Genomic DNA, 57,671 nt, shown 5'->3' with positions numbered 1-57,671 from the left:
CATATTGGGCATCCTTCAGCATTCGATCCACCAGCATCAGCATCAAGTCCTGCCATTCTTCCGGATCACCCGACACGAGCGCTTGGTGAAGCATGACCTGCGCCGGTTCCTCCGCTGCTTCCTGAAACCTCAATTCGAACAATTTTTGATCCAGTTCGCCGGTCAGCAGTTTTTTGAAATTACCCATGTATAACTCTTGCTTCTCCCGATCCACCAGCTCGAACGGCAGGCGCTCCCAGTGGTAGATTTCATTCGTTTCCTTTGTAATATAGACATTGAGAATATCGTAAATATTCATTAAATCGTGATCCAGCTTAAATTGCTTGCGTATATTGGCGACTTCTTTTTTGTTCATATCCGATTCGGCAGCTCCTTCAATATAATCTGGCTTATCTAGTATAAATTATTGGATCGTAAATTGGTAAGCGATCTTGCGGATTGCATTGCTGCGCCTTGGGTCAATTCTCCTGCGGCCCTGATCCTCTATTGTGGCATATTTGAATACCCGAGTCGAGGAGATTTCCTTGAATAAGATCTGACTTCATTGTGTGTATTTTCCTTTTTCCGGACACGCAGAATTATGGAAAATATCAAAGAAGGAAGATAAGCCGGTTGATTATCGCTCTAAGGGTGGTTCCCTGCCTATCTTGCACCAAGTTCATCAGGGGAGTCATGCTCTCGGAAATAAAAAAATGGCGATACGGGATTCGTTCCGTACCACCATTTCATGTTACTCTGTTTAATGCCATTCGCCGCCGAGCACCATTAAATGGACCCCCGATGGCTGCCAGACACTTCTCATGCGGCCGCCAATGCTGCCGAGCGAGGCGCATGCCTAGCCCGTTACAGCTTACCCGCAGCTTTCACTTTCACAAGCAGCGCATTGCCCGGCAAATAGGCAATCGGAATGTCCTCGACGGACACAATCTGTACGGTCTCCGGATTCGCGCCAGCTGCCGTTGCCTCGTTTATAGCGCTTTCCTTCGCATCGCGGATGACGTCGTCATAGCTCCAGTCGTCCAGCGAATAGATCCGCTCCGACTCGCCGCTAACCTCTCCCAGCGCTGCGCCGATCGCGTTCGCCGCATCATAGTTGTCCGGCCGGATGATTCGGCTTGCCCCTGCCAGCGTATCCGGTACCAACAGACTGCCGCCGCCGACCAGAATGACATCGACCGGGTCGGCACTCGTTTTCATCCGGTCTATGGCATCCTCCAGAATCTGCTGCATGACGGCATCCACCTTGCCGCATACCGCTTCGTCCACGGCATTCGCGTTGGTGCCCGGCCATTCTGCACGGCCCAGCTTCACGGCTACGTCCGTCGTCGTCAGCGTATCTCCGCCAAAGATGCGGGCCCGTGTCGTCAGCTTGTAGCCCACGCTGTCCGGGCCAACCGTCACGCCGCCTGCGTCGTCCAGCCGGACGATTGTACCGCCGCCAAGGCCAATGGACAAAATGTCCGGCATCCGGAAATTCGTGCGAATGCCGCCGATATCCACCGCTGCCGACGACTGGCGCGGGAAGCCTTGCACGAGCACGCCGATATCCGTCGTCGTGCCGCCGATATCGACGACCAGCGCGTCGCTAAGCCCGGATAAATGCGCCGCGCCCCGAATTGAATTCGTCGGTCCGCACGCAATCGTCAGAATCGGGTAACGAAGCGCATATTCGCTCTTCATCAACGTGCCGTCATTCTGGCAAATGTACAGCTGGGCATGGATGCCGAACCCGTTCAGCGCTTCCTCAAAGCCGCGCACCACGCCTGCAATGACTTGCAGCAGCGCCGCATTCAGCACGGAGGCATTCTCCCGCTCCAGCAATCCGATGCTGCCAATCTCGCTGGAGTAGGTAACCGGCATGTCCGAACCCAACACCTCGCGCACGATGTCTCCAACGCGCTTCTCCTGCTCACGATTCACTGGGGCAAATACGCCGCATATCGCCACGGCATCAACTTCTCCGCTCATCCGGCGGCACAGTTCGGCAATCTCCTCTTCGTCCAGATTGGCAATCTTGCGGCCATCATACTCATAGCCGCCAGAGGCGATATAGCTATGCGGCCCAACTGCCGCGCGCAGCGATTCGTCCCAGCCAGCAAGCGGCGGAACGGCTGTTGTTGCCGGAGCGCCGATGCGAATCAGGCCGACCCGGCCAAGATGCTTGCGCTCCACGATGGCATTGGTGCAGTGCGTGGTGCCGAGCATCGCATAGCGAATGTCTGCTCCATTCACGCCGCTCTCCTGCAGCAGCCGACGAACGGCCTCCACAATGCCTTCGTTCACGTCGGCCGTCGTGTGGACCTTCACCTTGTGCACGCAGCGCAAGTCGGAATCCAGCAGGGCAGCGTCCGTATTCGTTCCCCCCACGTCAATCCCGATACGGTAGACCTGGTTTGTGTCAGTCGTAGTTACCTGGGTCATTTCGCCGCACCTCCTTTCGAAGCCAACGTCTCGATCGGCACATAATCAAAGTCATAACCGAAGTATCTCGGCCCGGCCGTCTCGATGCCTTTCGGCGTGCGCCATTTGTCATCGCACGGTAAACCTGCTGCCGTTACCCGGGCACCATACTTCAAGTTCTCCGTCGTCACCGGCATCCCCGTATCCTGATCCAACAGCGTAATCAGGTCAGGCGTAATGGCGAGCGGTTGATCGTCAACGGTAGCGAGCAGGAACTCATTCTGGAAAAACAGCCGCATCGTTTTTCCCTTGTTCTCGCCGGTACCTTCGAATACCGCTTCGCCGCGCGTAAAACCGCCGTCCATGCGGCGACGGATATCCACGGCCTTGCCATGGAACAGGGCATGGCCATTCAGCTTCGCGAGCAATTCGCGCACAGGATTCAGCTTCTGCTGCTTCGCTTCGAACAGCGTCCGCCCGATCTCATAGGCTAGCGTCAGCGTGCCGCCGATCGCGCTCTGCTTCGCCTGCGCGCCGGATACCGGATAATCGCAGATGGAGGCAGATCCCCCCATCTCCACCGTCAGCGCACGCGCCATCCGTTCTTCCCACACGCCGTCAATCGTATGCATCAGCGCGCTGTTGCCGCGCTCGTCCGCCATCGCCACCGGGCTGCACGGGATGCCTTCCAGATGGAACGTCACCATCTGCGATTCGGGAAACGCACGCCCCATCGCATCGGCATCGACGAGCGGAATTCCGCGCTGCGCCGCCGCAATGACCGGAACGAGCGAGTTGCCGCCGCCGACCTCGATCGGCATGACAGCATCCACCTTGCGCCCGAGCTCTCTCTCCATCAGATCAAGCGGTTTGGTCAGCTGTTCAGCCGAAGGGATTTTCTCCAGCATCACCGTCGGTGCTCCGATCATCGATACCGGCACGATAAGCCCTTCATCGTCCAGCTCTTCGAGCTGGGCGATTCGAACCGGGCCATACTTGCGGATCGCCTCCATGGCCATCAATTTTCCGACATGAGGATCTCCACCGCCGCCCGTGCCAAGCACCGCAGCTCCTATCGCGATATATTCAATGGCTTGTTCATCCAATGTGGTTAATCTGGTTGCCTTGTTCATGCTTTCATCCCTTCTTTACTACCCATTTGCCTATGATTGCTTGTACGATAAACGCCATCAAGAAGCTGTCCAGCGCCGGAACCTGCGTCACCTGGAACCATCCGAGCCCATCCGGGGCCATCGTTGTCATAAACCCGAAGAACGTGGCGATGACCCATACGACGATGGAGCGGGGAATCCAGCTCCGATTGCTGTCCAGCCCGTCAAACGAGAACTTATTTTTGTTCACCAACAAATACTCAGCCGTATATATGCCGCCCAGCGGTGCAACAAGCATCGTAATGTACGTCAGGAACGTCATGAAACGATCATAAATACCAAAGCAAGCAAGTGCCGTCGCAATCACCCCTGCAATAATCGTGATCACGGATTTAGGCACCCGTTTGAAGACGACGGAGAAACCCAGCCCCGCGGAATATAAATTGTTCGTATTGGTCGTCCATTGTGCCAGTGTCAGCACGATAATCGCCGGAATCCCGAGTCCGAGCGTCAGAAGAATGCCCGTCAGATCGTCGGAATCCATCGCACGCGACAGGAAGATCGCAATGATGGTCATGAAGCTGTTGCCGACAAAGAAACCGATAAACGCGGCGGTAACCGCATGCTTTGGCGTTTTGGCCCAGCGCGCAATGTCAGGGGACAGCGCTGTTCCAAGAATAAAGATACCGATGACCAGCGATATCGCCGTCCCCATCGGCAGGGCCTCACCCTCGAACGGTGACCAGACGGTGCTTCCGCCTTCCCCGTTAAGCGCCATGACCAGCGCGATAATAATAAACACAACGAGAAGCGGTACCGACCAGACGCTTAATTTTTCAATCGCCCTGTAGCCCCAGATCGCCGTGGACATCATGAGAAGTCCACCAATGATCGACAGTACCCAGAGCGACCAATGCCAACCCCATAGCTCGCTCAACGCCGTCTGGAAGTTGGAAGCGAAGAAGCCGACCTGAACGCCGAACCAGCCCAGCGATGAAATGCCGAGAATGACCGAGACGATCAGCGCCCCTTGATTCCCAAACAGAAACCGGCTGATCATGGCCGTCGATAGGCCCGTTTTGGCTCCCACATATGCGCAGACAGCCCCGATTATGCCCAATATCGCTGAACCGACGATAACCGCCGTAAACGAGTCGCCGATACTCATGCCCGCGCCGAGCTGCGCACCCAGAAACATCGCAGACAGGTCAATGCCAATCGCAATCCAGACAAATGCCATCGAGAGCCACGATTTCCGCAAATGCTGGGGTACGGGCTCCCGTTCGTAATCTTCTATTTTCGTATCATTGCTCATGTTCCACCCTCTGCTTTCTGTACCATCTTGTTGATTGCCTAAGCTTCGACGGATCTCCAGAACATCTCAAAGGCATGTTTCAGTTTCCGTTCGAACAGCTCCTGCGATTTATAGTAGTAATATTGCATGCCCAGCCCGTCCATCAAGGTGAGGTACGAATCCACCAGCGTCTCCATCGGGACGATGGCCAATTCGCCGCGATCCAGACCTTCCTGCATGATCTCGCCGATAATGCTGCTCAACAGCGTATCGAAACGCCCAAACGCCTCCTGCATCCGTTCCTGCAAGAAATCCGGCGGGAAAATTAAGTACCGGAAGGCAAATGCGGCAAGCTCCCGCTTGTCTCGGTGGAAATCGTATTGGCGAAGCAGCAGCGCATGCAGTTTTTTCTCCGTACTCATTCCTTTGCTGGTTTCTGCCATCGCTTGGATATATTCGTTATAGGCGCTCATCGATTCTTCGAAGACCGTCATGAACAGATCTTCCTTGCTCTCAAAAAAGGCATAGATTGCCGGTGTCTTGACGCCGACCTCCTTCGCGATTTCCGATAATGCCGTTCCGTCGTAGCCCTTCTGTCCGAATAACCTCAGCGCAGCTTCTTTCAGCTTCGTTCTGGTCATGTTCATCCCCTTTTCTCCATTTTAATTAACGTTAATTAAGTAGATTATACAACTTTCTGCATAAAAATCAATCTATTTGATGGCTCTGCCAAATGGTCTTCCAATCTTTATACGTTCAGCATTCAAGCAGGACCATGTACTACGGTGGATACAATGCCCATACCAAAAAGAGATATCCTTACTCGAAGGATACCTCTTCTGGAAACATGAACCATTCATTCAAACAATCTTTGATGTTTATGAAAAAATCGGTAAAAGAATTGGACATTGTCCAGCTCAAACCATTCGGCCGTTTGCAAAATCTTGGCATCGAGATTGTAGATCTTCGCATGAAGCGTACCCAGAACAAAGGGGGAGTGCGTAGCAATAATAAATTGGCTGTCAAAATAACGTGCCAGATCGTTCATTTGCTCGGCCAGCTTGATTTGATTCGCCGGAGAAAGCGACGTTTCCGGTTCATCCAATAAATACAGTTTCCCGGGAAGCAAATATTCCTCGAAAAACTGCATCGAGCTTTCCCCGTTCGAATACTTCTCCTGAGCGAATTGAATGATATCCACCTTCTTCTTGAATTCATACGACTGCTCCAACTCTTCTACCTCGGCCTTGCTCTTTCCCTGAACGAGCTGCTCATGCAGCAGCCCCTCGCGAAGCACGTTTTCCTGCTGTATTTTTTTGATTTCATACAATAGATCCTCTGACTTGATGTACCGGCTCCCGTCGGGAAGCTTATATATGGGACGCTCCTGTTCATCATGCCCGAGTTGATAGCTGCTCTCCTCGATAAACCGCTGCGCGTACACGTTGTGACCATAACTTGTCATTCGCTCAGCGCCCGCAATTCCCAATTTGTTGGCGATCAGATTCAGCAGGGTGGATTTGCCGGAGCCATTACTGCCGTATAATACCGTAATTCGATCAAACAGGAGAACTTCCCCTGCAATATGCCTGAACACATGATCGGGATATATATTCGGGTTGCCGGAAATGTAAGGAGAGAGTTTGAAGTTACTTAAATATAGCATCGCCCTTGCTCACCTCATTCCAGCACGGTCCAAATATCCACTGCCGCCAGACGAATTGCCTCAAACTCATGATTCCGGTACGTTCTTAAACGGTCGGTACAAGCCTGGTTCCACAATAACGATGTTCCCGCAACCTTCAGCAAAGAAAGCCCGATATATTGGGCCGCAAACGACTGCCGATCTCTCAAATGGTCCACCAGTTCCAGCATCGTCTCCGGTCTCCAATACGCCTGGCTGGCATTGGCTGCCCGAGCGATCTGTCTGTAGGCGTAATCCAACAGATGCTGGTACGTGTCCGCCATTTGAATCACAGGGTCCAACCGCAGGGCAGCCTGATCCGCCTGGTTCCATTCGACAAGCGCCAAATATAACTTGATCACGGCTGGTTTCATGGTTTCTTTGGACTTAAGAGCATCGATCATGCCCGTATATAAAGGAACTAGCATCCTTCTTGCATTGAGAGGTAACGAGGTCAGCTTGTCAATCAATGCCACCAGACGCTGCCGCTCTGGAAGGTCCCTCTCCGGTGCAGCATTCCATTCGGCTTTCGTCTCCGTGTCCGCCAATTGTGTGCAAACATCAATGACCTGCTCATTCACCTTCCCGTCACGGCAAGCCACAATGAGGGTATCCATCGCCGCCTTCCATCTGGTGTTATCCTCCAAATCAAGAATCGCTCGGCAGGCGGAAGCCGCTACCTTCTCCTCACTTCCATTCACCCAACGGCTCATGGCTTGGAAAGCCTCTTTAGCCACAACGGGATCGGCATGCCCTGCAATCTCGATAATCAATTGCAAATACCTTGGCCGAGCCTCCGCCGGAAGTCCGCCAGCATACTGGTTAAGCAGGCTTCTTGCGATATCACGCTGCGGTGAAGCAGCCATGGCACGCATCAGGGTCCAGCTGCGTTCATCATCAAGCCATTGTCTGGCAGCGTGTCCTACGGCGATCATCACGTCTTTGTGTACATTCGGTTTCTCGTATTCACGGATGAGCAGCGCCATGCCCTCACTGCTTTTATAAGCCCCAAGCAATCGGATGGCCTCTTTTCTGACCGTGATTTTCAATTTCTCACGGTTCAGCAGGTCCGACAACATGGATGTCAACATCACCGGGCTCACCCTGCGCATGCATCTGGGGATCGAGTACATGGCCACCCGAGCACGGTCCCCATCCAGGTTGTCCAATAATACAGGCAGTGCCTTCTCCGGCTCTTCCCATAACGAATAGGCGTAGAGGGCAGCCTCGACGACATGCACTGCCTGAACCTGCAGCAGAATCTCCAGTTGATCGGAGAGATAATCCGGCATGACGGCCAAGCTCCGCATCGCTCCCGCACGTTCATGGAAACTTCGTTTGGCATCCAAGGCCACCCGTTCCAATAGGGAAGCTAATGCCTTTTGCTGACGCGGCAGCCACCGGTGAAACCCATTATGGGCAGGCACAACATAAATCGTTTTTCCCGATAAATGCTTGCCATCGATGATTGTCCCCGAGATAAACGGGTCTAACCACTCTTGGCGCTTCAGATGCAGATGCATAAATACGTCATGGAAAGAGATGAAGGATGGGTCCCTGTCCAGCAGTTCTCTAACCCTCGCATCCCGGGTTTTATACGGTGCCAGCCAATAATGGACCGCCTGCGGGGATACCGTTTTGGCCTGGAGCAGCTCCTCCAGCAGCAGCTGAAGCTTCGGCAACCGATCCACGGCTTTCCCGAACAATTCCGCCATACGCAGGTTCACACTTGTGTTTTCGCGCTTGTTCGCTTCTACACCGAAGGCATAAATCTCATCGAACAACGCTTCCAGTGCAGAACTTGGTATGCTATCCCAATCCATCGAGAAGAGCGCAAACTGACCGTCCCGCATCGTCAATCTTCCAAACGTTCTCAGAGCGAACTTGAACAGCTCGCCCTTCGGCTCCCATGCATGTTCACGCAGGATGGCAAAAGCCAGCTTCTCCACGGCGGACCTTGTCCCGTACGAAGTGTCCCTGGCTTCCACCACGCTATCCACCAGCATGGTCAGATCGTTCACATGCTCTTCCTTAAACATGGGAGCAGGACAGTTTGAGAGCTCAACCATCACTTGCCAGCGCACCGGATCTTGGTCGTTCTTGATTCGAGTCAGGAAACGCAGCGTCTCATCCATTCCGCTTCGGGACAGAGCCGTACTCCGAACGAGGTGAACATAGGCCGTTGCACGCTCATCGCTATTTGACACCTGGACGGCTTGCTCCAGCTTCTCCCTGGCGTTACCAATGAAACGGCGCGCCGTCGTTTCGAGCATGTTATCCGGATGATCACGGATATCGCGAAGCTCCAGCATGCGGGCAGCTTCCTTGTCACGCAGTCGGTGCGGCAGTACATCCAGCAGCGGCATCGGGAAAATGCGCGTCTTCCGCTCGTCTTCCTTATAAGCGGCATCAAACATTGCTTCACGACTAGACGGCGCAAGGGTATCCAGCACCTTGGCTAGATGTACAGGCTTATCTGCGAGCAATGCAGCCAGCGTGGTCCACTGCGCTGTGGTAAACCATTTTCTCTTCTTCAACACGCCTGCCGGAACGCCATGATTCAACAAGTATTCTCGTGTCTCCTCACGTGTCAGCAGCTCAAATATATCGTTTGGACCGGCCTGAATCAGAATGCCCAATTGCTGTTTGAGTACTGGATGAATCATATCCGTTGGCCCAAGCTTAAGCGCACATTCCAACACGATTGCCGGTCTTGAAACACTCAGTACCTCAATCGCGGAAGAGAGCGTCCACCATACACTGACCTTTTCCCGATGCGTTGCGTTCTGCAAAGCATTCTTGAAATACGCTGCAACCAAATCGGGGTAGTGCTTCGTTAAGAGCCGCCAATTGCGTAAAGCATACCCCAGCTCCGGGAGCCTGCTGCTTACTGTCTCTTCACTGCAAACGGCCAATAATAAAGAAGCTTCTTGTGCGCCCCACTGGCCAAGCACGAGCGGCAGCAGCCGTTCCGCCCAATCCTGACGATATGTATTCACGATGCTCCGCAGCAATTGGTGACGACAATGATACGGCATCCGAGCAATTTCGGATTCAATCGAAAAGTCCGGATCTGTCACCACTTCTGGCATTAACCCAGCCGCACGTCCCCTGACTCCTGCCTTAGAATGCTTTAGAGCAAGTAAAACCGCACGAGCATCATGCACTACATCCGCACCAGTCAATGCCAAATGCGCCTCATAGGCGGTGCCGCTTTCGAGCAAGGATACGAGCAGCGCGGAAAAATCCGCATCTCCTTTATACTTGCGCCCCAGAAGCGCCATCCGCTTCATCCTGTCCGAGTAACCCAGCGAATCCAGCTCCATGAGCAATTGCTCTTTGTTCATCAGATCATGGTTATATGTCAATATTTCCTCTCCCCTCATGTTCTTATAACCGATCAAATTTCTCCGTAATCGATTTGCACAGTCTCTCCTGGAAGCATATAACTTCTTCATAAGCGAAGGCTTCTCCTGTTCGATTCCACATTTCAGGCCGACTTAGCCTGTGGAATAGTCTTTAGCAGCTTGCTTGAAGTATAGAAGAAGCTAGGCATACCTATCAAATGTCTGCTGCATACAAAAAGAGATGCCTCTTCCGGGTCCATTAGCGGCCCTTTGAGTCATCCCTATTAGCTCAAGATGATGTTTATCCGAATTTAGTTATTCCAGTATTGCTTGGCAATCTGTTGACCTTGATCGATTTTTGCCCATTGCTCGGCTTCGCTTAGCTCGTTACCGCCATCGCAGGACGCAAAGCCGCATTGATGCGAGAGCAGCAGACGATCCTTATCAATGATTTTGGATGCTTCGTCAAGCAGACGGATGACGCGTGCTTCATCATCAAGCGTATTGGTTTTGGAAGACAGCAGGCCCAGAACAATCTCCGTTTCCGGTCTGTCCTTGAAAACCTCCAGTGCTTCAATCGAACCCGCACGATCATCATCCCACTCCAGGAAGAAGCGATCATATTTCAACTGCTTCAGGAACAGGTTGGCGATTTTCGCATAAGATCCACCGCCCATGTTGCGGGAATCATAGTTACCGCGGCAGTTGTGTGTCCACATTTTCAAGCCGAGGCTATGACCGAAGTCAATCACGGTATTGTTAATATCAATAAATTCGGTGGCGAGACCCTGTACTTCCGCTTGATTAATATGCTCCCCTGTAAACGGAGAATTCGGGTTGTCGTCTGCAAACAGCTCCCATAAGCAATCATCGAATTGCAGGATTTTGCCGCCTGCCGCAGCGAATTCCGCTACGAATTCTTTATAGGCGCTCACAAGGCCCGCTTTGAGCTCCTGTTTGTTCTGATAAACCGCATCCGTGCCGCCAATGTTATCCGACCAGGAAAGTTCACCGTAGATATGGGAAGGCGATGGTACGCAAAGTTTCGTTTGCCGGTCGCCAGCCGTTTCTTGCAGCTGTTTAAACAGCTTAATGAAGTGATGATTCTTGCCGCTCAGTTTGCCAGTAATCCGCAGGCCAATATCTTTGCGTGTTTCATATTTTGAGGTTCCGTCCACATCCCGGAAAAAGTAGCCATGATCAGCGATATAACGCTGGGCTCCGCCAAAGCCCCATACAAAATCCAGATGCCACATCGATTTGGAAAATTCACCGTCCGTAACAACCGACAGGTTATGCTCGATTTCCTTTTTCACGACCTGTTTGATCGCCTCGGTCTCGCACTCGGCATACCCTTCGAAATTCTCATAGAACGGATACTGGATATCATCACGATGTTCAATTTGCGTTTTATATTTCAGCAGCTCTTCGGGCCGCAACAAACTTCCTACGATCTGGAACTTATCAGTCATGTACATAACCCCCTCGTTGTATAGCGATATCATATCACGACGAGAGGAGTTATAAGTCATACCAAAAGAATATGACTAGTTATAGTTAAAAGCTATAGCAAGAGTGTCGGCTGAGATTACTGTGGATGCTGAATGAGACTGCACTTGGTCCCGATCCCGTATTAATATGAGATACCTACACGTGATTTAATATATTCGCTGCTATGAATCTGGCGGTATGTGAACTCCGCAGTATCCGAAACAGCGATAACAGATCCACCCTCAGGCAAGAAGTCACGTTCTACACGATACTTCTCCATCCGTTCTCCGTCGGATAAATAGGCAGGACAGACAATCGTCCATTCGAGGTCTGATTGTTTCAGCATGTTGTATACTTTATGATGTTCTTCCGCTGCACGGGTAGACTTACGTTTGGATTCACTTGCCTGATAACGAAGGATCGCAGGGCTGGTTCTGCTTTGCAAAATTCCCGCCGTTCCAATGGTGACAAGTCGTTTTTTGACTTCGGTTTTCATTGCTTCCATAATGAGCGGCATACTTTCCGATAAAGTAGTGGTTCCATCCGTACTTAATGCACTAACGACCACATCCATGCCATGTATAGAACGCCTGATATCATCTTTATTTAAGGCATTCCCTTGGATCAGGGTTAAGTTTTCATCCGTATAGTTCATCTTAGCTGGTGTGCGAACAAGTGCGGTAACATGAAGTCTTTCCCTAAGTGCAAGAGCAACTATTTCACGCCCCACTCGACCGGTAGCGCCTAATATTAAGATATTCATGCGTAAGATACTCCTCTTCCCGATAGCTGCAAAATATCATTTCGAAAACGTGCTATCTACACCTTTCACGGTGATATCGACCGTATCTTTTGATTTCCTTGGCACAGCCATGAATTGAACGGCTATCATCAACACATTAATTACAATCATACCCAAAATATAGCTTGCTGTACCCCATGCTTTGGACGATTCAGTGAGCTAAAAAGACTGATTCCGTCGATCACCCAAAAGATGCTGACCAATCAATTACGGGAATTAGAAGAACAGAACATTATCCATTTTGTTCATGATGCACGAATAGGGAGCTGCTCATTTGGAATATATGGCAAATAAGAGTGGCACACAAGATCAGGTGTTACCATAAAGTTAAATGAAAAAAGAGGGGCATGAGCCCCTCTTTTCTAATGTAGACTACCAGCCTACCTATTCTGTTCCTCCACCACAAATTCATCAAGCAGCGCCCTTACTTCACTTGTTGATTTTGCGTTCATTAAGTGATTTCTAAGCTCGCTTGCCCCTCGGAATCCACGAACATAGATTTTGAAGAAGCGGACAAGTGCGCTGAAGGAGCGCCGCATTTGTGCCGAATATTGATCATGGAGATCCAGATGCAGCCGCAGCAGATCAAGCAATTCCTCACTGCTATGTTCCCTCGGCTCCTTCTCAAACGCAAATGGATTATGAAAAATCCCACGCCCAATCATTATGCCATCGACACCGTATTGTTCAGCGAGCTTGAGGCCGGTCTGACGGTCAGGAATATCCCCGTTAATGGTTAGCAGCGTATCGGGCGCCACCTCATCACGAAGCTTCTTAATCTCCGGAATCAGTTCCCAATGCGCGTCGACCTTGCTCATTTCCTCTCTTGTCCGCAGATGAATGGACAGGTTCACAATGTCTTGCTTCAAAATATGGGTCAACCAGTCGCGCCATTCGTCTACAGCACTAAAACCGAGCCTTGTTTTTACACTGACGGGCAATCCCCCGGCTTTGGCCGCCTGGATAATGTCCGCTGCAATGTCGGGACGGCAGATCAGGCCGCTTCCCTTCCCATTCTCCGCTACATTCGCTACAGGACAACCCATATTAATATCGATGCCTTTAAACCCTTCTTTCGCCATGCCGATACTCATCTGACGAAAGAATTCCGGCTTATCTCCCCAGATATGGGCTACCATCGGCTGTTCATCCTCTGTAAAAGTCAAACGTCCGCGCACACTGTGGTTCCCATCCGGGTGACAATAGCTCTCGGTATTCGCAAACTCCGTAAAAAACACATCCGGCCTAGCTGCTTCACTGACGACATGGCGAAACACAACATCCGTCACATCTTCCATGGGCGCCAGTATAAAGAAAGGCCGCGGTAAATCACGCCAAAAATTATCTGTCATATCCAATACTCCTCTATAATACATACCAGGACAAATCTTGATCCCGAAATAGGAAATACAACCTGTTCATGTCCTTGCTTTTTCTTCACTTATAGCATATTTAAGCAGCGCATATCAAACGGCAGTATATGTTAATCGCAGACACTTATTTTATCGCCTTATGCATGGCCGCGACACCGCCGCTATAGCTTTTTACATCTACCTTAGAAAATCCCGCTTCCAAAAACATTTGTTTCAGTACGCTTTTATTGGGGAAATGACGGGCCGATTCTTGCAACCATGAGTATTCATCATAACTTTTGGCAATAAACTTTCCAAGCAAGGGCATGATATAGCGAACATAAAAGAGGGAAGCTTGTCGATAACCGAATAACGTGGGTTGGGATGTTTCTAAACAAAAGACTTGTCCGCCTGGCTTCGTTACTCGATACATCTCCCGCAGCACGGTTGAATAATCGGGTACATTTCTTAAACCAAAACCAATGGTTACATAATCAAATGAATCATCTTCAAAAGGAAGCTCCATGGCATTTCCCTGGATAAGGGTGAGCTGCTTTAAAGCTTGTTGCTCCTGCTTATCTTGTGCTATTTTGAGCATGTTTTGGCTAAAATCTAATCCAATGACTTCTCCATGCGTTCCAACAGCCTTTGCTAAAGCAATCGCCCAATCCCCGGTTCCCGTGCACACATCAAGAGCTTTACTACCTTCTTTCACATTCATCCGTTTCATAACATCATGGCGCCATGCGATATGTCTCCTAAAAGTAATGACCGAGTTCATCGAGTCGTATTGATCCGATATCTTTTCGAATACCTGATGAACTCTTTCCGCCTTTGTTTGTTCAGACATGTTATTCCCTCTCTTCCACAAGTGCAATAATATTCTTTAAACGAAAATGATTTATGCTCATCACGCACGGCGCCGCAGTTCATAAAAATATTGCACTACCGGATGCTTTAGCTTCATCCTATCTGCCATGTTTATAATCCGCTTTTTGCCAACTCGTCTGTCTACCAAGGCTAGTATATTCAATAAGATATCATCGCTCTCCATGCTTTCTTCTATAGAAGTAGATAAGAACTTATTCGCTGTAGCGACAAAATTGGATTTACTTAAATTTGCCTGTGCTGACAAAAGCTCCTTTGCGAGTACGGATACTTTTCTGTTTCTTGCAATGACGTTGAGACGATCCTCGGGAACGGTCCCTTTGGTTTCCTTTCTGACGGCTTCCAATTCATCGTCGCTGATCGGAATTTGGATATGGGGATCATTCTTAATTTCCAGCTCCGTCTGATACCACCTTATGGAGCTGGTTTTATCACTCATATGGAGTACGTTCTTTTTATCTACCGAAATATAACAAAGCCCTGCCTTATCAGGTAAATAACGATAACCGGTAGCTCGATATTCAACTCTTCCAGCTAATGCAGGACTGAGAAAACTCTCCAGCTGTTGCTTCAATTTACTCCAGGACATGGTTCCTCCTATGTCTTCGAACCCTGAGGGGCGCGGTATCCATCTGCACATCTCATTCAGTATGAATAAACCTCTGCCAAAAAACAACCCATAACATGTCCTACATATTGAATGGAATATCTGCTTCTCCTCTTTATAGAAAAGAAAAAATCTTATCGATCGGAACCACAAAGAGTACCTGCTCAAAGGCTGAGCAGGTACTCTTTAAGACGGTTATATCTGTTCCAGATTCAGGATGCGGTATATTTAGCTGCTTGGGCTAAATCCTAGTATGCTAATTGAATATTTTATAGCAGCGGGTTCTCATGTTTCGCTTTCAGAATCGACCAGCGCCGCTCCACTTCTTTTTCAAATTCGCCAAGCATGTCTTTGTTTTCTTCCTTAAGCAGATGTCTTGATTTGCCCATGTATTTCAGCCAGTCGCTGAGCGGCACCTGTTTTTTCTTCGCTTCAGGATCGTACGTAATATTCGTTTCTCCCTGCTCCACTTCATACAGTGGGAAGAAGTTTGAATTCACGGCCGCGCGGACGATGTTCTCCCCATCCTTGTCGCTCGATTTCCAGTTCAGCGGGCATGTGATCAACAGCTTGCCGTAGACGGTACCTACATTCTGAGCGTACCACTGCGCTTTTGCCGCCTTTTTCACAAGGTCCTGCGGGAATGCTTCCGTCCCTGTGAATACGTACGGAATATGCGCCGCCGCCATCATTTGCACCGTATCCTTGTGATGGAACGCTTTGCCCTGCTGCTGTTTGCCGACGCCGGACGTACTGGTCATATGCCCTAATGGCGTAGAGTACGAAAGCTGGGCACCGGTGTTCATATAGCCTTCATTATCATATTCCAGAATGATCAGATTATGGCCCCGCAGCGCCGTCCCGATGGCCGAACCCATCCCGATGTCCATGCCGCCATCGCCGGTCACCATCACAAAAGTAAAGTCCTCAGGAACTTCGATTTCCCCGCGGCGTTTCTTCTCAAGGAACGCTTCTACCGTGCCGGATAAAGTAGCCGGTCCGTTCTGGAACAGATTATGAATGAAACTCTGCTTATGCGAGTTATACGGATAACCCGTTGTTGTGATATAAGCGCAGCCGGTATGGAATAAAGTAACGACATGGCCTTCAATCCCTTTGAAAAAGAGCTCCAGCGCCGGGAAAATACCGCAGCCCGGGCAAGCTCCGTGGCCGGAAGCAAACCGTTTCGGTTTCGCCGCAAGCGCCCGCATCGGCGGCACTTTAACGGATAGTTTACTCGTCTCTTCATCTACCTTTACGGTGATCAGGCCAGATTTAAAGCTGTCTCCATTCATCGGGGCAATGACTGGCTGCAGTCTCTGCTCCTCAGCTCCCGGTGTTTGGCCGTAATAATCAAACGGCACTTTGGCATAACCGAGCTCCCTGGCCTCGATCGTCAGGGCAAAAAAAGCTTCCGCGTCATCCGCGTAATAGTCTTTCCCGCCAAGTCCAAATATGCGGGACAGCACAATAGGCTGCGGACCACGGATTTCCTGCAGGGCCGCTTTAACCTCATGGGTCAGATTGGCCCCGTGCGCACCGTAAGAATCGGCACGTTCGCCAACCAGCAGTGCTTTGACACCGGTCAACGCCTCGCGGATTTCCTTTGCCGGGAACGGCCGAAGAATATTCGGGCTGATTACGCCCGCTTTAATTCCTCTCGCCCGCAGCCGATCCACGACGTCTTTGGAGGATTCGGCCGCCGAATTGAGCAGGAATAAAGCCACCTCCGCGTCTTCCATTCGGTACAGATCAAGCGGCGAATAGGATCTTCCGGATAAAGCTGCGTATTCCTCTGCCACTTCCTTGAACACTTCCCCCGCACGGTACATGGCGTTGGACTGCTGGAAGTGGTTGTTCATCAAATCGTCGCCGTTCATATAAGCCCCAACAACGATCGGGTTGTTCTCGTCCAGTACATGTGGATATTCAGGTGCCTTTTCCCCTACAAACGCCTGAACGGTTTCCCGGTTCGTAAATATGTGTACCCGGCGTTTCTGGTGCGATGTGAAAAATCCGTCATAAGCTACAATGACCGGCAGGCGCACGTCTACATGTTCAGCGATTCGCAGCGCCATGATATTCATGTCATAAACGGCCTGCGGTGAACGGGCGGTCAAAATCACCCAGCCGGTATTCAGACCGTAGTAAAGATCCGAATGGTCACCGCGAATATCCAGCGGTCCGCTTACCGCACGCGTCACCAGATTCATGACCATCGGGAAACGCGTGCCCGCCTGCACAGGAAGCTGTTCGATCATATACAGGAAACCATTCGCGCTGGTAGCATTGAATACCCGTGCTCCGGCTGCGGCCGCACCGTAGCAAATCCCCGCCGATCCATGTTCGCCGTCAGCTGGAATCAGCTTGATGTCATGCTCGCCGCGTGTACGCATCATGTCAAGATATTGGGCGATTTCCGTAGATGGCGTAATCGGAAAATAACCCATCATGTGATAGTTAATCTGGGCAGCCGCCATGGCAGCCATTTCGTTGCCCGATTCGAAGACTTCCGTTTGAGCAGCCGCCAGCTTATTCTCCGTTGTTTCTTGAATTTGCATATTCATGATCGGACTCCCTCCGCGGTTATATAGGGAAATGATTGCGGCACACGGTGCTGCTCCGCATAATGCGGCTCTTCTAACATGGCAGCCAAAGCGGTGGTCGGACAAGCTTCGATACACTTCAGGCAGCCTTTGCAATACTGATAATCGATACCTTTCATAAACATCTGCATATTCCCGCGCTTGTCCGGTTTCTTCTCCCACACGATGCAGAAATCCGGACATACCGTATCGCAGGCGGCACAGTGAATGCAGTCCTCGATCTTGTACTCTGGCAAATATCCCTGCCGGGAGCCGCTAAGATCCTTCAGGACACTGTTCGCCGTAACGTTCAGAATCCCGCCCAGCTCCTGCGTTTCATATCCAAGCATCGGCTGCGGTCTTGCGAAAGCAATTTTGTCTATAAGGTCTGAGCCATTTCTCAAGGAAAGGAACTGAACTTCGTTATATCCTCTGTCAAAGGTCCGCAAATTCGCTTCCACGAGGTGGGGCAGCTTTTTCTCAAACGTTGTGCGGATCACCTGCCGCATATCGTCCGGGTTCAGGAAGCTGCAAATCCGGAACAAAGCCCCCAGCATGGCCGTATTCACTTTGGTTTTTTCCTCAACGGAAATGTTCAGCGCATCAACGACGGCCAGCGTTCCCTGCGTCATATTCAGATCAACGGCCACTTCGGAAAGGGCTCGCGCCGTATTCACAAGCACCGTTCCATCAGGCTGTACTCCGCTTATGACATCGATCGTCTTATACAAAGCTTCATGAAATACGCCGACGACATGCGGCTGCTCAATGGGACTGTGATCGCGGATTTCCACCTCGGAATCGCAGAACCTTACGAAGCTCTTCACCGGCGACCCTTTTTTCTCCGAACCATAGCTGGAAAAATTCGAACCGTTAAGTCCGGAGCCGGTCACCCCGGCTTCGGCCAGCATTTTTCCAGCCAGATTGGCGCCAAGCCCGCCGATGGATTCGAGACGAATCTCGAAAAATCCCAGTTCATTCTTCTGAGGTAAAATCGACATGTTCTCTCCTCATTTCTTCTTAGGTCATTAATTCCAGTTTAAAAGAAGAAACGGACCGGGTTTGTGATTATACTCACAACTTAAAAAATTGTGATTCCAATCACTATGTCGGTTGTGGGAGCGAAGTATACTGTCTTCAACAGTCCAATTGCGAGGCAATTTTATACTGACCTTTAGGCAAAAAATCACGAAATTGGAGGAGAAAATAATGAATAACAACGCCCAAGAGACCTTAGAGCATCAGCCGTCCATGTTCTGCTTTCAATGTCAGGAAGCATCCAAGGGAACAGGCTGCACCATTGTCGGCGTATGCGGCAAACCGCATGATGTGGCAAACCTGCAGGATTTGCTGATTTATCTGCTGAAAGGAATCTCTTTTCTCAGTCTGGATGTCCGGCTGCCGGAGGAGCTTGAACAGCGCGTATCACTGTTTATGATGGACTCCTTGTTTGCAACGATTACGAACGCCAACTTTGACCGCGAGGTTTTTGTGGGAAGAATCCGGGAAGCGATCGAGCTCCGCGGCGAGGTGCGCACCTATTATAACGAACAATATCCGGAAGGAACCGCCAATCTCCCTGATGCTGCCGTCTGGCAGGCGGATAACGAAGCTGCTTTTGATGAAAAAGCACGTACGGTGGGTGTCCTCTCGACCCGCAATGAAGACATCCGCTCGCTGCGCGAATTGATTACTTACGGCTTGAAGGGGATGGCTGCTTATACGTACCACGCGCTTCATCTGGAGAAGGATGATAACGAATTAAACCGTTTTATGCGCCGCGCACTTGCCGCCACCCTTGACGACAGCCTTGAAGTGCAGGATCTGGTAACTCTGACGATGGAAACCGGTAAATACGGCGTAAACGCCATGGCGATGCTGGATGAAGCGAACACCTCGGTGTACGGAAATCCGGAAATTACGAAGGTCAATATCGGGGTAAGCAACCGGCCCGGCATTCTCATCAGCGGCCATGATCTGAAGGATTTGGAGGAGCTCCTGAAGCAGACGGAAGGAACCGGCGTGGACGTGTACACGCACAGTGAAATGCTGCCTGCCCACTATTATCCGGCCTTCAAGAAATATGAGCATTTTGTAGGCAATTACGGGAATGCATGGTGGAAGCAGAATAGCGAATTCGCAGCTTTTAACGGACCGATATTAATGACGACCAACTGTATCGTTCCACCGAAAGACAGTTATAAGGACCGAATCTATACAACAGGCAACACCGGGTTTCCGGGTGTCCGCCATATTCCAGAAGGAAAAGACGGTGCTCCCAAAGACTTCTCCCTACTAATCGAGCAAGCGAAAGGATGCCCCGCTCCAACGGAGCTTGAAACGGGTGAGATCATCGGCGGTTTCGCTCATGCCGCTGTGATGAACGTGGCCGATCAAGTCGTCGATGCCGTGAAATCCGGGGCGATCCGCCGCTTCTTCGTCATGGCCGGCTGCGATGGACGGATGAAATCCCGCAGCTATTACACCGATTTTGCGGCTGAACTTCCAACAGACACGGTCATTCTAACGGCAGGCTGTGCCAAATACAAATACAATAAACTGGATCTAGGCGAAATCGGCGGTATTCCGCGGGTCCTGGACGCTGGTCAATGCAATGATTCTTACTCCCTGGTCGTGATTGCATTGAAGCTGAAGGAAGTATTCGGCCTTGAGGATATTAATGATTTGCCGATTTCCTATAACATTGCCTGGTATGAGCAAAAAGCGGTGATCGTGCTGCTGGCCCTGCTTTATCTTGGCGTTAAAAATATTCATCTGGGCCCTACGCTCCCTGCATTCCTATCGCCTAACGTTGCCAAAGTCCTCGTGGAAAACTTCGGGATCGGCAGCATTACCAATGTGGAAGATGACATGAACATGTTCCTTGGTGCCTAATTAGTAGTCGAAGAAAACCTGATAAAGAAAAAAGGGCATGGGTTATTCAAGCAATGATCTGCTTGGTAACTCATGCCCTTTCAAATTAAATAAGCCGCTTCCACTCAACAAGGAAATCCTTCCACGTCGCTATTTTTCAATTTACCTATCAATGTAACACCTTAATTCTTCCCACCATAGCCCTTGTAAGTAGCGTAAACTGCATCTGCATATTGATCTGCCAGAATAGGACGGCCATAAGAATCCGTAGCTCCCGGATACCAGTTATCTCCACCATTGTAGTGTAATAATCCGTTGTAGATATTTCCAAACTTCGTAATCTTCTCATTTAAAATTAACGCACCCAGATATACCTGATCTTGTTCACTGCTATGATTATACGCACGGCCAAATTTTGAGCTGAATTGAGATAAATACGCATTGCGTGTGTTTGGTTCGACCTGCATCAATCCGTCGCCGGCCGATGGACTACCTGGTAAACCTGCTCCAAAACTGCTTTCCTTTTTGATAACGGCACTTAGCAATAAAGCAAAATCTCCGCCTTTCCCATAGGCATTGTCCGCATTCATGGCATATGTCCATATATGGCTTGGAACCTCGGCAGGCTTAGTTACTGTAGGAGGTGGTGAACCCGTATAAATCTTGACCGATGACATTTTGTCATTGATCGTGCTGCCAACCCAGGAAGAATCTGAAGTGAAGGTCCACTTGGTTCCTCCAAAATTATCATTCTCATATACTTCAACCGTCCAACCGCTTGGAACCTTAAGAGACGACATCCAGTCATTCGGAATTCCGTTTGCGTTCAACTGAGACAGTGTATAATTGCCTATCCCGAGTGTCACTGCTTTTCCTCCATAGTTTATATCTGCATAGAATGTTACTCCGTTCGTTGTCGGTGGTGTCGTTGGTGGCGTAGTTCCACCGCTACCGTCTTTCTGCCATAAAGCAGGAACATTAGACGGTTCCCAACCTACGAGAGAAGTATGTGCCTGAAGACAGGTATAAGTGCTTCCACTATAGGTTACTGTGTCATTTACTGCATATGCGGTATTTGGAGCCCATGCTCCTCTAGCGGCTGCGTTTACTGACGGTAAGGCTGTACAGAATGTGGATAGAAACACTGCTAAAACTACTAAAAGTGATAAGGGCTTAAAAGGAAACCTTTTATTAGTCATTTTCAAACCTCCTTGTCTCTTTATTTATCTGTAGCGCTCCCATGAGACATGACACAGGTTTTTGCTGTACTATTATCTTACTTTATTTCCATTTTCTAAATTAATTCCACGGTTTTTTTAATCAGATTATTACAATTCAAACAATACAACGGCATGAAAAGCGACCGGCAGACTGCACCTGAGCATTAAAAACGGCAGCGGACGTTAACCAATACGTCCAAACTTATAAGGAGCAATATCCGGAAGTCCACATTACTGCCGATCCTGACGATAACGGATTTACTTAAGCAACAACAAGGCGGCTCCTTACGAGGGAGCCGCCTCTATTTTTGTATGGGTTTTAATCTATATTTTCAATACTCCATTCTCCTGCTTCGTTTTTAGTAAAGAAGTAGGTAATACCTTGATTTTCAATACTCCCGTCTGAGGATTTTTTTGCAAAGCGCACGCCTACTCTAATTTGTTCTGGCTGATCGACTTTTTCTATAAGATCCAAATCATAGAACATAAATTGATCGCTTTCGTTTGTGTAATAGAAGCCTTCTCTTATAGATTCCAAAGACTCCTTATTCAGATTCTCTTCAAACTTTTCTTTGTTGTTCTCCACAACTGATTCAAGATTTTTCCTTAATTTGGGAATAATGTTTTCGTCAAAGAAGCTGCCTTTATATTTGTCAAAGTCAATAGAGACGCCTTTCTTAAAATCGGCCGCTGTGATGTCCTTAATTGCTTCTTTCTCGGCTGTTTCGATCAGACTTTCTGTGTTTGTTGGTGTATTGTTGGTTGAAGGTGCTGGGCTTGTTGTGTTGGTAGGTTCTTCGCTATTGGAAAGAGTGTCAGTGTCATCTGATTTCCCACATGCAGAGAGAAGTAATGCTCCGATTAAACATAAAGATAAAATACCGCGAGAGAGATTTTTCATTAGGTTGAATCCTCCTTGTAAGTTTGGGTATATATGTAAGAACGAAGGGGAGAAAAAAAGTTGCATTTTATATTTCGTAACGATACGCAACATTGTAGAATTGCCAAGTTGGTTGATCAATGAAGATAACGGCTAGCTTTATTTCTCAAAAACAGAATGCTATGTTTCATAGGGTAACTCTAGTTGGCTAGATATCTGAAGAAGGAACTCATCCGCTTTCTTAATCAGGTTCATTAGATGTGTGGGCTGCATTTTGCTAATGAGGGAGTTCTCCTGTGATAAAAAGGATAAGGATTGTATAAATATCAAAGGCTCCACATTCATCTCCGAGTCTTTGGGGAACATCCGCAGTATTTCTTCTAGCAACATATTTGAAATAGGCTGCCTTCTCTCCCTCTTTATATATAAAGCAGTTAGCATGGATTCTAATGCCCTGTTGCATAGTAATAAACTGACGTGATGCATATTTTTGTCAAAGAAATGCAAAGATAAATTCATATATTCTTGAGAGCAGCTGGCATGAAGAACAATCATATCCTGGTAAAAGCCGCCTGCTTCCTCATGTTGGGAGGATGTATTCATATTAAGGTCAGCATCTCTTGTTACCGTCGATTTCATAATTAGCTTCACTCCCATTTTCACTAAGAATATACTCTAGTAATCGGAATCATCATTTTCCAGTATCTGTATTATATCATTCTAACCAATTTGTAGGCAATAGCCTACGGAAATTCCCTTATAGAACCGCATAAGATGAATTTAACTATCTATTAAGGGGTTATAACGTGGCTAATCATAATGATAAATCCATAGAGTTACTAGCCTTCGGCAGAGCTCTTCGAAATATTCGCAAAGAAAAAAAGCTCACCCAAGATGAGTTGAGCCTCTATTCCCGTGTCGACCGATCTTATATTAGTGAGCTAGAGAACGGAGAAAAAGCGCCTACTCTTCTAACAATTACTGCATTAGCAAGGGCGCTTCATGTTAAGGCTTCGGTTTTGATTGAGACGTATGAGAGGGAATTGGAGGAGAAATAGTTTAGGGCGACTAGAGTAAATAGTAGATCCCAATTATCATTTTTTCGCCCTCCCAGCATTCCCCACCTTTTCCACATGTTCAGCCCGAATCTTCGGATCAGTGATGTTCGTCTCAATCAATGATTGATAGATTTTCTGAATATCAGATTCCGATAAACGGTATCCACCTTCTCCGCTTGAATCCGATTCATTTTGCGCTGAATATATTCGGAAAGCTCAACATCGTACACAATCAGTTCGTCCGATTGGATTTTTCTTAGTTCCGGATCTACGCTGAATCTACAGCGCATTGTAAAAGAAACCAGTGAGATGAACTGGCTTTTTTGGTAGTCAGGAAGCAAGCTTTTAATCGCTTGAATATGGCCGTAATTTTGCATAAAGGGATTATACATTTTAAACAGGTTACTTACCGTCCACTCTTGTTCCCTTAACCTCTCCCATGTAGTTCTTCGTCTCGATGACAAACAATCCTTGTGGTGTGATCACTACATGGTCGATCTGCGAATAGCCCGTTCGGGACTTCGAATTCGTCACCATTAAATCATTTACATATCTACATCCTTTGGGGAGTTGGTCTAGTTGAATATTAATCTTATGCTCACCCAAATTCGAGTAGGCTGAACCTTGGGATTGGCGTTGTTTCCTGATGTTTTGGCTTTATTCGTATGTTGAGCCGGCTTTTTCTTTGGCTTATCAGAGGATTTGAACAAGGACTTTAATTTTTCAAACATAAGAGAGCTCCGTTCTGTATGTAATTTACTCGATCCGTTTATTAAGAGGCGATGTACTCCTCTGTATACTCCATTCAGTAGAATTAATTACTAGCTACGTTCTCCCCTTTATTTTAGAATGCCTCCCTAATCATACTACAAAGTTATTGACCCATCGTATATTTATACATTAACTTACTTATATAAATTATTTTCCTAAATATGGTATATGGATCTGGAGGCGAATATCTTTGGTACCTACAGACAGAACGATCAGTACGGAGCTATTACGTTACTTGGAGAAGGAAAAACTCAGCATTTCCTCTTTTGCAATTAAATCGGGAATCAATTCTGGAACCCTCAGCCGCTTTATCAATGGGAACCAGCCCCTTTCCGTTTCAAGTCTTGATTTAATTACGAAAGCCATGAATCTAGGAGAAGGATATTTTTATTCTCTATATGTAAATGAGTCAACCCCGAACTGGAGACGACTTGGCCCCTTTATCATGCGATGTGCCGAGCTAGGGAAATTCTACTGCATCGATCAGGCTGTTGATTTAATAATCGATAACCCAGCTTATTCATCCCTACTCTTTGATAGCGCTGAAGCACTATTTCACAAGGGCAATCGGGAGGCTGCTCTGATCATATACAAAAAAGTTGCCGAAAATGAAAAACACCAGCATGCTGAACGATTAGGTTTGTGTCAATACAGAATATTTACTTGCTCCCTAAACTCGGATCAGGAACATAATCTGAACTGTACCATACAATTTGAAGCTTATGTCAAGCGACTTCCTGAAGGGGTGCAATTAGATGCTTTAAAAGATTTAACTAACACGTTGTTGTCCTTAAATAAAAGGAATAAAGCAAAGTACTATGCTCAGGAAATGGGACGCATCTCCAGAATGTTGTATGGGCAGAAACATAATAAAAACAGGTCACATAGGAAACCAATAGAGCCAGCCAAACCGTTGTTTGGATATATTTTATACTCCGATCTGCTGTTAGGCTCCATAGCTGCAGATAACAATGATTATGATCAAGCACTTTATTACTTATCCTGTTATGAGGATCAAAGCTGGATTATAGAATCAGATGAAACTGCCGAACGAACCAAAGAGCAATTCCAGGAATGGGCTAGAGGCAACCGTTATCTATATGAACTAATGAAAGGCAACATAGAAGTACTAGAACCATACATCGAGTATATCTCTTCGAGAGAGAACGAAATACTAAGAGCTTTATTTAAGGTCATCCAAGCAGCTAACATGTATCATTTTGAAATTGATGAATATCTCGAAAGATTTGAGAATCTGATCAGGGATCATCTCAAGCGACGAGAACCAGTTGGCAGTTATAACGAACAACTAATTGATGACCGATTTGCTAAATTCCTTACCGATGTCGGCATGTATTATATACGGAAGGGTAACATTAAAAAAGGATCAAAATATATACTGGATAGTTTAGAATTCTCATACACCATCAATTTTGAAATTAACATCGTAAGATGCTGCACAACCATGGAGCATATACAATCTAAGCTAAGTCATGTCGATCTAGAAAGGTATGCTGCAATACGAGATAAGTTGAAAGTTAGCGGTACTCTTATTCATCCTTAGCTTCACGGAGGCCTTAGTTGCCAATTGCTTAACTGCAGCGTCGCATGTTATTGATCCGATATCAGTGAATTAGAGAACGGAGAAAGAACCCAGGCTAGTGATTGTTGTATAGCCTAGGTTCTTCATGTTAAATCCACGATTTCATGGTACTTCCGTTAATCAACCATTTTTCAAAACAAGGTAAAGTTTTTATAATGACCTTTGAACTTTGACTGATAAACCCTAATCTGTACTCGTTATTCGAATAATGTTAATCAATTTGCAAAGGACCTACAACCAATTAAAGTGGAGAAGTAGGCCCTTTCTGAATATGAAATTTTAGGTGGGATGAAATACAAAAAGTACAAGCCAGCGTCTCTCACTTTCTGTTTGTGCGGTTTGTATTTTGTTTGTTAATACCTACCTTAGCCTAACTATTCATTATTTCTAATGTATACTGTATTTGCAACATAGTTAATTGTCTGAGCTGTTTCACTGTAAGGGAAACAAGCGGCTAGACCAATAATTCTCTGATCTAAGCTTTTAATTGATGGTTTCTTCCCATCGACAGCAAATTTATCAGTAATTATTAGTGGATATACTAACAATAACCCATTAGTTACTGGTCTCAAAGCCCTTAAAGTTTTTATTTTTTTTGAAGCTTCTTGTTGAACATCAATGTCAAGGAACTCATCCCCTTGACTTAAAAGTGTACCTATTGATATTATTCCGTCCATTCTATTAAGGTATTGCCGGCTTGCAGGATTACAAATAATATCGCTAGTAACTTTGAAACTATGCTCATTTTCGTGCTGATTGGACATCAACGCAACAGTCCAATTAATTAATTCATTCTGCTGTAACTGCTCTTTTATGTAGTCTGACCATAAATTAGTTTTTACAGTTAATGCATTTTCAGGAGTGGAAAAATCATTTAAATACTCAAGTATAGTTTCTGGTTTTATATGCCACAGATAATTCCCGTTCTTTTGGTCTTGGGGCTTTCCTAAATCATTAATAAAGGATAGAGTAGCATAATAATTGCCCTCAACAATATCCTTTTTTTCTTCAAAAACAACAGTCTGTGAAGTCGATCCTGAAAAAGATAATGATTCGGTAACTTCAAACGCATCCTTCATTTTAAGTTGACTAGTAACCTGTAGATCAGGATTTGATAAAATCTTCAAACCAAAACTAGTAGGTGATTTTCCCCATACCTCCATAAGCTTAAGATTTTCTCGTAACTCATTGCTTGCTTTAGTAATATATCGATAGTTTTCAATGAGAATAGGTGACGTATAAATTCTGCAAAGATCAACATACCCATCTCTATACCCAAACCATCTGCCCATTTGCATTAGCGTATCATACATGTTACTCGATCTTAAATAGTAACTAGTTGTAAGTCCTTCAAGAGTCAAACCCCTTGAGAGTTTATCACCACCAATCGCTATTACATATAATCCATTTTCAACATTTTCTTTATAATTTAAGCTATCAGTAGATTGGCCATTTATCATTTGAACAGTAATTTTTTGAATAACTTCATGCAGTATTTGAGTGATTTCATCCCAACTATTTTCGTTATTAGGACCACAAATTGTCGCTGTCGTCTTTATAAAGTCATCTTCCCATAAACCTTTCAACTCATCAATTATTTTATCCTTTTGTTCCTTATTGTCATCATATTTAAAATAAATTTTTATCTGTTCTAACTCCTCATGAACCAGCCTAGTTAGAACCTTTTGGAAATTAACTGATCGATTTATATGTACCAACATTGAATTATGCTTATAGGTTTGACCACGTAAAACTCTAATGGCGGTTGATAAAATAAACGATTTAAAAGCCTGTCGCAAAGAGTTTGGCAAACTAGTTGGCAACCCTTCTTCATTCATATTAAATTGTATCTCATCCTTTGTTGTTCTAAGAATTGGGTGCCCCTCAGTCCCAAATATAGTATTTGGTCCAACGTAATTCGGTGGTGTTATCAGAGAAACAATAAAATCCTTCGGGAATAAATCAGGCCCATACTTATCATGTGTTAATTGATGGTCAATCAAGACATTTGCAAAAGGTGTCGCCGTATATCCTGTATAAACTCTCTGTTTAAACTGCAACAAAATTTCGCGAATTAAAGCATTGATAGTAGTAGGGTTATATTCCTCATTCTCAATGCTTTCTGGGTTATTTGTGTCGATCGACGCTTGATCAGCCTCATCATCTATCATCAGCATTGAAATACCATGGGTTTTATTCTTAAAATAGTCTCTTATCGCTTCAAGTATATACTTGTTCTTTTTAACAACTAAAATAAGTGGATTGCCTTCAGTTGGATAAACACCTACCCGACTTAATAAGTTGCTGTTTACGTCTCCTCCTTCATAGCGTGATGTTAAGCATTGGATTTGTAATTCTTCAATAAGTCCAACCCCAATTAAGCCCTTACTTTGCTCTCCTGATTTTCTACCTATAACCTCTTCATCAAGTCTAATTTGCGTTTGACTTCTAAGGTCATCATGAATGCCTGTTAATACTATAACTAGGTTATAACCTAGATCTAAAGACTTGCAAATCAGCCCCGTATAATTTGACGTCTTACCCGATTGTACTTCCCCTACCACAAGACCCCTTATATCAAATTCATCTTTAAATTTAGGGTATTCAAATCTTCTTAATATTCCCTCAGTAGAAATATCAAGTCCATCAACAGTTCTGCTATCCCACTCTTTTGTTTCTAACAAATATTTTCTATATCTATTCCAAAATCTCCAAGTAATATTGCTATACTCCGAGGTATACCACGGTGTCGGCTCTGAATCCTTATTTTTAACTATTATATTACTGCTAGTACTTGAGGAATTATAGTAGTCTAGCATTCGTTCTTGAACTTTGATATAATCAACTTTTGAGAATTTGGATATAGATTTCAAAACTTCTACAGCTTCATTTATAGCAAAAACGGCACCATATTTTATTACATGATCCTGGTCAATTAAATTTTCTGCAACCCCTATTGCTTTTTTGAATAACTCAATATTAACTTCAACCTCTTGACTGTTTAGGTCTTTTTTCAATAATATATATATTTTCTCAATCCATTCCAATGGTGATAGCTTTATAGCCGGAAAGTTTATGAATACATTGTTTAATATAAACTGCTCTTTTTGTTCCGAAGTCCAGTCAGCCACTTTGAAAGCTTCAAGTGAATTTAAAACAATATTTTTATATGATATATCATTATTTTCAACAAAAGTGTCTAAAGCCTCTTTTATATTTCCCATATCTTGATTAAAATAGGACAATAGGAAGTCTTGTAATTCTTCATACCAATCAATTTGCTCCATTTAAATACTCCTTTTACCAAGTAGGATAACCTGTATAAATAAAGCCATCATTCCCCGTACGACGTAGCACTATCAATATATTTTTCAAACTATCAAAAGACGTATTTCCGCGCAAAATTCCCCGACCATTTATATCTGTATCTCTATGCACAATAGTTGTTTTGAATTGCCCTGGTCTGTTCTTTAACCAGTTTTCTATTTTTTGCTGATTTGATATCAATAACTCTCTAACTACATTTTCTGCTGAATTTAGATCATTAAATCGAGAAGCACCACTAATTTCAGGTTCGTCAGTTAGTCTCTGGGTTAAGTCTGAGTCTGTTACATTTACGTGCTTCTTTATCAAATGACCTCCAAGATCCTCATGCTCTTGAAGCCCTCTTGGTAATGGAATAGTTGTATTTGAATATAATGCCATAAAGTATCCCCCCAAAAAATGTGCTGACAAAAAGAATATATGTAGAATCCATAAATTATTTTATTTCAAATTCTTTTTTTATTAATTGAATCAAAAACAAAGCAGTTTCCTCATCAAACTGCAGTGACTGACTTATTTTGTTTGGAATTTCCCTGTCTTCCGAACCATATGTATCTATCTGAAAATACTTTCTACCGTAGCTATCTCTGAAAATCGAATACGTCCCCCTAACAGTCTGATGAATGCTGATTCTTGTTTTATCTATTTTAGTCATTTGTTTATGACATAATAGAGCCATATCATCACCTACCTAATCAGTATAAAAGTCCCTTATACAGACAATATTCTACATCAATTTCCCATTTCCTTCTTCTCAGTCTTATATTTACATTGTGAATAGACATAAGAAAAGGAAGTTCTTATTCGTCGAATAGACAAAAAGAACCACACGAATCAAGACGCAAAATTCAAGACCACATGTTTAGGCGAACTAGATTAGCAAAGGATTACTTTGTCGATGTTTGTATTCTTCAACAGCAAGCCCATCTCAAAAGATATATTTAATACAATTCTTGGATAACGGGCATTCTGTTAATTTTGGATTTTTCGAGGTACATATTAATCCAGCAAAATCGAGCACTGCTAAATTAGCATCTCTTGTACTGTCCATTCCTTCAAAATGTGCCCTAATTTTAGCTGCTAGCTCTTTGTCCATTCGAGGTCTAGGATTCATTGATGTGTACCCGAAATATCTTGTAAAGAGCCGAATAACATTCGTGTCAATCGGAACAACCGGCTGGTCAAATGCATAGCACAGTACAGCATTTGCAATATAATCGCCGATTCCAGGGAGCTCCCTTAACTCGTTATAATCATTCGGAACTGTACCGTTATGCTGACTGCAGATTATCTCAGCTGATTTTATTAGTCTTTCTGCACGATAGTTTAGTCCAATAGGAGCAATGATTTCTTCCAGTGTTTCAGTATCTGCCCTTGCTAGTTCGCTTATATCAGGATATTTCAGCAGCAGCTGTTCATACACTTCCTCAACTTTACGTACATGGGTCTGCTGAAGCAGAAACTCTGCCAATAAAATTCGATAAGGATCTTTCGTATTTCGCCAAGGAAAGTGATGCCGTCCATTCTCGATATACCATGTCAGCAGCTCCTTCCAAAAGAAAGAATCTTGGCTCACTTCATCACCACCTTTATGTTTTTTCGTATTCTTATTTATTCTTACCCATATTAGCAGCATCCAATAATTTCAATCATTAATGGCCCTTAATAATAAACAAAACACTCAATACCTGCTCACTAGCCCAGTTATTGAGTGTTTTGTTGTACCTAAATCAAAATCAGATGATATTACTCAGCTGCTTCGTATATTCATCTTTGAACTGCACCCAGCAGGCTTCCTGCTTGGCCCATTGGGTTACATTCCGATCACCTGCAGAGGCACGTAGGAAAAATAATGCCTTGTCAGCAATAATTCTTATTACTTCATCCCATTTATCTGATAACGCTTGTCGATTCCATACATCTACTAGCTCTATTTTATTTCCATATATATGATTAAGCATGGACACAGTATAGTAAATTACGTTTGCCCTATATCCCTGCAGCCTCATAGACTCCACAATATTAGTTACATGACGATTAATAATGGTTCTTGCTATTAATTTCTGATAAACTTCTAGGGTAACTTCACTCAGAGGAATAGTCTCATCATTATCATCCTTCTCGTATTTCCAAAACTGTTTATTTTGCTCCATAAACCGCTTAAAGGCTTCTTCTCCGCCTTTACTTGAAATATGGGGGAAACCTTCACAAGACATATAATGTTTAGCCAAATCAACTTTGGTAATAGTCTTTTCACTTGGGTATTGCTTTTTAAATTCATTTTGCTCCTTACCACGTTTACGTCTATTTAAATCAACTGCATATTGACCTCTTGCGCGTTCAAAGTACCATTTACTCTCTAATTTTCTACCATCATTGGTTGGGATCCATGTGTTCCTGGATAACTTTTCTAACTCAGACATAAATCTAGAATTTGCTAACAGATCAGATTTGTTTATTTTATTCTGTGTATTGGCATACTCTGAAATATTTGAAACCATCTCATCTTCAAGCAGTTGATGATCTTTCTCTTGATTTGCTTCAACATGAAGGATGGTCAATTTTGCCTGAACATATACTTCCGATAAATCTACATCGCTCTTATAAGCCTGATGAATTGATGCTGTAGTCTGTCCGCCATTTACAATTTGCCAACCGGTTAGCCCCTTAATACGATAAAGATTTATGTTTTCATTTATTTTTTCGATTTCTCCCGAACGAGCTACACTAGAGATACCATTATTATAACTGACAAACATTCGTCTTTCATTGGGGTCTTTAAGAGTTTTCAAAATCCCTTTATTAGTTCCACCCTTAGCCTGCAAGTAAGATCGTACATTTCGTTCAACAAGTTTTGAACCCCATTGGTCATAAGCTTTAGCAAGTAATTGTGCAGGTATGAATCCTACATAACATGTAAAATAATTCATTTCTCCTTCATGCTGAGCATTGGGAACGTACATCATCTCAAATGACTCTCCCAAATCCTTCGCAAAATCGATATGAATCGTTTGGACACCTTGCTCGGCCAAGATGATCTGAAGTATCCGATCTACGTCCCACACTTGAACATTAACTGTTTCAACTCCAGGAATCGATAGCTCTATTGGTTTATTAGAATTATAGAACATATTGGTTATTACAAATATATTCACTTCATCGATATCACTTATATTATCTGATATAAGTACAGCCAATTCTCGAGCTTGAAGAGAATGATCGATTGTATGAGCTAAAGTTTTAGCGTTCGTAAAAAATCGTTTAGCCTGATTGGCAAGTTCAGTCATCATCGTCATATTTATCGTAAGTAATTGCTGCTCGTTTTGATCAAAGTTATAATCAGCTATATATAAGTCAAGAACGTTCTGACTTTCGTCAAATGAGTAAGCATTTACAGCTATTTTTTTTTGAGTATCTATATATGGAGGAATTAATATATCAGGATCATCGTCTCTCTCCATATACTGAAGCATCTTTTCTAAGAAAGGAACTCGATAAACTCCTGTTTTTGATGCTTTTTCTTCTATTTCTTCAAGAAATCCTTTGAGGAATTCGCTCCGCTGTCTATTTTCTAACATTCAAAAAGTCCCCCATTACAAATCGAATACTTCATCAACTTCTCTTTCAAAATCAGTACAATGTGTAAGGTCGATGCTGTAACTAACATGTGAGATTCCTTTGGGTAAATCCTCCTGCAATATCCTTGGAAAGTCCGCCGCAGCTTCATATACCTCTACTTTATCTAGAAAGAAGAAATCATCCGCATAGTCTTCTTCTTTAAATCTCAAATCGTCTAAAAGATCATTAAATTTTAATAACAAACGATCAGAACGACTTGCAATATTTGTTCGGACCTCGTTCACAAGTGTTTGTAAAGAAACACCATGAGTTTTACTAGGCTCTATAAAACACACATAGAGATAAATACTAGATACTGCATTTGTTAGCCTTAACTGATTTTCGTTTGATATTTTTATTGTTTTCATTAGCTTATTTATTGCAGTCTTAATCTCTACACCCCGATTAGAATGCTTAAAATCGATTCTTCCACTTGTTGGTCCTTCCCACTGGTCTATAATAAGTGGGGGAGCAGTTGGAAACCGATTAAGCCAATCTTGTATATAACACAATTCTCCGAAAAGTCCCCGCTGCTGTTCTTCAGTTAGTTTACGGTAACCACCTTTTTGAAAAAATACGCGCCATCTATCTAATACCTTGTAAATTACAGTAAATACTGATTCATTCTGTTCTCTGGTCATCAAATGATCCACTACATTCTGCAGCACAACCTCAAAAATATCTGTACCATGTCCTGTCTCTTGTCGTAAAACAAGATAGTAATGCCCTTTAAGTAAAGCCAGTTTTTCATAATACTCAACTTTGATAGATAGCCCTCGCCATTTTGGAAGTGCCTTAAGCTGAGCTGGCTCCCAGGATTCAGGTCCTAAATCGATATACAGCTGTCTATTCATATTTACAGTATCTACACCTGCAAAAAGAATGGGACTTTCCACCGTAAGAATCCTCAGTTTATAAACTTCTTGCTGGGAATGGCTATTTAATTCTTTAATCATTTGCTCGAATTCTAATTTAAGATTCAACATATTTTCCTCACTCTTTAGAACACTTATTTTATTGTTTTATTCACTTCATAAATTTTAGAATCATCTAACTTTGAGTCGGGGAATGAGATCGCAATACCAATTGGGACCATTTTCTCGCTAAAGGTAAAACTTAGGGATTCAAATACTTTTACTTTAGGATGAAGCGGGTATACTAGAAGCATCCCTTTTTCTGTTGACCGTAGCTTTCGAATCTCTTGTTTATCCTTCATATTCTTTATCGCCGATAGATCGAGATCTATGAATTCCTGCCGCGAAGCAACTATAGCACGTATATCAATTTTAGCCTGCCCTTGATTGTTATACTCTTCAGCTTTAACCCCTCGTACCACTGCAGAATCAATCTTAAATGTCCCAAATTGTACTGGGAATTTCTCAAGACCACTTTTATCTCTTGGCTCTCCTTCAACCACTGCTACTGTCCAATGTAAAAGCTCTCCCATATCATTAACCTGCCGAATATAATTTACAATTTTGCTGTTATCAACCTTATCGGCACCTTGGCTGGTCTTGTATTCAGATAGGAAATTTAATACTGTACTTACTTCAACTTCCCGAGCTATATAATAACCAGTTTTACCCGATCCAATATGAGTTTTCATAAAACGTGGGTGGAGTTTATTTATTAAGTTCTCAGTCACTTTCATGTTGTGAGAAAAAAAAGTTTCCTTGTTCTCATATATACGAGTTTGCTGCAGAGTTAACCGATAAATAACATTTGTTATAGCAGCATTTTTCATTTTTAAAGGACTTGTTAAGGTCATAGTTGGATGACTTAACATTTTTACCGCATATTCCAGTGGAGTCTTATTCGCTAGAGCTAGCCTGTCAAATTCTCTACGAAGTTCAATCATAGCAATAGCCAAGTGCTCAAAGTTTGAAGCAATTTCTCCGGTTGTGTATATTCTGCACAAGTCCATATATCCTTTCCGATATCCAAACCAGCGCCCCATCTGCATTAAAGTGTCATACATTAATGTATTTCTAAAATAGTAAGTTATACTAAGTCCCTCAAGTGTGAGTCCACGTGATAGCTTATCTCCGCCTACTGCAATTACGTTTAAACCATCCTCTTTGTATTGGTGATAGTCTAATGCATCTTTGCTATTTCCATTAATTTCGAAAACCCTAACCTTTTTAGAACAATCTCTTAGTTCCTGATAGACCTCTTCCCAGCTAAATTCAAGAATATCCTCTGGCCATGCTCTGCTTGTCGGAATAGTATCTTCTTTATAAATTCGTTTAATCGCTTCTACTGTTTCACTATATTTGTTATATTGAATCTGTTTTGTGATTTCCATAAATACTTTATCCACACCGTCTTTCACACTTGACTGAACATCTTTAAAACGAGAGGTGTGGATAAGCATCGAGTTATGTTTATTCCTCTGACCTCGTAGATTTCTTACAGCAATGGTTAAAAGAAATGCTAATATTGACTCTTCCATCTGCGGAGGGACCTCTTCAAATTTATCAGCATCTCCCTTTGTTTTAATTCCAGTAAAGACTTCGATATCTGGATCCCTCAGAGGCCGAATCAAACTTGGACGTGGATCGTCCGCCTCTTCTTCAACGTTAAAGAATTCTTCCGGACCACAATATTCTTTAGGCTTGGGAAGGCCGACAAGAAAATCTTTAGGATACAGGTCCTTACCTTCCTCTTCCGTTTTAGCTTCAGCACTAATTAATAAATTTGCAAACGGTGTCGCTGTATAGCCTACATAACATCTTCTATTAAATACTTCTAAAATTTGACGTATTAATTTGTTAATTGTCTTTGGATCTTCATTTTTAGAGGTATCAACAGATGCTTGATCTGCTTCATCATCGACTATTAAAGCGGGAATATCTAAATTAAATAAATTTTTCTGATACTCAAGTTGATTCTTAAGTGATTCTAAGACAATACTATTCTTTTTAACAACCATAAGAGTTCTTTGATTTAAGTTAAACATACCGCTTGGTTCAGAAGAGATATCACGTTCCACTGTAGTCCATGTTGAAATAATATGATTAGGTGTATTTCTATAGATTTGGGCAACTCCAACTGGTTTACCCTCCCTATCCACTCTGCTTCCAATCACTTCTTCATCTAATCTAAGCTGTGTCTGTGCCCGCAGATCATTATGTACACCAGATAATACGATTACTAGCTTATATCCAACATCGTAAGCTTTATTAATTAAGCCTGTGAAGTTAGCAGTCTTTCCGGACTGCACATACCCCAATACAAGACCTCGCTTGTCAAAAGGGTGTATTTCCTTTGGATTTCCCAAAGACCGCATAATTTCATTTGTTGAATCATCAATAGAACGAACAGCCTCTTGGTCCCAATGTTTAACTCTTATTAGATAGTCTCGGTAACGGGTCCAAAAAAAAGCTCCCATGAGTAATTTGGGATTGTACCAGTCACTCACTTCTTCTAAACGTAATACAGGAGTTTTTATAACGTCGAAATCAACATTATAATCCTTATACATTTCTAACGACCACTGATTGATTAGACCCGCTTCTATTTGTTGTTCCTGTATTACGAGTTTTGCTAGATCGAGTGCTTTTTCAGCTGCTTTTTCTTGGCTAGGAAAGAATGACTTTAAGTTCATATAATTAGTTGCAAATGTTTGTTCAAATAACCCTCTTGCCTCATTCATAGCTGAGATTCGCCTCTTCCAAAATTAATTTCAACGTTATTTGATTTAGACCATCAAAGGCAGGTTGAGTAATAAGTGCATCTAATAGTTGTTGTTGATTCTCAACAACTTGAAGCTTAGTTAAGGTGGATGAGAATTGGACAACTAACTCTTTCCTAGCGTCGGTGACCATTTGAATGACTTCTTCCGCCACTTTTGGTGAATCAATGATATTACTGGGTGATCCCAATTGAACGAACTTTAAATACATGTTAAGCAATCTTGCTGTTTCATCATCTATTTTTTTCTGAATTTCTAATAAAATAGGATGATTTCTATTTAAAATAAATTGCTGCCCTTCGTCACTCCCCGACAACTCCCATGTATTGAGACTCCCTTTAAAAGTTTGGTTAGAATGGGAGCCTTGGGTCCTAAAGTAAAAGATATCACGAGAAATTTTTCGAACAAATTTTGCTATTGATTCAAGCCTTATTTTAGCATTATCAGGTGGAATAACAGCTGACTTTTTTATATCTACCTGCCAGTCATTATCTGCCATATTCGGCAGGTCTACCCGAATTCTTGCCAGCTGACATGAAGCATCCTTCTGAAACATCCCCAACCAATCCCCGTAATACAGGAGTCTGTTCTCACGATATATATAAAAACCTTGGTGGTCTCGCCATCCTCTATTACCTCCTGCTCTTTTATATTCTTGTTCATTTAGAAATGAGGCATGAGGCAGTACATAATATTTAACTTTTATTCTGTTTCCATTGATGTTCAAAACCTGTGTTTCACCTTCCACAGTTGAAGGATGTTTAATCATAAAAGGATCCCAAGGATCAAGGACATTTTCGTTTAAGATAATCTGGACCTTGTCATATTCAATTATAGAGTGAAAAACAAACTCTAAGTGATTATGTATCCGCCGAACTTTGGTGAAAAAGCTACGTTCATGTATTGTATTTGCAGTTCCCGCTCCCATAAAGCGATCCAGCTTATCTATACAAATAACTGTGCCGCTATCTCCTTCAATTTTGTTCATTAACTCCCTAACTTCTTCTGGGATCTTCATAAACAGCTGCCACTCATTACATTGGGACACATGGTCTAGGTCCCAACACCGTTGTGCATAGGCGCCCTTATGTTTGGTAAGAACACTTAACCTCTTACCAAGAGAAAATGAGGCAGTCTTAAGTCCCATACCAAATCTACCAAGCTCTCTAGGTTGCCTATTTGCACGTGGATCTTTTGATCCTATATTCATAGCTATTTGGAGCATATCCTCATCCATGCCGGAACCGTTATCTGCAATTATTATTGTCCCATCGTTTCCTAAATATTTAAATTCAAGTGTAATTTTAGTTGCTCCCGCATCAACGCTATTATCAACCAAATCTGCTATTGCAGTTCCTGCATTATATCCTAATGAACGAAGTGCTTGGATAACAGGTGTAGCAGATGGCTGAGTTACAACTATGTTCATAATAAGTACTCCCATTTTTGAAAAGTATTTATGTGAAATAAATAAGCAGCTGCCTATGACAACTACTTGTTTAAAAAATGAATATGCCAATACGACTATTATATACTGCATTATTCGACACAAGAGACCTATATCCTTCATAAAAATGGTTATCCATTTTTTCAAAATAAAAGAGTCTCCTACTCAAAATGAGCAGAGACTCTTAACTTAAATTTTTGTATCAAATTTTTGTATCTGTTTCCTGGGGCATTATTATATTTTTTAGTGTATCTTTTACAGCTACCCCTAGGTAGTTTAATACCTGTTCAGCCACTGCCCTACCCAAAAGTGGTGGAACAGCATTTCCAATTTGTTGATACTGGGAATCTTTGGAACCTTCAAAAACAAAGTCATCAGGAAAAGTTTGAAGCCGCGCTGCTTCTCTAATACTTATTGCTCTATTTTTAATCGGGTGAATCCACATTGATTTCCTAACATTCAAAACAGTCCCGGATGGAGTTTTGTAATTAAGTCTAAGATATACAGTGTTTTGAGTTCTACCAGGATCAGAATATGTTTGTTTGTATGACTCATCAAGATCATGGAAATTTTGCCCCGGCTCCAATACTTTAAATCTTTCTAAAGCCGTATTAGTTGTTTCAGTCCTAACATGGTTTTTGACTTTATCATCAGTTCCACGTAAGTATTGAAGAAGCGGGTTGTTGCGTTTAGGCAGTGGTTTATCAATCGGCTGATCTGCTTCCATTGTTATAAACGGTTCAATTTCCTCAAGATCTCCAATGGCATCCTCCACTGTATAAAACCGACTTGGTTCTTTAACAATAGAATTTGGTAGTACCACAGGATTATCCCCTACGAATTCTTTTTTGACTCCAATAAGAACAAGGCGTTCTCGAAGCTGTGGTGCACCAAAATGCGCTGCATTTATAATATGTTCTTCATTTATTGTATAACCTAAGTTCCTAAACTTAGAGATTAAGTAACTCATTACACCGTATGTCTGCACTTTAATACAAATGTTCTTATGATCAGGTAAAATATCAACTATCTCAATGTCGTTTGCTTGAATTTCATTCATTTTCATCAAAATCTTTTGGACTTCAATGATTTGATTTAAAGTATTAAATAGATCTATTCGGGATAATTCTGTCGGATCTTTCTTCATGATCAAAACACCAAGCTTCATCCACTGTTCTTCATAGTTAATACTCCAATAACTATTATGCTGTTCCTTCCAATTTGAGAAAGATTTCTGTAAAGCATTTTGGGCTTTAGTAATATATATATGAGCTTCTTTCTCTTTTCTGCTAATGTGACTAATTTTAGAGAATAAATTTTTATCACCTATAATAAATGGGGATAGATCGATTTTCCGTTGAATGCAATCTCTGAGAAAACAGACCAGTTCATCGGTCAAGCTATTTTCCCTTCCTAAAATAACCTTATCGGGTATTAGCTCTATACCTAATTCTTCTACTACCTCTTCTTGGTCTTTTAATGAGTAGAAAAATTTATGTTTGTCCGATTTCATAGCCTTTACATTTTCCATTACAAAAGCGTCTGGATTTAATTCTTTAATAGCTCTTACATATTCTTTGACCAACTGGTTATTGGTTGAAATGAGTTCTGACTTCTGACGGTTTGCATTCGAAAAGCCCTGACATGGTGGACCACCAAAAACAAGATCGATCTTCTGACATTCATCCATGATCTCTTTATAGTTAACTTTTCTAATATCGTTGAAATATGTAATATTTCTATCATCATTTTCAAGATTGTAACGATCATGATTTCTTTTATATGTTTTTTGGGCAGACTCATTGTTTTCCACCGCGGCTACAATTTTCACTTGACCCGTTTGCAAGAAACCTAAACTTAATCCACCCGCTCCAGAAAACAAATCAACCGCTAACAGTTTTTTATTTTTCAATATTGCCCACCCCTTACTCCCGAACATCCGTTCCATATATAAGCAGCTTAACATTTCGCAGATTATTTTTCAAGTGATACCTTGCAAATTAATAGAATACACTATTTCAAGACAACATGCTATACGAAATAATGATCCAGATCATATATTAACGTTTCAATCTTTTTTCTAAGAAGATCTCAAGATGTTGCTTATCCAAGGTATCTAAGAACACATCAAGGTTAAATGATATCAATTGGTCTTACCCATCCCCGTTATTTTTATAGTAAACAAAGCATACGCAGAATCTCATCAAGTTCAGATACGATACACCTTCATCCAACTTGAGACTCAACAAACAAAAGGGGATGTCACTCATAGTCGACATCCCTAAACACCCTAAATGTATCTTACTCGAATTAATTCCTCAAAGTATCTCCTTCTCTCACCGTTGTCCTTCTTAGAAAACTCTACATTGTTATACCATTCGATAATCTGCTCCTTTTGTTTTTCCGAAATCTGACTATCGTTACCAAGGAATACAAATGCTCCGAGGAGATAAGTTAAATAATCAATACGATCAGGTAGCTTCAGTTTATTTTCTTCAATGAACTCAACAGCACGTTCTAAAGCATCTAGCGTCATGTTAAACAACTTCCTAATATCTTCCTTATCTAATTTACTTATCAAATTTGCCTTTACATCGGAAGGCATAGGACTAAAATTCGATTTATGTTCTTTATTTTTAAGCACTTCATATGCCGGGTTTAATGCAGCCAAGGGAATGGAAACCTCGGTTGCTTTAAACACAATCAATTGCTCTAAACTAGATTCTCTAAGTTTCTCAACAAACTTATCTGAGTACTCTTTGTAAAAATCAACGCCTTTAATTAGCATTTCTGTAAGGTTTACTTCAACATCTGTTACTTTAGTTCCCGCTAGATTTAGAACTTCAAACCATTCACGCTGCTCTTCTTCCGATAAATCTCTTGCATAGTTTACAGTGTAGTAGTAACCCATAAACTTATTCCTAATCTTTGTCAGAAGATCTTGGACTTCAAACACTTGTAAATCTTTGTGGTCTTTTAAGAATTGTGTGAATACCTTCGGGTCTTTATTGTACAATTTCCCGACTGGTATTTGAGACTTTCTAAGAGCACCGGTATTCATCATGAATTTCCCCGTTGTGATATCAAGGACAATACACTTAAACTCTTCGTGATCAGTATAGGCCTTGAAGTTACAACTGAGTCTCTGCTGTCCATCATTAACTGAATGCTTACCGGATATGTCCTCATTATCAATCCGTTCCCTTTCAATAAATGATACCTGTGGAACGGCTAAGTCTTGGTTTTCAATAATATTGATTGATATTGGCGAGACAGCGGCCTTACCACTTAATTGGAAATTCAATAAATCGATAGATTTTTCAACTTTCCATCTTATGTATGTCTGGAAAATAGGGAGAGTTAATTTCCTTTCCTCAATCTCCTTGCATAAATTCCCTAGTGATACTGGCTTTGATTCCTTCGTGGGGTCAAAAGTCGAAAACATCTCTAATTTCTTATTAATTTTAATAGCCATTCCCCATCAACTCCTTACCTAAGTTACATAAATATTAACTCGCTGCATGTGTTAACGTCAATATAAATTTCATTAAAAATGCGTAAAAAAAGTAGCTGCACACAAAAATAAATGCATTTTCTCTTATATATCTATATTTTTTTGTTAGCTGCTAATTCTCAGAGCTGAAAATATCCATGCTGATATTATTTCTTCAAAAGGTTCGGTTATCAAAATTATCACTGTTCAGAAAATACGACAGTATTAGTGCCTCAAGATAGAACGCCAGTAATAGGCTGTTTGAGAAGGTCACATATTCAGTCGTGAAAAAAGCGGGCAAAAAAAAACCTAAACCTCGAAAGGATTTAGGATCTTTAATTAGTTGCTTTTGAGCTTAGGTCAGAACAGCATCCAAGATACCTTTTTAGGCAAGATGCCCAAATTGTTTAAAGACCAGCCATTCCTAACATTAGTTAGTTCGAACCTCTCCAATTAGGCAGTTGCGAGTTGACTTCCTTATCGACTATATATCTCAATAGCATTAATTACGGAGGGCACCAATAGGGGACTTGAACATCTATGTCCCCTATCCGTCTCCCGCTCTATCACTCTTAACCTTTATAAACCAACACCGCCACACTCTCCACATGCACCGTATGCGGAAACATATCCACCGGCGTTACCTCCACCGTCCGATAGCCGCCATCCTCCAGCACCCGCAAATCCCTTGCCAGCGTGGACGGATTACAACTCACATAAACTACTCGCTCCGGCTTCATCTCAAGAATCGTCTCTAGCAAGCGTGGGTCGCATCCCTTACGTGGCGGATCAACCACGATCACATCCGCCTCAACTCCCTGCTCTTTCCAGCGCGGAATCACGTCTTCGGACGCGCCGACTTCAAACTCCACATGCTTCATACCGTTCAGTTTCGCATTCGCACGTGCATCCTCGATCGCTTCCTTCACGATCTCGACCCCATACACCTTCTTGGCATGTTGGGCCAAGAACAAGGATATCGTTCCGATGCCGCAATAGGCATCAATCACGGTCTCCGCTCCGGTTAATCCGGCATACTCCACCGTCTTACCGTACAGTACTTCGGTCTGGGCAGGGTTCACCTGATAGAAGGAACGCGCGGAAATGGCGAACTTCACATCGCCTATATAGTCATGGATGACCTCACGGCCCCACAGGACACGAGTTACATCCCCGAAAATAACGTTCGTTTTACGTGTATTCACATTCTGACAGATGCTCACTACAGCCGGAAGCTCCTCACGGATCGCAGAGATCCACTCGTTCACGTGCGGTATCCGCTCGCCATTGGTGACGAGTACAATCATCATTTCCCTGGTAGCAAAACCGATCTTCACCACGACATGGCGAAGCAGGCCCTGACCTGTCTCTTCATTGTAGGCGGTGATGCCTAGCTTCCGCCCAATGGCTTTGACGCGACTGACGACCTCGTCGTTCTGTTCGTGCTGGATGAGGCACGTCTCCATGTCCACGATCCGGTGGCTGCCCCGGGCGTAGAAACCGCCGACCAGGCCGCCTTCCGTTACGCCGATCGGCACCTGGGACTTGTTGCGGTAGCGCCAAGGCTCGCTCATACCGAGTGTCGGCCGCACGAGGATCCCCTCTTGATCTGAATCAACGCCGGACACGGCAGGATTCGCCTCGTTGGTTTCAGAATTCTCAATGTCTCCTCCAGCATCTGTGCCACTCCGCTCATCGCCCACAAGCGTCTCTCCAGCACCTTCCGCCTCTCGCACCACCCGCAGCTTCCCGATCCGCTCCAGGTTGTCCACCACCAGCTGGCGCTTCCACTCCAGCTGTCCGGCATAACTCATATGCTGCAGCTGGCAGCCGCCGCATTGGTCGTAGATCGGGCATGGGGCCGCGATGCGGTTCGGGCTCTGTTCGACCAGTTCCAGCAGCTTGGCGTATCCATACTGCTTCTTAGTCTTGAGCACCTTCACCCGGACCTTCTCGTCCGGCAGGGCGCCCTGAACGAACAGGGTGTAGCCGTCTGCACGGCCGACCCCTTCCCCGTCATGGTTCATTCCTATAATATCGATCACGACCTCGTCGTTCTTGGCCACCGGCAGGTCCAGGAGGGCCGCCGAAGCCGCTGGCTTGCCGCTGCGGCGCGTGTCGCTTCCCTTGCGGTTCTTCTTCATGATGTGCTGTTCACTTCTTTCCGTTCAACTTGTCCCTTACCACTCTATATTCCCAATCGGAACACCATCCATAATCAAAGCGGATGATCTTCCGCTAACCTTCATTCGCTTAAACAACAAAAAGCTCCCCCAAGGGAGCTTAGCGCACAAGCTCACGTCCATCATTATACGGGAGCCTCGTATGTTATTCAATCCATTCAGCCTGCAAATCCAATCATTTACTTACAAGAGCCTGAAGCCTAAGCGGCGATCCTCGGCCTGTTCCATCTCGTTCCATGGCCCATTGCCATAATCGCCTATCATCGCTAATGCGGTCAGTCCCCGCTGAGCCTTCGGCAGCAACCATTACGCCTTAGGCGCCCGTCGTTGCCTTCCGCGTCTCTACCATCCACCGTCTCAGCCAAAAATCCGCAAATGCTGCGGCAGAACACGGAACGTGCCCGGCAGAACGCCGCCGAACTCGCCGTCCAGGTTCAGCTGAACCGGTCCCGGAGAGACGACCTCCATATAGTCGGTGCGGAAATGCACGACCCGCTTGTCGTTGATATGCTCGCCGCGCAGGGCGAGCGTGGCTACACGCACGAACTCCGCCAGATTGCACTTGCGCAGGGCAATGACATCGAACAAGCCGTCGTCGATGCTTGCGCCCGGCGCGATTTTGTCGAAGCCGCCGACCGAGTTGCTGTTCGCAATGAGGAACACCATGAATTCGTCATGGATCGCCGGATGACCGCTCGCGTTGATGATGAGCTCCTGCGGCGCGAGGCTGACCATTTTCTCGATCCCCTTCAAATAATACGCCAGCTGCCCGATCATCGTCTTCAGCTTGCTTGGCACCTCATACGTGAGCTCGGTCAGCGTACCGCCGCCCGCGATATTAATGAAGTAACGATCATTCGCTTTGCCCACATCAATCGGACGCGTCTCGCCCCGAATCACCAGATCGCAGTACTCCTCCCAGTTCTTCGAGATGCCGAGCGCCCGCGCAAAATCGTTCGTGGTCCCCAGCGGGAAAATACCCAGCGGCGGGAGATTATCCCTGCCGGCCATCCCGTTGATGACCTCATTCAGCGTACCGTCTCCACCGGCTGCGATCACCAGATCGTACCCGCGTTCGACGGCATCCGCCGCTTCACGGGTCGCATCCCCCTCTCCGGTCGTTGCATGACAGGAGGTTTCGATGCCAGCACTGTCCAGACGGTGCAATATATCAGCAAGCCGACGCTTCATTTCCTCCCTGCCGGAGGTTGGGTTATAGATTAACCTTGCATTTCTCATTAATGATACGCCACCTACTTATGATTTCAAGGATAGAAGAAGAAGTTTGGCCTGCGACTCCATCCACTGCGGCAGCAGCGGGTGCGGAAGCAAGGTTCTGCCGGAATATCGACAATCCAGCCCCTCGAGCCGCTCAGGTATCACCTTCTCCGTAAAATACCCCTCACTCAAAAAAAGCGGAGCTACGATCACATCGCAGCCGCGCTCCATCCATGCTGTCACCTTGTCCCGAACATCGCCGGGACTGAGTAAAGCATAATCCGCGCTTGTTCCGCTTACCTCGCTAACTCGCTGTGCCAAAGAGTTAATACCCTTTTCCCAGCGGCTGCGAAACAGATCATGCCGGCTGCCGTGTCCGACGAGAAGAATAACCTCCTTCGCCGGGTTCACGGACAACTCTCTCACCTTATCCCATACCATGGCCGCAATCTCGGGAGCGTCGTCCATCGGCGTGCCAAAATGAACCCGGGACCGGACCCGAAACGGCGCCAGGTCCGTCTCCATGTCCGGAACGGCCTTCGCTCCTATAGCATAAGCTATTTCGTCGACATGTGTGCTGCCGGACGAGACAAATAGAGGAATGACCACAATGTCGGTGACACCCTGGTCTTCCAAGGCCGTGATGCCGTCCTGAATCAGACGGCCCTCTACCAGTTCCAGGTACGAAGAGACGACCGGTATATCCATACGGGACGCCAGACTGTGGACGGCCTCGTCCACAAGCGACACCCATTTCTGTTCACGCGAACCATGACTGATAACCAGCACACCCGGTTTCGTCATATTTTAACGTCCAAGACGCTCCAGCGTCATTTTATAACCGTCATTGCCGTAGTTCAGGCAACGCTTCACGCGCGAAATCGTTGCGGTGCTGGCTCCCGTTTCTGCTTCAATCTGGTTGTATGTGCATCCCTTGCCCAGCATGCGCGCCACTTCCAGCCGCTGCGACAAGGACTGAATTTCGTTAACGGTGCAGAGATCATCGAAGAATACATAACACTCTTCCACACTGCCCAGGGTTAATATCGCTTCGAATAATTGATCGATGCTTTTATCATTTAGCTTCTTTAATTGCACTGGATGATCATCCCCTATTGTTACTGTGTATAACACTCGCACTCCCATTGTACCCGAGCGGAACTAGTATTTTCAAGCATTAACGATTTCACGCACTACAGGACAACCATTACCCGGAGGCAGCATCCCTTATACACGCTCACATTTCACCGCTCCAGCGCCCGCCAAAATCTTCCTGGGCTATCGCCCGATTCCGCTCCTATCCCGAAAATCGGGACATCCGCCTAAACCCATCGCCCGCCCGTATCATACAGTATAGTATCTTAACTCAAAAAGGAAAGTGATATCATGACGCGTCATTCTCACTATTATCACCGCCGACCCACTAATAACCAGCGCTCCCTCAATGAATATGAATCACTGCCGCAGACGCCATCGCCATACCCTGGCATTACTCCATACACCGATTATCCGGATGTGGGTGAAACCGCGTTATATCCATATACCGACGGCGTAACCGACATGGAAGCATCAGCTTCGGCTCTGGCTCCATCCACGAATTCCGGCGGAGGCGGTCTGGCAGGTCTCCTTGGCGGAGGAGGCGGCAGCGGCGGTGGAGGCGGATTAGGCAAGCTCCTCGGCGGACTCGGGGTCAACAATATGAGCGACATCAAGGGACTCATCGATCGGATGGGGGGCATCGACGGCATCGTCAACAACATTGGCAAGGTACAAAAGGTCATGCAGGGCTTCCAGCAGCTTGCGCCTATGGTCTCTCTGCTTGCAGGCGCGCTCGGGAAGAAGAAAGGCGGAGGCGGCAGCGGATCCTCTCCAAGCGCATTTACGGACCAAAATGAAGACGGCTACGAATATAAAGCGAGAAGACGCCGTTCCTCGGGAAGCCGGCGCCGCTCCGGCTCGCGCAGACCATCCGGCTCTGGCAAAAAACGTCGCCGTTGATCTATGTAAATGAGTAGGCATAAACCCTACCGTGAGTCTCAGAAGCACCGCAGCCTCTGATCATCGAAGATATAGCGACACGATGGGTTTAGCAGATACGTTCCTAACAACTCACCATGGGCGGATTCATCCGAACCATCATACATCATGCAGTTGGCTCCAGTCAGTTACCCTAGACTGGAGCCATATCCTTTTTTCAACCTATTATATATTCTCTTCAGCGCGTCCAGTCCCCTTCCGGGCCGGCTTCTTTATTCTCGACGCTTTCGAGTGATTTTAACCGGAACCAATACGAGCCGCGCAGACCGGAACGCAGCAGCATCATAATGCTGCCCATCAGATACAGCACGGTTGGGATCCGCTTCATATGGGGATAGAACATGAGAATGCTGCCTGCGATGAACAACAGGCCGGTCGCAATCTCGCTGATGACCATGCCCACCTCATAACGGTTCGTCACGGCGAGCCTTCGTTTTCGTTTCCATGTCAAGCGAAGCATCCGGCGCAGCAGCCGGGAACGCAAAGGCTCATCTGGTTGACGCGATGAACGCTTCTTGGGATGTGGTCTGAGCCCGAGTTTCATATGCAGTCCCTCCTCTGCATGCCTTTACCCCTTACGGAGGAACAAGAAACGACAGCGATTTAGCACTCCCCCTGTGATGCAGGGCAACCTTCCCATATATTGGATGACTCTATAGCACAGACTTGGGCCGACAGATACTCCCGGCTGACATCCCTCTACTTTACGAATCGAACACCATTTTTCGCGTTAACCTATACTCAAGAATGAAGCTCTCTATTTAAACCAACCTCTGCGCATAAACCACAACACCATGCCCCCGCCAAGCACGAACATGAGAAGGAGCACGAAGAAGTATCCATAATGCCACTCCAGCTCCGGCATGTTCTCGAAATTCATTCCATAAATCCCGGCAATCAGGGTGAGCGGCATGAAGATGGTTGTGATCACCGTCAGCGTCTTCATGATGGTGTTCATCCGGTTCGAGTTCACCGATATGTAGCTGTCCCGAAGGTCCGCCGTCATCTCGCGATCGGCCTCGATCATGTCCGCCAGCTTCAGCAGATGGTCGTAGATGTCGGAAAAATAAGCATGGTGCGCGTGATGCTGCAAATGCTGCGAGTTCACGATCCGGTACAGCAGATCCCGCATCGGCACAACCGTCCGCCGCAGGCGAAGCAGCCTCGAACGCAGCGCGAACACCTGATTCATTAGTTCCTCGACCGAATCCTTCTCCCCTCGGCTTTCCAGCTCCGCCAGCTCGTCCTCGATGGCAAACAGGCTTGGAAAGTACTGGTCCACCAGCTTATCCATGATCGTATAAGCCGTAAAGCTCGGACCGTCCTGGCCCAGCGGCCCTTTGGCGGCGACCGAGGTTACGCGTTCCCAAGCGTCATTCATTTCGGGCAATGCCTTCTGGTGGAAGGAGACAATAAACGAAGGTGCAAGAAACAGATCCACCTCGACGGCTTGCAGGGTATCCGGCTGTAGGGCATGCAGCACAAAAAACTGCATCTGTTCGTAATAATCCAGCTTCGGCCGCTGCAGGATGTGCAGGCAATCCTCCACCGCCAGCGGGTGAAAGTGGAAATAGCTCTCCAGCTTCCTTGCTTCCTCCGGTGTCGGCTCACTGAAATCGGCCCATACCCAGGCGTAGTCCTCTATTCGAATCTCTTCTAGTGGAAGCCCGATTACCGCTTCATAGCTTGGCGTAATAGCTAATGTGCGAATCATGATAAGCTCTCCTTCCCATCGCCCTTTAGTTTTCGTTAAACAAAAAAAGCCAATCGATTCCTGATTGGCCCCACAACTATCCATGATCTATGTGTAATTACGTTTTTAGAAAAGAATTTTAAAGATGACTCCTGCCAGTACGGCCGTAATCGGAATCGTAATAAACCAGGTTACTACGATGCGGCCTGCCAATGACCATTTCACGGCGGAGAAGCGTTTCGCTGAGCCTACGCCGAGAATCGCCGACGTAATGGCATGCGTCGTACTGATCGGCAAGTGAAGCAATGTCGCCGAGAAGATGACGGATGCAGCCGAGAAGTCCGCTGCGAAGCCGTTGATCGGCTCGATTTTGAATATTTTCGTACCCATGGTCTTGATGATCTTCCAGCCGCCTACCGAGGTTCCGAGCGCCATTGCTGTTGCTGCGGAGACTTTAACCCAGAAGGGTACTTCCATCTCCTGCAATTGACCGGAAGTGACGAGGGCAAAGGTGATAATCCCCATCGCCTTCTGCGCATCGTTGGTACCGTGCGTGAAGGACTGCAGTGCTGCCGTAAAGATCTGCATCGTACGGAAGCCTTTGTTCACCGTATGCGGGCTGCGCTTGGCAAAGATGAACTTCAGCACCTGCATGACCACGTAACCGATCACAAACGCAAGAATAGGCGAAAGGACCAGCGCCAATACGATATCCTTAAACCCGGCGTAATTCAGCATGTCGCTTCCCGCGCCGACAAATACCGCACCGGCCAATGCCCCGATCAGGGCATGGGAAGAGGACGAAGGCAATCCGAACCACCAGGTAACCAGGTTCCAGATGATGGCTGCAAGCAATGTTGCAATAACTACCTCGATCCCGTTATCCAGCTTGGTCGGATCCGCGACGCTGCCGCCGATGGTTTTGGCAACGCCCGTGAACATCATCGCGCCGACGAAGTTCATGCTCGCTGCAAGCAGTATGGCTACCCGCGGCTTCAAGGCCCGGGTCGATACCGACGTTGCGATGGCATTCGCCGTATCGTGAAACCCGTTGATGAAGTCAAATGCAAGCGCCAAAAAAACAACTATTACTAATACTAACATCGTTGTATCCATAGTTCAGGACTCCCTTACGAGTTGCGCATAATGATGGATTCCAGCATATTTGCCACGTCTTCGCAGGTGTCCGTGGTCGTCTCAAGACGTTCGTAAATCTCTTTTTTCTTGATCAGCAGAATCGGGTCAGAGACGGTAGCGAACAGATCTTTGATACAGATGCGCAGCAGCTCGTCGCCTTGGTTCTCCAGATCGTTCAAGCGGATCGTGTACTCACGAATAGCCAGAAGTTTTTTCTGAGAGAGCAAATGAATGGCCTTCTGAATTTCGTAAGCCGATTGACGCAAAATTTCGGCAAACTGTACCATGTACTCGTCAGGTTTCCCCAAATTGTACATATAGAAACGGGATGCCGTTGCTTCCAATCCGTCCATCACATCGTCCAGGCTGGTTGTCAGGTCCATAATATCGTCGCGTTCGATTGGCGTGATAAACGTTTTGTTGAGCTCAGTAATGATGGTATGCGTATAGGTATCACACTGGGACTCGTATTTTTTCATTTCATTGGCAAATTCAAGCACATCTTGAAGATTGGAAACGTGCTGCGAAAAATAATCTGCGGCTTGTACCACCGTATCGGCCATATTCTCCAGCGTTTGGAAGAATATATCCTTCTTCTTCAATTTCATACTCTTAACCCCTTTTTTCGATAAATTGCCGCGAACGCCGTCAAAAGATAGACAACCTTGACTATCTTATCACATCCATGGCAGGGTGTGTATAGAAAAGTAACACTCAAAAATGTAAGGAACTAACAAAAAAGAAGATGCATGGAGGATTGTTTCCATTCCCTTACCTATTAACATCTCCGTCTGCGTGCAAATTATCCCGATATGCATCCAACATCCACTTCTTATACATTAAGGATTCGTTATGGTCACATGGCTTTCAAAAGATGGCGAATTCGGCACAATGTTGAAATACGTCGTTCCCGGCACCAACGGCACTTCCTTGCCGTCCTTCACAAAACGGATCGCATCGCCAGCTGCGCGTACCCACTGCCCCTCGATGACTTCTCCGCGCTGGAACAGCATCGCTTTCCCGCCCGCTTCCACATTCACGGCAAGCCGGCCCACATCATCCAGCACTTTATGATCCGCCCCGAGCACGATGACATTCGCGGCCTCAAGCTGGACGTTATCGTTGAGATCCACATGCGGCGATCCATTGACCCACCGTTTGTACGTATTGGACGAACCGTCATACTGATAAGCCACCACATAACTGTCTAGTAAAAATATGATTTCTACCTTCTCCCCGGGTTCACCGGAAATAACCTCCACAGGCGCCGTTCCCTCTGCACCTTCGCCGCTTGCAGCCGTCGGCTCCGAATAGAACGAATACTCTGGCACCTTCACGTCGTTGCCATAGTTAAGCTTCGCCGCTCCTTCACGGAGCTTCTCGTCGCTGGAATACAGATTATGCGGCGCTTTGCGTTCCTTGTCTCTCCAGAAATAGGAGCCTGCGTTTCCGATCTCGTCCATATCCTGCTTGCCTTGCTTTTGGATAATGCTGTAAGCTTCAGGGCTGCCTCCCGCGTGGACCAGAACGCCGCCGTAGCTCTCGCCCAGATTGATGAGATACGGACGAATGCTGCGAATCGGCCCGATCTTCTCAATGCCGCTCTGGCTTTGGAAAATGCCGATCAGTCGCGTGATCCCTCCCTCCGCCAGCACTTCATATACCATATCCGCTTGTCCCAGACCCGATTGCGGCCTTGCCGCCGGTGCGTTATTGATCATAACGGCCAGCGGCCGCTGCGTCAGTGACGCTTCTAACGGCAATCCTGTCAGCGGTGCCTTGAATGGAGTGGACGTTTCCTCTTGAGGCGCTTCGACCGGCTGCTCGATCGGAGCCTCCACCACCGGTGCCGGAGCAGGCTCCGCCTGCTGTTTATCGCCGCCGCAGCCCGACAGCATTAGAACTGTCACCATCGACATTAAGCTTGTCCTCCACGCGACTTTTTGGAAAGACAAAGACCCTTTGCTAAACATATGGTTTCCCCCTATGAACGCTCCCATTACTTTCACCCTTAATCCCCATGAACGCTCCCATTACTTATTACCCTAAATTTCCAAGCCATTTCCCCAAAATTTCCAACCGACAATCAACTTTAGTTTACATTTAATCACAAAATCCGTGCTTTGTCTGTATTTAGAAGAGATACCATCCTTTAATGAATCACCTTGACAGCATGGCTTGGCAGCAGCAGTTCCAACTCAAACCATGGTGAGGTTCTAAACGACCCGGTTTGTGACATAAAAAAGTCTCTTAGAAGGCATACGTATAGTGCGTATGCCTTTAAGAGACTTCCTGCTTCCATGCATTTATTTAGCCGCAGATGTTTCCGAAGGGAAACGAGATGCCATTGTCATCCGATCCGCAAACCAATATTGCCAAACTGCTCACCCGCCGTCATCCGCCGGAACGAATCCAGAATTTCATCCAGCGGGTACATCCGGTCGATCAGGGGCGCAATGGTGTGCTCCTCCATGAACCGAAGCATCTCTCCGAACTCCTCGCGGCTCCCCATCGACGTACCGATCCAGGACAGCTGCGGAAAAAATAAAGCTCTCAGCGGAACCTCGACCGCGTCGCCGGAGCTGGCCCCAAAGCTGACGATCCGCCCATTCGGCTTGATCACTTCCAAGTATTGGGGAAAGGTAGCCGGACCGATACTATCCAGAATCACGTCCACCTTCTCCCCTTGCAGCTCTTCGCTCCAATCCCCGCCGCTCGAAAAAGCCCTATGCACAGAATAGCGCCGCGCTTCTTCGAGCTTGGCTTGGCTTCGGGAAGTGACGCTGACGACAGCCCCCGCAGTCTGGGCCATGAGCATGGCGTAGGTTGCAACCCCCCCTCCTATACCTGGTATAAGCACATGCTCGCCAGGCTTGATATGCGCCCTCGTAAACAGCGCACGGTAGGCCGTTAGCGCGGACAAAGGCAGTACTCCCGCTTCCTCCCATGTCAGGTGTGTCGGCTTTCTGAAGGCATTGTCCGCTGGGATGACGACCGTTTCAGCAAACGTACCGTCCCTGGGTCCCCCAAGGATCTCCGGCACCACCGGGACCTCTTCGGTGTTATCCCAACCGATCGTCGGATGGATGATGACTTCCGTGCCGACCGTCAGACTCTCCACTCCTTCACCCAAGGCATCAATGATGCCTGCGCCGTCTGAGCCAAGAATGAGCGGTGCATCGGCCGCATGACGTCCCTTCATCAGAAACAGATCGCGGTGATTAAGTCCGGCCGTCTTTAAACGGACCCGGATCTCACCGGGACCCGGTTGTTTCGATTCCATATTGCCGACCCGAAGTCCGTCCAGACCGCTCCGGCCGCGATGAATGGCTGCTTTCACATGAATCTCTCCCCTTCTTCCGGCTTGTGTAGGCCATGTTAGGTTCAATTGTATAGTTCGCCTCGGAGCATGTAAAATGAGTAGTAATGAATATGGCATTCAGTCAGAATGAAGTCAGGAAGGTGAGACTAATGGAAAGCGGAGATTTACGGATATTCCGCGCAGTAGCGGAGGAAGGCAGCATTACGCGGGCAGCCCAACGCCTGCAGTATGTTCCCTCCAACGTCACGGGCCGGATCCGCCAGCTGGAGGACAGGCTCCAGACGGCCCTGTTTATCCGAAGCAATCGAGGGATGGAACTGACCCCGGCCGGCGAGCGCCTGCTTGGATACTCGCGTCAAATTTTAAATTTGCTGGATGAAGCAGAGAAATCCGTACAGGCAGAGGATACGCCGCGGGGACCGCTACGAATCGGTGCGATTGAATCCACTGCCGCTGCATATCTGCCGGGACGCCTGGCCGACTATTATGCCCGTCACCCCGAGGTCAGCCTGTCCCTCACCACGGGCAACTCTAGCGTGCTGATGCAGCAAGTGCTGGACCGCGAACTAGACGGCGCTTTCGTGTACGGACCTTTGACGCATCCTCTGCTGAAACAGATTCCTTCGTATAATGAGGAACTGGTGCTCGTCTCCGAAGCCGGAGCGGCAAGCCAGCAGGAGCAGTTGCAAAAGCCGATGCTTATTTTGTCGACAGGCTGCACTCACCGATCCAGAGTGGAGCGCCTGCTGGCCGAAGCTGGCGTTCAACATCCGCGAATCATAGAGTTCGGTTCGCTCGAAGCCGTGTTAGGCGGGGTTGCTTCGGGTCTCGGCGTAGCGCTTCTCCCGAGGTCCAATGCCGTTTCGCTTTCCAACGAGAAAAACATTGCAGCCATGACACTGCCGGAGTCCTACCGTGAGGTCGTGGTATATTTTATCTATCACCGCGACGTGCCGCTGAGCAGCGCCCTTCGAGCTTTTCTGGAGCCGGAGAATCAAAAATGAAAGACATTTGATCCTCAAAGCGGGCACCTCGGATCGAATGACCACAGCGAGAGAATCCCTGCACTCCTGAAAACGAAAACGATTGACTGATCTAGTCATGGGAGGATTAGATTGAATGTTCACAACTTTGTGATAATTGTCACGTATAATGTGAATATTTTCACTTATAATAAAGACATAGAGAAGGTGATCACTTCCCAAGCAGCAAGAATCGACAACATCGCATCAGATACAACGTTATAACCCGTTAATCCCAAAAATCAAAACTCATTTAAGGAGTGGTTTATATGTTTAACAATTGGCTGAGAACGAACAAAGTTGCAATGTGGCTGCTAACCTTCATCCGGGTCTATATCGGTTATGAATGGATGACAGCAGGTTGGGGCAAATTGACAGGCGGCGGATTTGATGCAGGCGGTTTCCTCCAAGGCGCGATTGCCAATGCAACCGGCGATCACCCCGCCGTCCAAGGCTGGTGGGCAGCGTTCCTGGAGCACGCGGCACTACCGGGCGTGAAGCTCTTCAACTTCATCATCCCGCTCGGTGAGTTCCTGGTAGGTCTCGGACTCATTCTCGGTACCTTCACCACCTTCGCCGCCCTGATGGGACTGGTCATGAACGCCGCGTTCCTCTTCTCGGGCACCGTGAGCACCAACGCCCAAATGCTGCTGCTTGAGGTGCTGATCATCGTCGCTGCGGCCAACGCCGGCAAAATCGGTCTCGACCGTTGGGTTCTCCCTTACCTTCGCGGCCTGTGGAATAGAATGACCCACCGTGATCATGAACCCAAAGCACCGACGACTCATCTGAAAAAACGCACAGCTTAACCTCATACCGATCCATATAAAGACGTTGGAGAATTCCGGTTCTCCATCGTCTTTTTTTCGTGCCAAGAACCTATGCCAAATCGCAGCCTATGCGAATACTGTATTTAAATACAGATTTTTGCAAATATGAATAATTTGTGATGATGCGACATTATATAGATCGTTGCTGTTTTTTCGGCCTCCGTCGTGATTACGATTTTCAAATTCACAAAAATCTGAAAACAAAAAGAGAATGATTATTCATTGGAGGAGTGGTGCTGATGTTTATTCAATGGTTGCAATCAAGCAAAATCGCAATGTGCCTGCTGACGGTCATTCGGGTGTACGTCGGGTATAAGTGGCTGACGGCAGGCTGGGGCAAGCTTACGGGAGGCTTCGATGCCAGCGGATTTATGCAAGGGGCCATTGCCAAATCCACGGGTGAGCACCCTGCGGTTCAGGATTGGTGGGCCGTATTCCTGAAGCATGCCGCACTGCCCGGCGTCAAATGGTTCAACGTCATCGTTCCACTAGGCGAATTTCTCGTCGGGCTTGGCCTCATTCTCGGCTCGTTCACCGTGTTCGCGGCGCTAATGGGGCTCGTGATGAATTCGGCGTTCCTCTTCTCCGGTTCCATCAGCATTAACGGTCAGCTCCTGCTGCTCGAATTCCTAATCATCCTCTCGGCGTCCAACAGCGGAAAGATCGGGATCGACCGCTGGCTCATGCCCTACCTCCAGGATAAATTCACGCGCAAAGCAAAAATCAGCAGTGACCCCTCCTCTCTGCAGAATCAGGCGGTCTGATTTTACAAGGGATACGAGAGTTTGGGGCAGTATAATACAGAATAAAATCAAGCGAATGGCGCTTGTTTCCCCAGTAATATGACTGGGGCTGCTGACTCCTCTAGATCCTAAGTTGAGACCAACTCTTACGTCATGTCTAAATATGAATGATTGATGCTTCTCCTCTCTCCGACCTCTTACAGCTTGGCTTACCTTTATAAACTAACGGGTGACCGATGCCACCGGTACCGGTCATCCGTGTCTAATAACCATTTTGCCCCAGTAACGATTCGCATCGAATCCAGCCGTCTAGCGATATCCTTTTCCCAATGCGCTGCGTCTTTACCTGCATCGGCCAGGAACTTGGTGCTGCTTTGCGCATATTGCTTACAGCTTGCTAATTTCCTTCGCTGACTTTGTACTTACTAGCTTTATTTATTGCTTACTGACCATGCTTGCTTGCTACTTTACACTTGCACAGAGTATTCTTACAGCATATTACTTACTAATTACTCGCTTACTACCATTTAACCTATTAGCCTATTCCCCCAAAATCTTCAAACACTATGTTTTAGCAACACATACTTACTAATTACCTGCTTACTCCCCATTTTGCCTACTCCAGCAATACTCCAGACAACATGCTTACCACCACATATCTAGTGCGTATCTTCCCCTCACTGTCCCGTGATTCTCCTACGTCTCCTCTATATATTGCACCTGTTCACCCTCTCGCTTATCACCTGTCGCTTACCCTTGCTAACTCACAAATTAAAAGTTTTTATGATTTTTATCATAAATGTGATTTTAATCACATATATTGTGATTTATTTCACTTATAATAAAGACATGAAAGAGATGATCATCTTCCTAAAAAACAACATCACAGAAACTTCAGCACATCCGAGAATTGGCAAGGAAGCTTTCATAAAAAGAAATCATACTTTTAAGGAGTGGTTTATATGTTTAACAACTGGCTGAGAACGAACAAATTGGCAATGTGGCTGCTGACCTTCATCCGGGTCTATATCGGTTATGAGTGGATGACGGCAGGTTGGGGTAAATTGACAGGCGGATTTGATGCAGGCGGCTTCCTGCAGGGCGCGATTGCCAAGGCAGCCGGCGATCACCCAGCAGTACAAGGCTGGTGGGCAGCGTTCCTCGAACACGGCGCACTGCCAGGCGTGAAGCTCTTCAACTTCATCATCCCGCTCGGTGAGTTCCTCGTAGGAGTCGGACTGATCCTCGGTACCTTCACTACCTTCGCCGCTCTGATGGGACTTGTGATGAACGCTGCATTCCTCTTCTCGGGCACGGTGAGCACCAACGCCCAGATGTTACTGCTTGAAGTGCTGATCATCGTCGCTGCGGCCAACGCCGGTAAAATCGGCCTCGACCATTGGGTTCTCCCTTACCTCCGCGGCCTGTGGAACAAAATGACGCACAGAACAACCAAAGGCGATGGCACCACGCAAACACCGTTCAAAAAACAAACGGCATAAACATGGTATGCATCTGTAACCTAAAAACTAACCTATTGATTACACAGCCCGCCTTGAGCAATCAAGCCGGGCTGTTTTTGTTGTGGTATACGTGGGAGGTCTGGCATACGTTGATGTCTGACATATGTTGGGGTCTGGCATACGTTGATGTCTGACATATGTTGGGGTCTGGCCTACGTTGGAGGTCTGACATATGTTGGAGGTCTGGTGGCAAGTACTGTCATACGCTTTGTAATACATTGGAGCGCCGTAAATTTGAGCGTTGTTCATACGTTTCGAGCGTAGTTCATACGGGCAGGGCCTGCCACTTATAATTTTAGCGGACTCAGATGACCTTATTTTGGCCAAAAGCACCCTTTTTGTATCACGAACGGACCACAGATTCGTTATTCACCAAATAAGGTCCTCATTTTGCCGATTATCTGCAACTTAACGGAACG

At 45.9% G+C, this 57,671-nt stretch carries 44 protein-coding genes and 2 pseudogenes (1 of these 46 running past the window's edge); 9 read left to right on the top strand and 37 right to left on the bottom strand.

Annotated elements, in window-relative coordinates; translation table 11 throughout:
* The 9 genes from DP091_RS17070 to DP091_RS17030 all read right to left on the bottom strand — a co-directional run.
* Nucleotides 1–355 carry the 5' portion of a DUF4317 domain-containing protein gene (locus DP091_RS17070; RefSeq protein WP_113059428.1) on the bottom strand. 821 nt of this gene lie to the left of the window's left edge, so the window shows 355 of its 1,176 coding nt (coding positions 1–355); the start codon lies at nt 353–355; its stop codon lies beyond the left edge, outside the window.
* A 488-nt stretch (nt 356–843) separates the two neighbouring features.
* Nucleotides 844–2,421 carry an ROK family protein gene (locus tag DP091_RS17065; protein WP_113059427.1) on the bottom strand — a complete coding sequence of 526 codons (1,578 nt, stop codon included), beginning with the start codon at nt 2,419–2,421 and terminating at the stop codon, nt 844–846.
* Nucleotides 2,418–3,533 (bottom strand): S-methyl thiohydantoin desulfurase family protein, encoded by a 1,116-nt coding sequence (locus DP091_RS17060; protein ID WP_113059426.1) that lies wholly within the window; start codon nt 3,531–3,533, stop codon nt 2,418–2,420. The genes DP091_RS17065 and DP091_RS17060 overlap by 4 nt, the downstream gene beginning before the upstream one ends.
* A 4-nt stretch (nt 3,534–3,537) precedes the next feature.
* The gene (locus DP091_RS17055; protein ID WP_113059425.1) at nt 3,538–4,827 is read right to left on the bottom strand and encodes a cytosine permease; all 1,290 of its coding nucleotides are present in this window, start codon (nt 4,825–4,827) and stop codon (nt 3,538–3,540) included.
* Nucleotides 4,828–4,865: 38 nt separating this feature from the next.
* Nucleotides 4,866–5,453, bottom strand: a complete 588-nt coding sequence (locus tag DP091_RS17050; RefSeq protein WP_306438125.1) for a TetR/AcrR family transcriptional regulator — start codon at nt 5,451–5,453, stop codon at nt 4,866–4,868.
* Nucleotides 5,454–5,662: 209 nt separating this feature from the next.
* Entirely contained in the window at nt 5,663–6,472 is an 810-nt protein-coding gene (locus DP091_RS17045) for an AAA family ATPase (RefSeq protein WP_113059424.1), read from the bottom strand.
* 14 nt (nt 6,473–6,486) lie between these two features.
* Nucleotides 6,487–9,858, bottom strand: a complete 3,372-nt coding sequence (locus DP091_RS17040; RefSeq protein WP_258394595.1) for a HEAT repeat domain-containing protein — start codon at nt 9,856–9,858, stop codon at nt 6,487–6,489.
* Between the two features lie 290 nt (nt 9,859–10,148).
* Nucleotides 10,149–11,309 carry a cobalamin-independent methionine synthase II family protein gene (locus DP091_RS17035; RefSeq protein WP_113059423.1) on the bottom strand — a complete coding sequence of 387 codons (1,161 nt, stop codon included), beginning with the start codon at nt 11,307–11,309 and terminating at the stop codon, nt 10,149–10,151.
* Between the two features lie 161 nt (nt 11,310–11,470).
* The gene (locus DP091_RS17030) at nt 11,471–12,091 is read right to left on the bottom strand and encodes an NAD(P)-dependent oxidoreductase (RefSeq protein ID WP_113059422.1); all 621 of its coding nucleotides are present in this window, start codon (nt 12,089–12,091) and stop codon (nt 11,471–11,473) included.
* 186 nt (nt 12,092–12,277) lie between these two features.
* Between DP091_RS17030 and hxlR the strand changes: the two are divergent.
* Nucleotides 12,278–12,370, top strand: a pseudogene (gene hxlR / locus DP091_RS17025) (transcriptional activator HxlR); the annotation flags it as partial.
* Between the two features lie 140 nt (nt 12,371–12,510).
* Here hxlR and DP091_RS17020 read toward each other — a convergent pair.
* From DP091_RS17020 to DP091_RS17000, 5 genes are all read right to left on the bottom strand, one after another.
* Nucleotides 12,511–13,482 (bottom strand): tRNA dihydrouridine synthase, encoded by a 972-nt coding sequence (locus DP091_RS17020; RefSeq protein ID WP_113059421.1) that lies wholly within the window; start codon nt 13,480–13,482, stop codon nt 12,511–12,513.
* 145 nt (nt 13,483–13,627) lie between these two features.
* Nucleotides 13,628–14,332, bottom strand: a complete 705-nt coding sequence (locus DP091_RS17015) for a demethylmenaquinone methyltransferase (RefSeq protein ID WP_113059420.1) — start codon at nt 14,330–14,332, stop codon at nt 13,628–13,630.
* Nucleotides 14,333–14,392: 60 nt separating this feature from the next.
* Nucleotides 14,393–14,959, bottom strand: coding sequence for an SF0329 family protein (locus tag DP091_RS17010; RefSeq protein WP_113059419.1), 567 nt, complete (start codon nt 14,957–14,959; stop codon nt 14,393–14,395).
* Nucleotides 14,960–15,246: 287 nt separating this feature from the next.
* Nucleotides 15,247–17,544, bottom strand: coding sequence for a thiamine pyrophosphate-dependent enzyme (locus tag DP091_RS17005; protein WP_113059418.1), 2,298 nt, complete (start codon nt 17,542–17,544; stop codon nt 15,247–15,249).
* Entirely contained in the window at nt 17,541–18,563 is a 1,023-nt protein-coding gene (locus DP091_RS17000; RefSeq protein ID WP_113059417.1) for a 2-oxoacid:acceptor oxidoreductase family protein, read from the bottom strand. The genes DP091_RS17005 and DP091_RS17000 overlap by 4 nt, the downstream gene beginning before the upstream one ends.
* Before the next feature lie 208 nt (nt 18,564–18,771).
* On the opposite strand from DP091_RS17000, the gene hcp reads away from it, so the two are divergent.
* Nucleotides 18,772–20,457 carry a hydroxylamine reductase gene (hcp, locus tag DP091_RS16995; RefSeq protein ID WP_181469837.1) on the top strand — a complete coding sequence of 562 codons (1,686 nt, stop codon included), beginning with the start codon at nt 18,772–18,774 and terminating at the stop codon, nt 20,455–20,457.
* 161 nt (nt 20,458–20,618) lie between these two features.
* Here the strand turns inward: hcp and DP091_RS16990 are convergent, their stop codons facing one another.
* From DP091_RS16990 to DP091_RS16980, 3 genes are all read right to left on the bottom strand, one after another.
* Nucleotides 20,619–21,635 carry a carbohydrate-binding protein gene (locus tag DP091_RS16990; RefSeq protein WP_113059416.1) on the bottom strand — a complete coding sequence of 339 codons (1,017 nt, stop codon included), beginning with the start codon at nt 21,633–21,635 and terminating at the stop codon, nt 20,619–20,621.
* A 340-nt stretch (nt 21,636–21,975) separates the two neighbouring features.
* Nucleotides 21,976–22,557 (bottom strand): hypothetical protein, encoded by a 582-nt coding sequence (locus DP091_RS16985; protein ID WP_113059415.1) that lies wholly within the window; start codon nt 22,555–22,557, stop codon nt 21,976–21,978.
* Between the two features lie 159 nt (nt 22,558–22,716).
* Nucleotides 22,717–23,175 carry a hypothetical protein gene (locus DP091_RS16980; protein ID WP_113059414.1) on the bottom strand — a complete coding sequence of 153 codons (459 nt, stop codon included), beginning with the start codon at nt 23,173–23,175 and terminating at the stop codon, nt 22,717–22,719.
* 167 nt (nt 23,176–23,342) lie between these two features.
* Between DP091_RS16980 and DP091_RS16975 the strand changes: the two genes are divergently transcribed.
* Nucleotides 23,343–23,594 carry a helix-turn-helix domain-containing protein gene (locus tag DP091_RS16975; RefSeq protein WP_113059413.1) on the top strand — a complete coding sequence of 84 codons (252 nt, stop codon included), beginning with the start codon at nt 23,343–23,345 and terminating at the stop codon, nt 23,592–23,594.
* A 116-nt stretch (nt 23,595–23,710) separates the two neighbouring features.
* Here the strand turns inward: DP091_RS16975 and DP091_RS32340 are convergent.
* A pseudogene (locus DP091_RS32340) lies at nt 23,711–24,200 on the bottom strand (nuclease-related domain-containing protein).
* 400 nt (nt 24,201–24,600) lie between these two features.
* On the opposite strand from DP091_RS32340, the gene DP091_RS16965 reads away from it, so the two are divergent.
* The gene (locus DP091_RS16965) at nt 24,601–25,929 is read left to right on the top strand and encodes a helix-turn-helix domain-containing protein (protein ID WP_258394593.1); all 1,329 of its coding nucleotides are present in this window, start codon (nt 24,601–24,603) and stop codon (nt 25,927–25,929) included.
* Between the two features lie 413 nt (nt 25,930–26,342).
* Here the strand turns inward: DP091_RS16965 and DP091_RS16960 are convergent, their stop codons facing one another.
* From DP091_RS16960 to DP091_RS16895, 13 genes are all read right to left on the bottom strand, one after another.
* Nucleotides 26,343–29,255, bottom strand: coding sequence for a contact-dependent growth inhibition system immunity protein (locus DP091_RS16960; RefSeq protein ID WP_113059411.1), 2,913 nt, complete (start codon nt 29,253–29,255; stop codon nt 26,343–26,345).
* A gap of 13 nt (nt 29,256–29,268) precedes the next feature.
* Entirely contained in the window at nt 29,269–29,673 is a 405-nt protein-coding gene (locus DP091_RS16955; RefSeq protein ID WP_113059410.1) for an RNase A-like domain-containing protein, read from the bottom strand.
* Nucleotides 29,674–30,220: 547 nt separating this feature from the next.
* Nucleotides 30,221–30,868, bottom strand: coding sequence for an A/G-specific adenine glycosylase (locus tag DP091_RS16945; protein ID WP_181469836.1), 648 nt, complete (start codon nt 30,866–30,868; stop codon nt 30,221–30,223).
* A 160-nt stretch (nt 30,869–31,028) separates the two neighbouring features.
* On the bottom strand, nt 31,029–32,870 hold the full coding sequence (locus DP091_RS16940; RefSeq protein ID WP_113059407.1) for an AIPR family protein: 1,842 nt from the start codon (nt 32,868–32,870) through the stop codon (nt 31,029–31,031).
* Between the two features lie 15 nt (nt 32,871–32,885).
* Nucleotides 32,886–33,896 carry a PD-(D/E)XK motif protein gene (locus DP091_RS16935; RefSeq protein WP_113059406.1) on the bottom strand — a complete coding sequence of 337 codons (1,011 nt, stop codon included), beginning with the start codon at nt 33,894–33,896 and terminating at the stop codon, nt 32,886–32,888.
* Between the two features lie 23 nt (nt 33,897–33,919).
* Nucleotides 33,920–36,565: a Z1 domain-containing protein gene (locus tag DP091_RS16930; protein WP_113059405.1), complete on the bottom strand. Its 2,646-nt coding sequence runs from the start codon at nt 36,563–36,565 to the stop codon at nt 33,920–33,922.
* Nucleotides 36,558–38,198, bottom strand: coding sequence for an ATP-binding protein (locus DP091_RS16925; protein ID WP_258394592.1), 1,641 nt, complete (start codon nt 38,196–38,198; stop codon nt 36,558–36,560). Before DP091_RS16925 ends, DP091_RS16930 begins: the two co-directional genes overlap by 8 nt.
* 55 nt (nt 38,199–38,253) lie before the next feature.
* Nucleotides 38,254–39,963: a DNA cytosine methyltransferase gene (locus DP091_RS16920; RefSeq protein WP_113059404.1), complete on the bottom strand. Its 1,710-nt coding sequence runs from the start codon at nt 39,961–39,963 to the stop codon at nt 38,254–38,256.
* A gap of 378 nt (nt 39,964–40,341) precedes the next feature.
* Nucleotides 40,342–41,526, bottom strand: a complete 1,185-nt coding sequence (locus DP091_RS16915) for a hypothetical protein (RefSeq protein ID WP_113059403.1) — start codon at nt 41,524–41,526, stop codon at nt 40,342–40,344.
* Nucleotides 41,527–42,116: 590 nt separating this feature from the next.
* Nucleotides 42,117–43,688, bottom strand: coding sequence for a 23S rRNA (uracil(1939)-C(5))-methyltransferase RlmD (gene rlmD, locus DP091_RS16910; RefSeq protein ID WP_113059402.1), 1,572 nt, complete (start codon nt 43,686–43,688; stop codon nt 42,117–42,119).
* A 396-nt stretch (nt 43,689–44,084) separates the two neighbouring features.
* The gene (locus DP091_RS16905; RefSeq protein ID WP_009592325.1) at nt 44,085–44,966 is read right to left on the bottom strand and encodes a diacylglycerol kinase; all 882 of its coding nucleotides are present in this window, start codon (nt 44,964–44,966) and stop codon (nt 44,085–44,087) included.
* 18 nt (nt 44,967–44,984) lie between these two features.
* Nucleotides 44,985–45,749, bottom strand: coding sequence for a sirohydrochlorin chelatase (locus tag DP091_RS16900; protein WP_113059401.1), 765 nt, complete (start codon nt 45,747–45,749; stop codon nt 44,985–44,987).
* A gap of 3 nt (nt 45,750–45,752) precedes the next feature.
* A complete protein-coding gene (locus tag DP091_RS16895) occupies nt 45,753–46,043 on the bottom strand; it encodes a YerC/YecD family TrpR-related protein (RefSeq protein WP_053489879.1) in 291 nt (96 codons plus the stop codon).
* A 288-nt stretch (nt 46,044–46,331) separates the two neighbouring features.
* Between DP091_RS16895 and DP091_RS16890 the strand changes: the two genes are divergently transcribed.
* On the top strand, nt 46,332–46,943 hold the full coding sequence (locus DP091_RS16890; RefSeq protein ID WP_113059400.1) for a hypothetical protein: 612 nt from the start codon (nt 46,332–46,334) through the stop codon (nt 46,941–46,943).
* A 217-nt stretch (nt 46,944–47,160) separates the two neighbouring features.
* Here the strand turns inward: DP091_RS16890 and DP091_RS16885 are convergent, their stop codons facing one another.
* The 6 genes from DP091_RS16885 to DP091_RS16860 all read right to left on the bottom strand — a co-directional run bounded on the left by DP091_RS16885 (nt 47,161) and on the right by DP091_RS16860 (nt 53,152).
* Nucleotides 47,161–47,526, bottom strand: a complete 366-nt coding sequence (locus DP091_RS16885) for a YrhK family protein (RefSeq protein ID WP_113059399.1) — start codon at nt 47,524–47,526, stop codon at nt 47,161–47,163.
* 213 nt (nt 47,527–47,739) lie between these two features.
* Nucleotides 47,740–48,696 carry a magnesium/cobalt transporter CorA gene (gene corA, locus DP091_RS16880; protein ID WP_113059398.1) on the bottom strand — a complete coding sequence of 319 codons (957 nt, stop codon included), beginning with the start codon at nt 48,694–48,696 and terminating at the stop codon, nt 47,740–47,742.
* A 105-nt stretch (nt 48,697–48,801) separates the two neighbouring features.
* Nucleotides 48,802–49,791: an inorganic phosphate transporter gene (locus tag DP091_RS16875; RefSeq protein ID WP_113059397.1), complete on the bottom strand. Its 990-nt coding sequence runs from the start codon at nt 49,789–49,791 to the stop codon at nt 48,802–48,804.
* A gap of 14 nt (nt 49,792–49,805) precedes the next feature.
* A complete protein-coding gene (locus tag DP091_RS16870) occupies nt 49,806–50,420 on the bottom strand; it encodes a DUF47 domain-containing protein (protein ID WP_113059396.1) in 615 nt (204 codons plus the stop codon).
* A 231-nt stretch (nt 50,421–50,651) separates the two neighbouring features.
* Nucleotides 50,652–51,731, bottom strand: coding sequence for a DUF3048 domain-containing protein (locus DP091_RS16865; protein ID WP_113059395.1), 1,080 nt, complete (start codon nt 51,729–51,731; stop codon nt 50,652–50,654).
* 431 nt (nt 51,732–52,162) lie between these two features.
* Nucleotides 52,163–53,152 carry a zinc-binding dehydrogenase gene (locus DP091_RS16860; RefSeq protein ID WP_113059394.1) on the bottom strand — a complete coding sequence of 330 codons (990 nt, stop codon included), beginning with the start codon at nt 53,150–53,152 and terminating at the stop codon, nt 52,163–52,165.
* A gap of 131 nt (nt 53,153–53,283) precedes the next feature.
* Here DP091_RS16860 and DP091_RS16855 point away from each other — a divergent pair, with 131 nt between their 5' ends.
* The 4 genes from DP091_RS16855 to DP091_RS16840 all read left to right on the top strand — a co-directional run bounded on the left by DP091_RS16855 (nt 53,284) and on the right by DP091_RS16840 (nt 57,231).
* On the top strand, nt 53,284–54,138 hold the full coding sequence (locus DP091_RS16855; protein WP_113059393.1) for a LysR family transcriptional regulator: 855 nt from the start codon (nt 53,284–53,286) through the stop codon (nt 54,136–54,138).
* Between the two features lie 287 nt (nt 54,139–54,425).
* The gene (locus tag DP091_RS16850) at nt 54,426–54,965 is read left to right on the top strand and encodes a DoxX family protein (protein WP_113059392.1); all 540 of its coding nucleotides are present in this window, start codon (nt 54,426–54,428) and stop codon (nt 54,963–54,965) included.
* A 260-nt stretch (nt 54,966–55,225) separates the two neighbouring features.
* Complete coding sequence (locus DP091_RS16845; RefSeq protein ID WP_113059391.1) at nt 55,226–55,750, top strand: DoxX family protein; 525 nt, start codon at nt 55,226–55,228, stop codon at nt 55,748–55,750.
* 941 nt (nt 55,751–56,691) lie between these two features.
* Nucleotides 56,692–57,231 (top strand): DoxX family protein, encoded by a 540-nt coding sequence (locus tag DP091_RS16840; RefSeq protein WP_113059390.1) that lies wholly within the window; start codon nt 56,692–56,694, stop codon nt 57,229–57,231.
* Nucleotides 57,232–57,671 lie beyond the last annotated feature (440 nt).

It is taken from the genome of Paenibacillus sp. MDMC362 (assembly GCF_003269305.1).
In the GTDB taxonomy this organism is placed as follows: Bacteria; Bacillota; Bacilli; order Paenibacillales; family Paenibacillaceae; genus Paenibacillus_AQ.
The sequence above is the reverse complement of the archived record's forward strand: the minus strand, read 5'-3'. Positions and strand labels throughout refer to the sequence as shown.

What these genes read in the sequence shown, in the direction of transcription:
- DP091_RS17065 (WP_113059427.1), bottom strand. Translation starts at nt 2,421, where the DNA reads ATGACCCAGGTAACTACGACTGACACAAACCAGGTCTACCGTATCGGG.
- DP091_RS17060 (WP_113059426.1), bottom strand. Translation starts at nt 3,533, where the DNA reads ATGAACAAGGCAACCAGATTAACCACATTGGATGAACAAGCCATTGAA.
- DP091_RS17055 (WP_113059425.1), bottom strand. Translation starts at nt 4,827, where the DNA reads ATGAGCAATGATACGAAAATAGAAGATTACGAACGGGAGCCCGTACCC.
- DP091_RS17050 (WP_306438125.1), bottom strand. Translation starts at nt 5,453, where the DNA reads ATGAACATGACCAGAACGAAGCTGAAAGAAGCTGCGCTGAGGTTATTC.
- DP091_RS17045 (WP_113059424.1), bottom strand. Translation starts at nt 6,472, where the DNA reads ATGCTATATTTAAGTAACTTCAAACTCTCTCCTTACATTTCCGGCAAC.
- DP091_RS17035 (WP_113059423.1), bottom strand. Translation starts at nt 11,309, where the DNA reads ATGACTGATAAGTTCCAGATCGTAGGAAGTTTGTTGCGGCCCGAAGAG.
- DP091_RS17030 (WP_113059422.1), bottom strand. Translation starts at nt 12,091, where the DNA reads ATGAATATCTTAATATTAGGCGCTACCGGTCGAGTGGGGCGTGAAATA.
- DP091_RS17020 (WP_113059421.1), bottom strand. Translation starts at nt 13,482, where the DNA reads ATGACAGATAATTTTTGGCGTGATTTACCGCGGCCTTTCTTTATACTG.
- DP091_RS17015 (WP_113059420.1), bottom strand. Translation starts at nt 14,332, where the DNA reads ATGTCTGAACAAACAAAGGCGGAAAGAGTTCATCAGGTATTCGAAAAG.
- DP091_RS17010 (WP_113059419.1), bottom strand. Translation starts at nt 14,959, where the DNA reads ATGTCCTGGAGTAAATTGAAGCAACAGCTGGAGAGTTTTCTCAGTCCT.
- DP091_RS17005 (WP_113059418.1), bottom strand. Translation starts at nt 17,544, where the DNA reads ATGAATATGCAAATTCAAGAAACAACGGAGAATAAGCTGGCGGCTGCT.
- DP091_RS17000 (WP_113059417.1), bottom strand. Translation starts at nt 18,563, where the DNA reads ATGTCGATTTTACCTCAGAAGAATGAACTGGGATTTTTCGAGATTCGT.
- hcp (WP_181469837.1), top strand. Translation starts at nt 18,772, where the DNA reads ATGAATAACAACGCCCAAGAGACCTTAGAGCATCAGCCGTCCATGTTC.
- DP091_RS16990 (WP_113059416.1), bottom strand. Translation starts at nt 21,635, where the DNA reads ATGACTAATAAAAGGTTTCCTTTTAAGCCCTTATCACTTTTAGTAGTT.
- DP091_RS16985 (WP_113059415.1), bottom strand. Translation starts at nt 22,557, where the DNA reads ATGAAAAATCTCTCTCGCGGTATTTTATCTTTATGTTTAATCGGAGCA.
- DP091_RS16980 (WP_113059414.1), bottom strand. Translation starts at nt 23,175, where the DNA reads ATGAAATCGACGGTAACAAGAGATGCTGACCTTAATATGAATACATCC.
- DP091_RS16960 (WP_113059411.1), bottom strand. Translation starts at nt 29,255, where the DNA reads ATGGAGCAAATTGATTGGTATGAAGAATTACAAGACTTCCTATTGTCC.
- DP091_RS16955 (WP_113059410.1), bottom strand. Translation starts at nt 29,673, where the DNA reads ATGGCATTATATTCAAATACAACTATTCCATTACCAAGAGGGCTTCAA.
- DP091_RS16940 (WP_113059407.1), bottom strand. Translation starts at nt 32,870, where the DNA reads ATGTTAGAAAATAGACAGCGGAGCGAATTCCTCAAAGGATTTCTTGAA.
- DP091_RS16935 (WP_113059406.1), bottom strand. Translation starts at nt 33,896, where the DNA reads ATGTTGAATCTTAAATTAGAATTCGAGCAAATGATTAAAGAATTAAAT.
- DP091_RS16930 (WP_113059405.1), bottom strand. Translation starts at nt 36,565, where the DNA reads ATGAATGAGGCAAGAGGGTTATTTGAACAAACATTTGCAACTAATTAT.
- DP091_RS16915 (WP_113059403.1), bottom strand. Translation starts at nt 41,526, where the DNA reads ATGGCTATTAAAATTAATAAGAAATTAGAGATGTTTTCGACTTTTGAC.
- rlmD (WP_113059402.1), bottom strand. Translation starts at nt 43,688, where the DNA reads ATGAAGAAGAACCGCAAGGGAAGCGACACGCGCCGCAGCGGCAAGCCA.
- DP091_RS16905 (WP_009592325.1), bottom strand. Translation starts at nt 44,966, where the DNA reads ATGAGAAATGCAAGGTTAATCTATAACCCAACCTCCGGCAGGGAGGAA.
- DP091_RS16900 (WP_113059401.1), bottom strand. Translation starts at nt 45,749, where the DNA reads ATGACGAAACCGGGTGTGCTGGTTATCAGTCATGGTTCGCGTGAACAG.
- DP091_RS16890 (WP_113059400.1), top strand. Translation starts at nt 46,332, where the DNA reads ATGACGCGTCATTCTCACTATTATCACCGCCGACCCACTAATAACCAG.
- DP091_RS16885 (WP_113059399.1), bottom strand. Translation starts at nt 47,526, where the DNA reads ATGAAACTCGGGCTCAGACCACATCCCAAGAAGCGTTCATCGCGTCAA.
- corA (WP_113059398.1), bottom strand. Translation starts at nt 48,696, where the DNA reads ATGATTCGCACATTAGCTATTACGCCAAGCTATGAAGCGGTAATCGGG.
- DP091_RS16875 (WP_113059397.1), bottom strand. Translation starts at nt 49,791, where the DNA reads ATGGATACAACGATGTTAGTATTAGTAATAGTTGTTTTTTTGGCGCTT.
- DP091_RS16870 (WP_113059396.1), bottom strand. Translation starts at nt 50,420, where the DNA reads ATGAAATTGAAGAAGAAGGATATATTCTTCCAAACGCTGGAGAATATG.
- DP091_RS16865 (WP_113059395.1), bottom strand. Translation starts at nt 51,731, where the DNA reads ATGTCGATGGTGACAGTTCTAATGCTGTCGGGCTGCGGCGGCGATAAA.
- DP091_RS16855 (WP_113059393.1), top strand. Translation starts at nt 53,284, where the DNA reads ATGGAAAGCGGAGATTTACGGATATTCCGCGCAGTAGCGGAGGAAGGC.
- DP091_RS16850 (WP_113059392.1), top strand. Translation starts at nt 54,426, where the DNA reads ATGTTTAACAATTGGCTGAGAACGAACAAAGTTGCAATGTGGCTGCTA.
- DP091_RS16845 (WP_113059391.1), top strand. Translation starts at nt 55,226, where the DNA reads ATGTTTATTCAATGGTTGCAATCAAGCAAAATCGCAATGTGCCTGCTG.
- DP091_RS16840 (WP_113059390.1), top strand. Translation starts at nt 56,692, where the DNA reads ATGTTTAACAACTGGCTGAGAACGAACAAATTGGCAATGTGGCTGCTG.